At 61.3% G+C, this 56,045-nt stretch carries 57 protein-coding genes, 1 tRNA gene, 1 pseudogene and 1 riboswitch (2 of these 60 cut by a window edge); of the genes and pseudogenes, 38 read left to right on the top strand and 21 right to left on the bottom strand.

Annotated features, from left to right (window positions below; all coding sequences use genetic code 11):
- Together BM413_RS21535 and rpmG are read left to right on the top strand one after the other, a co-directional pair.
- A protein-coding gene (locus BM413_RS21535; protein ID WP_091916752.1) for an MFS transporter crosses the window boundary here: on the top strand, window positions 1-897 show its 3' portion. The gene continues 288 nt to the left of window position 1, outside the view; the window shows 897 of its 1,185 coding nt (coding positions 289-1,185); the start codon falls outside the window, past its left edge; it ends in the stop codon at window positions 895-897.
- Window positions 898-1,000: 103 nt separating this feature from the next.
- Window positions 1,001-1,168 (top strand): 50S ribosomal protein L33, encoded by a 168-nt coding sequence (gene rpmG, locus BM413_RS21530; RefSeq protein WP_019173400.1) that lies wholly within the window; start codon window positions 1,001-1,003, stop codon window positions 1,166-1,168.
- 387 nt (window positions 1,169-1,555) lie between these two features.
- Here rpmG and BM413_RS21520 read toward each other — a convergent pair whose 3' ends face one another.
- Together BM413_RS21520 and BM413_RS21515 are read right to left on the bottom strand one after the other, a co-directional pair.
- Window positions 1,556-2,929: a PleD family two-component system response regulator gene (locus BM413_RS21520; RefSeq protein ID WP_091916863.1), complete on the bottom strand. Its 1,374-nt coding sequence runs from the start codon at window positions 2,927-2,929 to the stop codon at window positions 1,556-1,558.
- Window positions 2,930-2,966: 37 nt separating this feature from the next.
- Entirely contained in the window at window positions 2,967-3,323 is a 357-nt protein-coding gene (locus tag BM413_RS21515) for a response regulator (RefSeq protein ID WP_084496673.1), read from the bottom strand.
- Between the two features lie 255 nt (window positions 3,324-3,578).
- On the opposite strand from BM413_RS21515, the gene BM413_RS21510 reads away from it, so the two are divergent.
- Window positions 3,579-3,878 (top strand): DUF3572 domain-containing protein, encoded by a 300-nt coding sequence (locus tag BM413_RS21510; protein WP_091916861.1) that lies wholly within the window; start codon window positions 3,579-3,581, stop codon window positions 3,876-3,878.
- Window positions 3,875-4,528, top strand: a complete 654-nt coding sequence (locus BM413_RS21505; protein ID WP_091916750.1) for a hypothetical protein — start codon at window positions 3,875-3,877, stop codon at window positions 4,526-4,528. The genes BM413_RS21510 and BM413_RS21505 overlap by 4 nt, the downstream gene beginning before the upstream one ends.
- Before the next feature lie 9 nt (window positions 4,529-4,537).
- Here the strand turns inward: BM413_RS21505 and BM413_RS21500 are convergent, their stop codons facing one another.
- Window positions 4,538-5,113, bottom strand: coding sequence for a GNAT family N-acetyltransferase (locus BM413_RS21500; protein ID WP_091916859.1), 576 nt, complete (start codon window positions 5,111-5,113; stop codon window positions 4,538-4,540).
- 67 nt (window positions 5,114-5,180) lie between these two features.
- Between BM413_RS21500 and BM413_RS21495 the strand changes: the two genes are divergently transcribed.
- From BM413_RS21495 to BM413_RS21475, 5 genes are all read left to right on the top strand, one after another.
- Window positions 5,181-6,509, top strand: a complete 1,329-nt coding sequence (locus tag BM413_RS21495; protein ID WP_091916749.1) for a DNA polymerase IV — start codon at window positions 5,181-5,183, stop codon at window positions 6,507-6,509.
- Between the two features lie 107 nt (window positions 6,510-6,616).
- Window positions 6,617-7,069: a YybH family protein gene (locus BM413_RS21490; RefSeq protein WP_091916747.1), complete on the top strand. Its 453-nt coding sequence runs from the start codon at window positions 6,617-6,619 to the stop codon at window positions 7,067-7,069.
- Window positions 7,066-7,368 carry a DUF6958 family protein gene (locus BM413_RS21485; protein WP_091916745.1) on the top strand — a complete coding sequence of 101 codons (303 nt, stop codon included), beginning with the start codon at window positions 7,066-7,068 and terminating at the stop codon, window positions 7,366-7,368. The genes BM413_RS21490 and BM413_RS21485 overlap by 4 nt, the downstream gene beginning before the upstream one ends.
- Before the next feature lie 76 nt (window positions 7,369-7,444).
- Window positions 7,445-7,687, top strand: a complete 243-nt coding sequence (locus BM413_RS21480; RefSeq protein ID WP_091916743.1) for a type II toxin-antitoxin system Phd/YefM family antitoxin — start codon at window positions 7,445-7,447, stop codon at window positions 7,685-7,687.
- A complete protein-coding gene (locus tag BM413_RS21475; RefSeq protein WP_091916741.1) occupies window positions 7,687-8,109 on the top strand; it encodes a type II toxin-antitoxin system VapC family toxin in 423 nt (140 codons plus the stop codon). The genes BM413_RS21480 and BM413_RS21475 overlap by 1 nt, the downstream gene beginning before the upstream one ends.
- 17 nt (window positions 8,110-8,126) lie before the next feature.
- On the opposite strand, the gene dnaE is transcribed toward BM413_RS21475, so the two are convergent.
- From dnaE to BM413_RS21450, 5 genes and pseudogenes are all read right to left on the bottom strand, one after another.
- Window positions 8,127-11,615: a DNA polymerase III subunit alpha gene (gene dnaE, locus BM413_RS21470; protein WP_244537954.1), complete on the bottom strand. Its 3,489-nt coding sequence runs from the start codon at window positions 11,613-11,615 to the stop codon at window positions 8,127-8,129.
- A 220-nt stretch (window positions 11,616-11,835) separates the two neighbouring features.
- Window positions 11,836-12,113: pseudogene (locus tag BM413_RS21465) on the bottom strand (GIY-YIG nuclease family protein).
- A 103-nt stretch (window positions 12,114-12,216) separates the two neighbouring features.
- Entirely contained in the window at window positions 12,217-12,909 is a 693-nt protein-coding gene (locus tag BM413_RS21460; RefSeq protein ID WP_091916737.1) for an HAD hydrolase-like protein, read from the bottom strand.
- On the bottom strand, window positions 12,910-14,922 hold the full coding sequence (locus BM413_RS21455; protein WP_091916735.1) for an acetyl-CoA carboxylase biotin carboxylase subunit: 2,013 nt from the start codon (window positions 14,920-14,922) through the stop codon (window positions 12,910-12,912).
- Window positions 14,923-15,024: 102 nt separating this feature from the next.
- A complete protein-coding gene (locus BM413_RS21450; protein ID WP_091916733.1) occupies window positions 15,025-15,459 on the bottom strand; it encodes a potassium channel family protein in 435 nt (144 codons plus the stop codon).
- A 120-nt stretch (window positions 15,460-15,579) separates the two neighbouring features.
- Here BM413_RS21450 and BM413_RS21445 point away from each other — a divergent pair, with 120 nt between their 5' ends.
- The 16 genes from BM413_RS21445 (at window position 15,580) to BM413_RS21370 (ending at window position 31,486) form a co-directional block, all read left to right on the top strand.
- Window positions 15,580-16,707: an S-(hydroxymethyl)glutathione dehydrogenase/class III alcohol dehydrogenase gene (locus BM413_RS21445; RefSeq protein ID WP_091916731.1), complete on the top strand. Its 1,128-nt coding sequence runs from the start codon at window positions 15,580-15,582 to the stop codon at window positions 16,705-16,707.
- A gap of 14 nt (window positions 16,708-16,721) precedes the next feature.
- The gene (locus BM413_RS21440; RefSeq protein ID WP_091916729.1) at window positions 16,722-17,207 is read left to right on the top strand and encodes a YaiI/YqxD family protein; all 486 of its coding nucleotides are present in this window, start codon (window positions 16,722-16,724) and stop codon (window positions 17,205-17,207) included.
- Complete coding sequence (locus BM413_RS21435) at window positions 17,204-17,854, top strand: DUF1345 domain-containing protein (protein ID WP_091916727.1); 651 nt, start codon at window positions 17,204-17,206, stop codon at window positions 17,852-17,854. Before BM413_RS21440 ends, BM413_RS21435 begins: the two co-directional genes overlap by 4 nt.
- Before the next feature lie 65 nt (window positions 17,855-17,919).
- On the top strand, window positions 17,920-18,174 hold the full coding sequence (locus BM413_RS21430) for a FitA-like ribbon-helix-helix domain-containing protein (RefSeq protein WP_091916725.1): 255 nt from the start codon (window positions 17,920-17,922) through the stop codon (window positions 18,172-18,174).
- Window positions 18,164-18,565 (top strand): type II toxin-antitoxin system VapC family toxin, encoded by a 402-nt coding sequence (locus BM413_RS21425; RefSeq protein ID WP_091916723.1) that lies wholly within the window; start codon window positions 18,164-18,166, stop codon window positions 18,563-18,565. The genes BM413_RS21430 and BM413_RS21425 overlap by 11 nt, the downstream gene beginning before the upstream one ends.
- Window positions 18,562-19,398: an S-formylglutathione hydrolase gene (fghA, locus tag BM413_RS21420; RefSeq protein ID WP_091916721.1), complete on the top strand. Its 837-nt coding sequence runs from the start codon at window positions 18,562-18,564 to the stop codon at window positions 19,396-19,398. The genes BM413_RS21425 and fghA overlap by 4 nt, the downstream gene beginning before the upstream one ends.
- Window positions 19,399-19,519: 121 nt before the next feature.
- A complete protein-coding gene (locus BM413_RS21415) occupies window positions 19,520-20,401 on the top strand; it encodes a cytochrome b/b6 domain-containing protein (protein WP_091916720.1) in 882 nt (293 codons plus the stop codon).
- Entirely contained in the window at window positions 20,398-21,189 is a 792-nt protein-coding gene (locus tag BM413_RS21410) for a molybdopterin-binding protein (protein WP_091916719.1), read from the top strand. The genes BM413_RS21415 and BM413_RS21410 overlap by 4 nt, the downstream gene beginning before the upstream one ends.
- Before the next feature lie 181 nt (window positions 21,190-21,370).
- On the top strand, window positions 21,371-21,757 hold the full coding sequence (locus BM413_RS21405; protein ID WP_091916718.1) for a helix-turn-helix domain-containing protein: 387 nt from the start codon (window positions 21,371-21,373) through the stop codon (window positions 21,755-21,757).
- Window positions 21,758-21,923: 166 nt separating this feature from the next.
- Window positions 21,924-22,010: riboswitch (glycine riboswitch) on the top strand.
- A gap of 150 nt (window positions 22,011-22,160) precedes the next feature.
- A complete protein-coding gene (gcvT, locus tag BM413_RS21400) occupies window positions 22,161-23,261 on the top strand; it encodes a glycine cleavage system aminomethyltransferase GcvT (RefSeq protein ID WP_091916717.1) in 1,101 nt (366 codons plus the stop codon).
- Window positions 23,262-23,268: 7 nt separating this feature from the next.
- On the top strand, window positions 23,269-23,637 hold the full coding sequence (gene gcvH / locus BM413_RS21395; protein WP_091916716.1) for a glycine cleavage system protein GcvH: 369 nt from the start codon (window positions 23,269-23,271) through the stop codon (window positions 23,635-23,637).
- A gap of 15 nt (window positions 23,638-23,652) precedes the next feature.
- Entirely contained in the window at window positions 23,653-26,463 is a 2,811-nt protein-coding gene (gene gcvP / locus BM413_RS21390; protein ID WP_091916715.1) for an aminomethyl-transferring glycine dehydrogenase, read from the top strand.
- Between the two features lie 64 nt (window positions 26,464-26,527).
- Entirely contained in the window at window positions 26,528-26,839 is a 312-nt protein-coding gene (locus tag BM413_RS21385; protein ID WP_348272919.1) for a type II toxin-antitoxin system RelE/ParE family toxin, read from the top strand.
- Complete coding sequence (locus BM413_RS21380; RefSeq protein ID WP_091916713.1) at window positions 26,839-27,117, top strand: helix-turn-helix domain-containing protein; 279 nt, start codon at window positions 26,839-26,841, stop codon at window positions 27,115-27,117. The genes BM413_RS21385 and BM413_RS21380 overlap by 1 nt, the downstream gene beginning before the upstream one ends.
- Before the next feature lie 231 nt (window positions 27,118-27,348).
- Window positions 27,349-29,397 carry a DNA topoisomerase IV subunit B gene (gene parE, locus BM413_RS21375; RefSeq protein WP_091916712.1) on the top strand — a complete coding sequence of 683 codons (2,049 nt, stop codon included), beginning with the start codon at window positions 27,349-27,351 and terminating at the stop codon, window positions 29,395-29,397.
- 22 nt (window positions 29,398-29,419) lie between these two features.
- Window positions 29,420-31,486, top strand: a complete 2,067-nt coding sequence (locus BM413_RS21370; RefSeq protein WP_091916857.1) for an FUSC family protein — start codon at window positions 29,420-29,422, stop codon at window positions 31,484-31,486.
- A gap of 12 nt (window positions 31,487-31,498) precedes the next feature.
- Here BM413_RS21370 and BM413_RS21365 read toward each other — a convergent pair whose 3' ends face one another.
- Window positions 31,499-32,620, bottom strand: a complete 1,122-nt coding sequence (locus BM413_RS21365; protein ID WP_091916711.1) for a DUF2336 domain-containing protein — start codon at window positions 32,618-32,620, stop codon at window positions 31,499-31,501.
- Window positions 32,621-32,774: 154 nt separating this feature from the next.
- On the opposite strand from BM413_RS21365, the gene BM413_RS21360 reads away from it, so the two are divergent.
- Both BM413_RS21360 and BM413_RS21355 read left to right on the top strand, forming a co-directional pair.
- Window positions 32,775-33,230, top strand: coding sequence for a MaoC family dehydratase (locus tag BM413_RS21360; protein WP_091916710.1), 456 nt, complete (start codon window positions 32,775-32,777; stop codon window positions 33,228-33,230).
- A complete protein-coding gene (locus BM413_RS21355; protein WP_091916709.1) occupies window positions 33,230-34,111 on the top strand; it encodes an HpcH/HpaI aldolase/citrate lyase family protein in 882 nt (293 codons plus the stop codon). The genes BM413_RS21360 and BM413_RS21355 overlap by 1 nt, the downstream gene beginning before the upstream one ends.
- Here the strand turns inward: BM413_RS21355 and BM413_RS21350 are convergent.
- Window positions 34,108-34,716 (bottom strand): flavin reductase family protein, encoded by a 609-nt coding sequence (locus tag BM413_RS21350; RefSeq protein ID WP_091916707.1) that lies wholly within the window; start codon window positions 34,714-34,716, stop codon window positions 34,108-34,110. The genes BM413_RS21355 and BM413_RS21350 overlap by 4 nt on opposite strands.
- A gap of 5 nt (window positions 34,717-34,721) precedes the next feature.
- Complete coding sequence (locus BM413_RS21345) at window positions 34,722-35,306, bottom strand: nitroreductase family protein (protein WP_091916705.1); 585 nt, start codon at window positions 35,304-35,306, stop codon at window positions 34,722-34,724.
- Between the two features lie 105 nt (window positions 35,307-35,411).
- Here BM413_RS21345 and BM413_RS21340 point away from each other — a divergent pair, with 105 nt between their 5' ends.
- The gene (locus tag BM413_RS21340; RefSeq protein WP_091916855.1) at window positions 35,412-36,377 is read left to right on the top strand and encodes a hypothetical protein; all 966 of its coding nucleotides are present in this window, start codon (window positions 35,412-35,414) and stop codon (window positions 36,375-36,377) included.
- Window positions 36,378-36,467: 90 nt separating this feature from the next.
- On the opposite strand, the gene thrS is transcribed toward BM413_RS21340, so the two are convergent.
- From thrS to BM413_RS33205, 3 genes are all read right to left on the bottom strand, one after another.
- Window positions 36,468-38,444, bottom strand: a complete 1,977-nt coding sequence (thrS, locus tag BM413_RS21335) for a threonine--tRNA ligase (protein WP_175544390.1) — start codon at window positions 38,442-38,444, stop codon at window positions 36,468-36,470.
- 111 nt (window positions 38,445-38,555) lie between these two features.
- The gene (gene yidD, locus BM413_RS21330; protein ID WP_091916701.1) at window positions 38,556-38,930 is read right to left on the bottom strand and encodes a membrane protein insertion efficiency factor YidD; all 375 of its coding nucleotides are present in this window, start codon (window positions 38,928-38,930) and stop codon (window positions 38,556-38,558) included.
- A 93-nt stretch (window positions 38,931-39,023) separates the two neighbouring features.
- A complete protein-coding gene (locus tag BM413_RS33205; protein ID WP_162931628.1) occupies window positions 39,024-39,185 on the bottom strand; it encodes a hypothetical protein in 162 nt (53 codons plus the stop codon).
- Between the two features lie 95 nt (window positions 39,186-39,280).
- Between BM413_RS33205 and BM413_RS21320 the strand changes: the two genes are divergently transcribed.
- Window positions 39,281-40,180 carry a LysR substrate-binding domain-containing protein gene (locus BM413_RS21320; RefSeq protein ID WP_091916698.1) on the top strand — a complete coding sequence of 300 codons (900 nt, stop codon included), beginning with the start codon at window positions 39,281-39,283 and terminating at the stop codon, window positions 40,178-40,180.
- Window positions 40,181-40,185: 5 nt separating this feature from the next.
- Here BM413_RS21320 and BM413_RS21315 read toward each other — a convergent pair whose 3' ends face one another.
- Window positions 40,186-40,629: an iron-sulfur cluster assembly scaffold protein gene (locus BM413_RS21315; RefSeq protein ID WP_091916696.1), complete on the bottom strand. Its 444-nt coding sequence runs from the start codon at window positions 40,627-40,629 to the stop codon at window positions 40,186-40,188.
- A gap of 236 nt (window positions 40,630-40,865) precedes the next feature.
- Here BM413_RS21315 and folE point away from each other — a divergent pair, with 236 nt between their 5' ends.
- From folE to BM413_RS21300, 3 genes are all read left to right on the top strand, one after another.
- Window positions 40,866-41,504: a GTP cyclohydrolase I FolE gene (gene folE, locus BM413_RS21310; RefSeq protein ID WP_091916694.1), complete on the top strand. Its 639-nt coding sequence runs from the start codon at window positions 40,866-40,868 to the stop codon at window positions 41,502-41,504.
- A 43-nt stretch (window positions 41,505-41,547) separates the two neighbouring features.
- Entirely contained in the window at window positions 41,548-42,003 is a 456-nt protein-coding gene (gene hisI / locus BM413_RS21305; protein WP_091916693.1) for a phosphoribosyl-AMP cyclohydrolase, read from the top strand.
- 84 nt (window positions 42,004-42,087) lie between these two features.
- Window positions 42,088-43,059 (top strand): patatin family protein, encoded by a 972-nt coding sequence (locus BM413_RS21300; RefSeq protein ID WP_091916691.1) that lies wholly within the window; start codon window positions 42,088-42,090, stop codon window positions 43,057-43,059.
- Here the strand turns inward: BM413_RS21300 and recJ are convergent, their stop codons facing one another.
- The 5 genes from recJ to BM413_RS21275 form a co-directional block, all read right to left on the bottom strand.
- A complete protein-coding gene (gene recJ, locus BM413_RS21295; RefSeq protein ID WP_091916853.1) occupies window positions 43,060-44,844 on the bottom strand; it encodes a single-stranded-DNA-specific exonuclease RecJ in 1,785 nt (594 codons plus the stop codon).
- An 88-nt stretch (window positions 44,845-44,932) separates the two neighbouring features.
- On the bottom strand, window positions 44,933-45,910 hold the full coding sequence (gene glpX / locus BM413_RS21290; RefSeq protein WP_091916689.1) for a class II fructose-bisphosphatase: 978 nt from the start codon (window positions 45,908-45,910) through the stop codon (window positions 44,933-44,935).
- Between the two features lie 296 nt (window positions 45,911-46,206).
- Complete coding sequence (locus BM413_RS21285) at window positions 46,207-47,520, bottom strand: homoserine dehydrogenase (RefSeq protein WP_091916851.1); 1,314 nt, start codon at window positions 47,518-47,520, stop codon at window positions 46,207-46,209.
- Between the two features lie 50 nt (window positions 47,521-47,570).
- On the bottom strand, window positions 47,571-48,788 hold the full coding sequence (locus BM413_RS21280) for an LL-diaminopimelate aminotransferase (protein ID WP_091916687.1): 1,218 nt from the start codon (window positions 48,786-48,788) through the stop codon (window positions 47,571-47,573).
- Window positions 48,789-48,857: 69 nt separating this feature from the next.
- Window positions 48,858-49,238: a hypothetical protein gene (locus BM413_RS21275; RefSeq protein ID WP_091916685.1), complete on the bottom strand. Its 381-nt coding sequence runs from the start codon at window positions 49,236-49,238 to the stop codon at window positions 48,858-48,860.
- A 107-nt stretch (window positions 49,239-49,345) separates the two neighbouring features.
- Here BM413_RS21275 and phaC point away from each other — a divergent pair, with 107 nt between their 5' ends.
- The 4 genes from phaC to BM413_RS21255 all read left to right on the top strand — a co-directional run bounded on the left by phaC (window position 49,346) and on the right by BM413_RS21255 (window position 53,404).
- Entirely contained in the window at window positions 49,346-51,178 is a 1,833-nt protein-coding gene (gene phaC, locus BM413_RS21270; protein ID WP_091916683.1) for a PHA/PHB synthase family protein, read from the top strand.
- A 221-nt stretch (window positions 51,179-51,399) separates the two neighbouring features.
- Window positions 51,400-52,731: a YcbK family protein gene (locus tag BM413_RS21265; protein ID WP_244537951.1), complete on the top strand. Its 1,332-nt coding sequence runs from the start codon at window positions 51,400-51,402 to the stop codon at window positions 52,729-52,731.
- Window positions 52,732-52,809: 78 nt separating this feature from the next.
- A tRNA-Glu gene (locus BM413_RS21260) sits at window positions 52,810-52,884 on the top strand.
- Window positions 52,885-53,059: 175 nt separating this feature from the next.
- Window positions 53,060-53,404 carry a hypothetical protein gene (locus tag BM413_RS21255; RefSeq protein WP_133304744.1) on the top strand — a complete coding sequence of 115 codons (345 nt, stop codon included), beginning with the start codon at window positions 53,060-53,062 and terminating at the stop codon, window positions 53,402-53,404.
- Between the two features lie 51 nt (window positions 53,405-53,455).
- Here BM413_RS21255 and BM413_RS21250 read toward each other — a convergent pair whose 3' ends face one another.
- The gene (locus BM413_RS21250; protein WP_091916678.1) at window positions 53,456-54,559 is read right to left on the bottom strand and encodes an NAD(P)/FAD-dependent oxidoreductase; all 1,104 of its coding nucleotides are present in this window, start codon (window positions 54,557-54,559) and stop codon (window positions 53,456-53,458) included.
- A 70-nt stretch (window positions 54,560-54,629) separates the two neighbouring features.
- Between BM413_RS21250 and BM413_RS21245 the strand changes: the two genes are divergently transcribed.
- Entirely contained in the window at window positions 54,630-54,977 is a 348-nt protein-coding gene (locus BM413_RS21245) for a barstar family protein (protein WP_091916677.1), read from the top strand.
- Window positions 54,974-56,045, top strand: partial view of a cytochrome P450 gene (locus tag BM413_RS21240; protein ID WP_091916676.1) — the 5' portion only. The gene runs 179 nt beyond the window's last position; the window shows 1,072 of its 1,251 coding nt (coding positions 1-1,072); it begins with the start codon at window positions 54,974-54,976; its stop codon lies beyond the right edge, outside the window. The genes BM413_RS21245 and BM413_RS21240 overlap by 4 nt, the downstream gene beginning before the upstream one ends.

Below are 56,045 nucleotides of genomic sequence, written 5' to 3'. Positions count from 1 at the left end.
GTTGGCTTCTATTTCGCGCCGGCGTTCTGGATGTGGTTTCCGCTGCGCGTGATCCTGCATCTCGCCCTCACCGTTCTGTTCATCCTCTCCGAATTCTGGATCAGCACATCGGCGCCACCGCACCGGCGCGGACTGGTTCTCGGCATCTATGCGACAGTGCTGTCGCTCGGGTTTGCCGCCGGTCCATGGCTTTTCGCCCAGATGGGCAGCTCAGGATTCCTGCCTTTCGGCACCGTGTTCGTGCTTGTCACCATCGCCGCAATCCCCGTGCTTGCGGCCTGGCGCGAAAGCCCGGCGATCGTTGTCGAAGGCGGCTCGGGCGGCTTCATTCGCTACATCTGGCTGGTGCCGACGGCGACCGCTGCCGTGCTGGTCTTCGGCGCGGTGGAGACCGGCGGCTTTGCGCTGTTTCCGGTCTATGGCAACCGAATCGGCTACTCGGAAGGCGATGCCGCCCTGCTCCTGACCATGATCGGTCTCGGCAACGTGCTGATGCAGATACCGCTGGGCATGATTTCCGACCGCATCGGCGATCGCCGCTATCTGCTGCTGATCTGTGCGGCGGTGGGGCTGGCGGGCATGATCCTGCTGCCCCATGTGCAGATGAACTGGCATCTGGTGGCGGGCCTGCTGTTTCTCTGGGGCGGAGTCGTCGCCGCACTGTACACGATCGGCCTCGCACATCTCGGCTCGCAGCTTTCCGGCCATGAACTGGCAAATGCAAACGCCGCTTTCGTGCTTTGCTACGGCCTCGGCATGGTGGCGGGGCCGCAGGCGATCGGTATCGGCATGGATATGTTCGGCACAAGAGGTTTCGGCTGGACGCTCGCCCTTTTCTTTGCAGCTTACATCGTTCTGGCGGGCACCCGGCTCATAGCCGGCAGCCGGCGGGCTTGACTTTCCGCGCACGTGCTTTATGTGTCGCGCCAAGTTTCCCGCGTCCGGGCTCTTTTGCCGTGGTCAGGCGGCCCGAACTCCAGAAAATTAACGGACGAAAATCATGGCAAAAGCCGCAAACATCAAGATCAAGCTCCTGTCGACCGCCGATACCGGCTTTTTCTACGTGACGAGCAAGAACAGCCGCACGAAGACGGAAAAGCTGTCCTTCCGCAAATACGATCCGGTCGCCAAGAAGCACGTTGAATTCAAGGAAACGAAGATCAAGTAATCTTCGATTCTCCTGCTGGAAACACGCCGCCTCCGGGCGGCGTTTTCATTTCTGGAAATGGAAAAGAAAAACGGGCCTCTCGGCCCGTTTTTTCATGCTTCATGTGAGAATTAGGGGGCCGGTCGGCGTTCTGACAGCGGTACGAGGAGGCCACTATGTGCCAGTGCCAACCGGCCGACCCCATGGACCCAGGAGATGCGGCGGACCTGAGCATCATGGGGCGTCGGCAGGACAATCCGGCATCTCCTCGCGCCGGTGTCCGTCTTTCGCTGGAACACTCGCGCAAGACCGCTTGAAAATCAACACTTTCTTAACCAACGCTACCGAATCGCTTGGATTAAGGTAAACACCCCTTCTCCTGATTCGCCGCACAACCCGATTTCGCAGCTATGCAGCTTTTGCGACTACCCGGTTGCGCCCCGCCGTCTTGGCCTCATAGAGCGCGACATCAGCCCGCTTCATCAAATCCTCGACCGTATCAGTGCCGCGCCTGAGCGAAGACACACCGACGCTGATGGTCACATTGAGCGACTGGCCATCCTTGCCGACAGCAAACGGCGTCTGGGCAATCTCGGAACGGATGCGCTCGGCGACCTTTTCGGCGATCGCCCCATCGGTGTCCGGCATGACGACCACGAACTCTTCGCCGCCATAGCGGCAAGCCAGATCGATGCCGCGCACATTCTTGCGCAACCGGCGTGCGAATTCGCGCAGCACATCGTCGCCGCCGTCGTGGCCATAGGTGTCGTTGACCGACTTGAACCGGTCCAGATCGGTGATCATCACCGAAATCGGACGACGACGCGCAACGGCGCGGTCGAACAGGGTCTGCAGATGGCTGTCGAGATAACGGCGGTTGTGCAGGCCGGTCAGCCCGTCCGTCACCGCCATTTCGATGGTCTGCGTGACGCTGGCGCGCAGATGGTCGTTATAGCGCTTGCGCTTGACCTGCGTGCGCAGCCGCGCAGTCAGTTCCTGCTGGTCTATCGGGCGGATGAGATAGTCGTTCACGCCGAGTTCCAGCCCACGGATGATGCGCTCTTCCTCACCCTCGTCCGCCAGCAGGATGATCGGCACAAAGCGCGTGCGGTCGAGCGAACGCAGTTGGGAGCAAAGCCGTAGCGGATCGAACTCGGCAAAGCCGGTCGAGACGATGATGCACTCGTAGGGCAGTTCGGCCGCCTGGAAAAACCCGGTATGCGGATCGGCTACAACGTCGAGATCGGCCGCCTGGCGCAGCATTTTCTGGATGCGCTCAAAGGAGGACGGACGCTCATCGACCAGAAGCACTTTCGGCGTGACGTCTTCGGACGGCGGACGGTGGCTCAGGAGTTCTTCGATGCCGATGTTGCGCGTGGTCGAGGCACGAAGGCGCAATTCGTCGGTGAGCATCTTCAGGCGCACAAGGCTTTTTACCCGCGTCATCAACTGAAGATCATTCACCGGCTTGGTCAGGAAATCGTCGGCTCCCACCTCCAGCCCGCGAATACGGTCGGAAACCTGGTCCAGTGCGGTGACCATCACCACAGGAATATGCGAGGTTGCAGGATCGCCCTTCAATCGCCGACAGACCTCGAAGCCGTCCATATACGGCATCATCACGTCGAGCAGGACGACATCGACCTTGTCGTTCTGGCAGGTTTCAATGGCGTCCGCACCGTTGGTGGCCGTCAGCACATCGAAATATTCAGCGAGCAGCCGAACCTCGAGCAGCTTCACATTGGCAGGAATGTCGTCGACGACGAGAATACGCGCGGTCATGATGCTTCCTGCCGATGCGAGGGCGACGGAGCAGGCATCATGCGTCACCCAGATATGATTTGATTGTTTCGATGAAGCGCGGAACCGAGATCGGCTTCGAAATGTAGGCTTCGCAACCGCCCTGGCGAATGCGTTCCTCATCGCCCTTCATGGCAAATGCAGTGACGGCAATGACAGGTATGACGTGAAGTTCGTCGTCTTCCTTCAACCACTTGGTCACCTCGAGGCCGGAGACCTCCGGCAGCTGGATGTCCATCAGGATCAGATCAGGCTTATGGGTACGGGCAAGATCAAGCGCTTCCAGGCCGTTGCGCGTGCGCACGGTCTCATAGCCGCTTGCTTCGATCAGGTCGCGGAAGAGCTTCATATTGAGCTCATTGTCCTCGACGATCATAACCTTCTTAGCCATAGATTTCCCGTCCCGACTGCCGATCGCGCCAGCCTATACTTCTTGACGCGCCTTGCCGATGGCACCAAACCCGCGACAACATTAGCGCAAGATCATTGACGAAACGGAAACCGATCCGTCGCGGCGAATTCAAACATCAATCCTATACCATTTTTGATGCGACCGCCCGAAGACTTGCCCGAGCCGATCGTAGCGGTTACTTCCGACAAACGTTTTCGCATCGGTGGCATGAAAGTGACGATGGTCGATAAATTTTCAACGAGCAAGGACGCCGAGGCGATCGCCATCGAGGCACTCGTCTTCGTCGCATCGGACCCTGAACTCCTGCCGCGCTTCCTTGCCTTGACCGGCATCGAAGCATCGGCGATTCGCGAGGCGGCGCGCGAACCGGGTTTCCTGGCGGGCGTGCTGCAATTCATCCTCGCCCACGAACCGACGCTGATGCAGTTTTCGGAAAGCTCCGGCATTGCGCCGGCCAATATCGCAGCGGCATTGCGGCGCCTGCCACTCGGCGACGACAACCACCAGTCTTCGATATGAGCGACGATCCCGAAACCGCACGCCAGATCGCCGAGCTGGCCAGAGACGAGCGCCCGCTTCTTGTACTCGACGTCGATGAGGTGGTTCTGGAATTCGTTCAGCCCTTCATCGGCTTTCTCAGGTCGCACGGCCTGGACCTGAAAACCGATTCGTTTAGGCTTCACGGCAATGTCTTCGACCGCGATACGAATGAGGCTCTCGCCAACGAACGCGTTTCGACGCTGATCGAAGATTTCTTCTTCGTTCAGGCCGATTGGCAGGTCGCGCCGGCGGGCGCAGTCGAGGCTGTCGCGGCGATAGCCGAGAAAGCGGAAATCGTCATGCTGACGGCGATGCCGCATCAGCACCGGGCGACCCGACGCATGCTTCTGGACCGGCTTGGCTTCCCCTACCCGCTGGTGACCACCGAAACGGCGAAAGGTCCGGCGATTAGGCAGCTGCGCGGTGAACATCCTCGCCCGGTCGCCTTCGTCGACGACATCGCCCGCAATCTCGTTTCGGTGCAAGAGACGGTCGCCGACGCCCACCTCTTTCACCTCATGGCGCACAAGGGCCTGCGTGCGCTCATGCCGCCGTTGCCGGAAGGCATCACCTTCGTAGACGACTGGCACGATGCTGCGCCAAAAATCACTGTTGCTTTGGGTATTTAGGCTCAGAACCTACACCACAAAACGCATCAGCGGCCGGCCTGGCTTGCGCTCTATCATCTGCGAAAAGCCAGCTTTCTCGAAAACCCGGGTAGAACCGACGAAAAGGCCGAGCGAGCGCGAATCCTTCGATTGGTTCATCGGACAGGCCTCGACAAACCGCGCACCGTTCTTGCGTGCAAATTCGACCCCGGCACCGACAAGTCTATGAGTCAGCCCTTTGCCCCGCGCCTTATTGCGGATGAAAAAGCAGGAGATCGCCCAGACGGACGGATCGGCGGCTTCCTCAGGCTCGAGCGGAGCGGAGCCCCTGCCCGCATTGTTCCATTCGGGCACATCCGCCCTCGGTCCGATCTGCATCCAACCCGTCGCGATATCGTCCTCGAACGCCAGCAGGCCGGGCGGCGGACCTGATTCGATGCGCGCCTTGATGAATTCCTTGTTGTGCACCCGGTCGTTTTCCCGGCGCTGCGCAGGCGGCAGCCGAAAATGCGTGCACCAGCAGCCGTAGCAGGCGCCTTGCTTGCCAAAGAGATCTTCGAAAGCCGGCCATAGATCGACTGTCAGCGGCTCGATTGTCAGTTTCATCATACATCCTTGCGACCGCAGCCTTGCGAGCTGCAGCCTGCTGCCATAAGATTGCGATGTTCCTCTTATGTTCGCAGTCATGGGCACCTCTGTCAACGATCCAAGCCACGGTTTCTGTCGAGATTGTCTCGCCGTGCAGCGCGGGCCGGCAATGCGTTGCACCAAGTGCGGAAGCCCTCGCCTGATGCGGCATCCGGAGCTTTATGCGCTGCATATCGCCCATATCGATTGTGACGCCTTCTATGCCGCGGTGGAGAAGCGCGACAATCCGGATCTGAAGGACAAGCCGGTGATCATCGGCGGCGGCAAGCGCGGCGTCGTCTCGACCGCCTGCTACATCGCGCGCATCAATGGCGTACGTTCGGCGATGCCGATGTTCAAGGCGCTGGAAGCCTGCCCGCAAGCTGTCGTCATCTCGCCCAACATGGAAAAATATGTCCGCGTCGGCCGCGAGGTCCGCGCCATGATGCAGGCGCTGACGCCGCTGGTCGAACCTATCTCCATCGACGAAGCGTTTCTCGATCTTGCCGGCACCGAGCGCCTTCATGGCCTCCCGCCCGCATTGGTGCTGGCGCGGTTCGCGCAGAGCGTCGAAAAGGAAATCGGCATCACCGTTTCGGCCGGTCTTTCCTATTGCAAATTCCTGGCGAAAGTCGCCTCGGACTTCCGCAAGCCGCGCGGCTTTTCGATCATCGGCGAAGCGGAAGCCGTCACGTTTCTCGCCGAGCAGCCGGTAACGCTGATCTGGGGCGTGGGGAAAGCCTTCGCCGCGACGCTGGAAAGCGACGGCATCCGCACCATCGGCCAGATCCAGCGGATGGAGCGCGGGGACCTGATGCGGCGCTACGGCACGATGGGCGACCGGCTCTACCGGCTGTCGCGCGGACAGGATACGCGCCGCGTCGAGCCCGACCATGACGCGAAAAGCGTGTCGGCGGAAACCACCTTCGACACCGACCTCGCCTCCTCCGCCGATCTGGTGCCGATCTTGCGGGCATTGTCTGAAAAGGTTTCCACACGGCTGAAGAAATCCGGCATCGCGGGGCGCACGGTGGTGCTGAAACTGAAGACGCAGGATTTCAAGATCCGCACGCGCAACCGCCAGCTCGGCGACCCGACGCGGCTGGCAGATCGCATCTTCCAGACCGGCATGCAGCTTCTGGCGAAGGAAACCGACGGCACGAAATACAGGCTGCTCGGCATAGGCGTCAGCGACCTGACCGGCGTCGAGAAGGCCGATCCCCCCGACCTCATCGACGTGCAGTCTCGCAAGCGCGCGCTCGCCGAGGGCGCCATGGACGCCTTGCGCGACAAGTTCGGGAAGACGGCAGTCGAAACCGGCTACACCTTCGGCAAGGGACGCAGGGCGCATCCGCGCGAGGATGTGGAAGACTGAACCGCAGCACCATTAGCGTTGCGCGATAAAAATCCTCTCCTCCTGTCGGATATCACCTTCCTTGTTCGTCCTTCGGATGCATCCCCAGGGACAACGGAGGATTTGTCATGAGCATCAACACCGACAGGAAAGAAATCCGCGCCGTCATGGACGCCATCCGTCAGGCGCATCACGACAAGAATGCGGCCCGCGTTATCGCCCAATACGAGCCTGAAGCGCTGATTTTCGATCTAGCGCCGCCGCTCGATCATCGGCCCAATGTCGATGGTCTTTCAGCCTGGTTCGATACCTGGCAAGGGCCGGTCGAGATCGAAGCGCATGATTTCGAGATTACGATCGACGGCGACATCGCCTTCGGCCACGGCTTCTACCGCACCAGCGCCACGACCAGGCAAGGCGGCGAAAGGGCTGTCTTCTGGTCACGCGCGACGGTCTGCCTCAAGCGTACCAACGGCGTCTGGAAGATCGCGCATGAGCATACGTCCGTGCCATTCTACATGGACGGGAGTTTTCGCGCAGCAATCGACCTTGAGCCGAAATCCAAGGAGGATGCGGCATGACCACAAGCAAACCCGGTAAGATCGGGATCGAGAACGTGAACCATCCCGGCAAGGTCGAGTTTGTCGACGCAGCGATGTATGAGGCCATGAAGCACGCTTTGCTAAAGACGCTGCCAGGCACCACACCGGGGCTGACCGTGGCGGAGGTTCAGAAGCGCGTCGTAGATCATCTGCCGCAGGCGTTATTTCCCGGCGGAGCTAAGTCAGGCTGGTGGATGAAGGCCGTTCAACTCGATCTGGAAGCCAAGCGCATCATCGCGCGGGAAAAGGTCACGCCACTTCGGCTGCACAAGGCTTGATGCTGTTACCGGCACTGATTGAACCCAAGTTGACTAGGTGCTATATATGACCAACTAACTGGTCATGAGAATATCTATGAGCACCGTCAATCTCGCCGACGCAAAGGCGCATCTCAGCGAACTGATCGGTCGCGTCGCTGAAGGCGACACAGTCCGCATTACGCGGCGCGGCAAGCCGATTGCGCAACTGAGTTCCGTCAAGAAAACGCTGCAATCGATTGATTTGGCCGCACTGAAAAGCATCACGGACCAAATGCCTGCGCAGCGGCAGTCCGCCGGCGAGTTCATGCGCGACGTTCGCGATGGCGACCGGTATTGATGCTCTATATCGACACATCAGTGCTGGTCGCCGCACTGACCAAGGAAGCTAGAACCGATGAGATTCAAAGCTGGCTGAGCCAACAGGATCCGAACGAACTCGCAATCAGTGACTGGGTCATAACGGAATTCTCTGCAGCCCTGTCAATCAAGCTTCGTACGGATCAATTATCGGCTGAGCACCGCGCTTCAGCCCTCGCCGCGTTCGTCCAGCTTGTTTCCAATTCATTCAACACTCTCCCGATATCCGGGGCGCAGTTTCGCGCTGCTGCGCGTTTTGCTGATCAATATACGCTCGGACTGAGAGCCGGCAACGCCCTGCATCTCGCCGTGGCGGCTGACAACGGTGCAACCGTTGTTACGCTCGACAAGCGATTGGCCGAAGCCGGCCTCCCGCTCGGCCTGAAAACGCAGCTTCTTTAAACAAAAGCCCGCCGGCGCTAAACCAACTCCACCTCGACCACGCCGGGAACGGCGCGCATGGCAGATGCTATCTGCGGCGAGATGCGGTAGCGGTTGGGTAGTTCGACCTCGACTTCGCCCTGCGCGCCATCCTTGATGAGCACGAAGCTCACCTGTCCCTCGCCCTTGACGTTGAGCTGGTTGGCAAGGGTTCCGAGCGGCGATGCGTCGCGCAGGTAGACGCGTAGTGCCTTCTGGACGCGGCTTGCCTCGTCTTCCAGGGAATGCACGGTCTGGATACGCAGGTTGATGCCTTCCGGGCGGTCTTCGGCCGCGACCGTGATGACGACAGAACGGCCTGCCTCGAGCAGATCGCGATATTGCGCCAGCCCTTCCGAAAACAGTACCGCCTCATACTGGCCTGTGGTGTCGGAGAAAGCGACGACGCCCATCTTGTTGCCGGTGCGGGTCTTGCGCTCCTGCTTGGACGTGACGGTGCCGGCCAGCCGTCCGGCAGCAGCGCCCCGCTTCACGGCGATGGAAAAGTCGGCCCAGGTCTGGGCGCGCATCTTTTCCAGAACCGCCTTATACTCATCCAGCGGATGCGCCGAGAGATAGAAGCCGACGACCTGGAATTCGCGGTGCAACCGGTCCGCGGGAAGCCAGATATCGGCCGCAGGCAGATGTAGCGTCTGCGCCTGTCCGCCCATCGCACTGCCAAAGATGTCGGACTGGCCCGAGGCGGCATTTTCCTGCGCGCGCTGCGCCATGCCCATCATGCGCTCGACGCCGACCATAAGGGCTGCCCGGTCATGACCGAAGCAATCGAAGGCGCCGGCCATGATCAGGCTTTCGAAGACGCGTTTTCCGACAATCTTCGGATCGATGCGTTCGCAGAAATCGGCAAGGCTGGCGAACGGCTTTTCCTTGCGCTTGGCGACGATGTGCTCGACGGCGGCATCGCCGACGCCCTTGAGGGCTGCCAGCGCGTAGAAGATGCGGTTTTCGGCAACCTCGAAATCGCGGAACGAGGTCATCACCGAGGGCGCAACCACGTCGATACCGAGGCGCAGCGCATCCTGTCGGAAGTCGGCGAGCTTGTCGGTGTTGGACATATCCAGCGTCATCGACGCGGCAAGGAACTCGACGGGGTAATGCGCCTTCAGATAAGCGGTCTGGTAGGACACCACCGCATAGGCAGCGGCGTGCGACTTGTTGAAGCCGTAGTCGGCGAACTTGGCCAGAAGGTCGAAGATGAAATCGGCCTGCGGCTTGCTCACGCCCTTTTCCACCGCACCGGTAACGAAGCGCTCGCGCTGCTTGTCCATCTCGGCGCGGATCTTCTTGCCCATGGCGCGGCGCAGAAGGTCTGCTTCGCCGAGCGAGTAGCCGGCCAATTCCTGCGCGATCTGCATCACCTGTTCCTGGTAGACGATGACGCCCTGCGTCTCCTTGACCAGATGATCGATCTTGGGATGGATCGAGGCGATCTCCTCCTCGCCATGCTTGCGCGCATTGTAGGTCGGGATGTTCTCCATCGGGCCCGGCCGGTAGAGCGCGACCAGCGCGATGATATCCTCGATGCGGTCGGGCTTCATACCGATCAGCGCCTTGCGCATGCCGGCACTTTCAACCTGGAACACGCCGACGACCTCGCCGCGCGACAGCATCGCGTAGGTCTTCTCGTCATCGAGCGGAATGCGCGCCAGATCGACCTCGATGCCGCGGCGGCGAATGAGCCGCACCGCGGTCTCCAGTACCGTCAGCGTCTTCAGGCCGAGGAAGTCGAACTTCACCAGCCCGGCCTCTTCGACCATCTTCATGTTGAACTGGGTGACCGGCATGTCGGAGCGCGGGTCGCGGTACATCGGCACCAGTTCCGACAACGGACGGTCGCCGATGACGATGCCGGCGGCGTGCGTCGAGGCGTGGCGGTAAAGCCCTTCCAGCTTCTGCGCCATGTCGAGCAGCGTCTGGACGATCGGCTCCTTCTCGGTCTCCTCGGCAAAACGCGGCTCGTTGGCGATGGCGTCGGCAAGTTTCACCGGATTTGCCGGGTTCTGCGGCACCATCTTGCAGAGGCGGTCAACCTGACCATAGGGCATCTGCAGCACGCGCCCGACGTCGCGCAGCACGGCGCGCGCCTGCAGCGTTCCAAAGGTGATGATCTGGCCGACCTGATCGCGGCCATAACGGCCCTGGACGTAGCGGATAACCTCTTCACGCCGGTCCTGGCAGAAATCGATGTCGAAGTCGGGCATCGAAACGCGGTCGGGGTTGAGGAAGCGCTCGAACAGCAGCGAGAAGCGCAGCGGATCGATATCGGTGATGGTCAGGGCATAGGCAACCAGCGAGCCCGCGCCCGAACCACGGCCTGGGCCGACCGGAATGCCTTGGGCCTTCGCCCATTTGATGAAGTCCGAGACGATCAGGAAGTAGCCGGGAAACTTCATCCGTTCGATGATGCCGAGCTCGAATTCCAGCCGCTCGCTGTACTGCTCGACCGTGAAGCCTTCGGTCAGACCGGCTGTCTCGAAGCGCTGCTGCAAGCCCTCGCGGGCCTGGCGGCGCAATTCGTCGGCCTCGGCCTTGAGCGCTTCCGTCGGATCGGCTTCGTCGCCACCGGTGAAGCGCGGCAGGATCGGATTGCGCTTCTTCGGGTAGTAGGAACAGCGCTGCGCGATCTCGATTGTGTTGTCGAGCGCTTCAGGAATGTCTGCAAAAAGCGCCGACATCTCCTTCTGACTCTTCAGATAATTGTCGGGCGACAGACGGCGACGCTCGTCGGACGCAACGACCGAGCCTTCGGCGATGGCAATCAGCGCGTCATGGGCTTCGTAGTCGTCGCGGGATTGGAAGAACGCCTCATTGGTGGCGACCAGCGGCAGGCGATGGTGATAGGCAAGATCGATGGTTGCGGCTTCGAGGTTCCGGTCATAGCCGCCGAGACGCTGCAGTTCGACATAGAGCCGATCGCCGAACAGTGCCTTCAGCGCCAGAAGCCTTGTTTCGGCCAGTTCCGTATGGCCGGATTTCAGCGCCGTGCCGACAGGCCCAAGCGGCCCGCCGGTAAGGCAGATCAGCCCCGGCGAGAACTCCTCCAGCCATTCCGTGGTGACCTGCACCGCTTCGCCTGGCGGCGTTTCGAGATAGGAGCGGCTGACAAGGCGAACGAGATTGGCGTAGCCCTCTTCGGTCGCGGCGATCAGCACGATCGGGTGCAGATCTGCCCCCTGGCGGCGATTGCCGCCGCGCGAGGAATCATTGACCTCACCAGTGAAGGACAGGCTTGTCTGACAGCCGACCAGCGGCTGCACGCCCTCCTTGGTGGTCTTTTGCGCGAATTCGAGCGCACCGAACAGGTTGTTGGTGTCGGTGATGGCGATGGCCGGCGCGCTGTCCTTGACGGCGTGGCCGACGATCTTGCCGACCTGCAACGCGCCTTCCAGCAGCGAATAGGCGGAATGCACGCGAAGATGGATGAAGTTGCGCTGGACAGGCTGGGCCTTCACCGGCGCATTTTGCATGCTGCGCAGGATGGGGTCGCGCGGAGGCCTGTCGCTCGCCATATCTTACGCCTTTGCTACTCGACTCAGGTATCTATTGTGGTCATGGAGCGCCGTGGGTCTAGTGCGAAATCACATTGAACACAGAAGCCTGCATTCATTTCAGCGTTACGGAATGGGTCCCGGATAGCCTTCGCTTCGCTACGGCTTCCGGGATGACGCACGGAGGATTTCCGCAGTCTTACCAGCCCATGCCCCCGTAGAGTTCACGCCAATCCGGGTTCATCTTCTCGATCAGTTCGATCTTCCACGATCGACGCCATCTCTTGATCCGCTTTTCGGCAATGATCGCTTCACCGATGTCCAGATATTCCTGATACCAGACCAGCCGTATTGCTCCGTATCGAGCAGTGAAGCCCTTTGTCATGCGTTGCTTGTGTTCCCATACGCGCCGGCGGTCACGCCGGTATACAACGTTCCGTCTCGTTTCGAAGCTAGGATGTAAACGAACCCGCTCATGGCTATGATGAGACTCCGGAAAAGCGAATACCGACGTCATCCCGGAAGCCGTAGCGAAGCGAAGGCTATCCGGGACCCATTCCGGACCATAGCCTCCGTAAAATCATGCCGTAAAGCGCGCGGTCGGCTCCAGCAACGCGCCGATCAGATGACGCAATTCCGCAGGTCGCCCGGCAATTCGCGCAGCACCAGCGTCTTCCAGTTCCTTGCGATCGCCGTAGCCCCAAAGCACGCCGACGGTCTCGATGCCGTTCAGCTTGGCGCCGACCACATCATGCGAACGATCGCCGATCATGGCGGTTCGTGTGGCATCGACCGGCTCGGTTGCCAGAATATGGGCGATCAGGTCGCCCTTCACGGAATTTCGGCCATCCAGCTCAGAGCCGTGCACGACGTTGAAATAGCGGCGAAGATCGAAGTGGTCGATGATCTCGCCGGCATAGGTTTTCAGCTTGGAGGTCGCGACCGACAGGAAGTAGCCATCGGCAACCAGTTCGGCCAGCGCCTCGGGAATGCCGTCGATCAGGATGTTCTCGAATTTACCGACATCCGAATAGCGCTCGCGATAGAGCCGCACGCCCTCGTCGATCAAAGCCGGGTCTTCGGTCTCGAGCAGAATGCCAAACGCCGACTTGATCGGCGGACCGATGCACCAGCGCAAATCGTCGGCAGCAGGCGCGATGCGGCCGAGCTTTTCGACCGCATATTGCAGCGACTTGGTAATGCCGACGAAGGGGTCCGTCAGCGTCCCGTCAAGATCGAACAGAACGGCCTGCCGCCGCGCGGAAACATCCATTCAGGCAAACTCCATGATCACGGCATCGACGGCAAGGCTGTCGCCGGCCTTGGCATTGATCTTCTCGACCGTCAGGTCGCGGTCGGCGCGCAGCACGTTTTCCATCTTCATCGCCTCGACCACGGCCAATGTCTCGCCGGCCTTGACCTCTTGGCCCTCGGCGACAGCAATCGAAACCACCAGTCCGGGCATCGGGCATAGCAGTAGATTGGAGGTATCGGGCGCAATTTTCACCGGCATAAGGCGGTCGAGTTCTGCGGTGCGCGGCAGCATGGCGCGCGCCGTCACCGACATGCCTTTCCAGGCGATGCGGATGCCGTTCGGCACAGGCCTGATCTGCGCCGCAATGCTGCGTCCACCGACAGTTCCCTGCCAGACGGCCTCGCCCGGGCGCCAGTCGGAAATAACCGTCATCGGTTTGCCGCCGGCGATCAAAAGGTCGACCTCGATGGGGATCGAAACCATGCCCTCGCCGACCGCGACCGGGATATAATCGTCGCCGATGCGCACGACCCAATCCGGCTTCAGCACACCAGAATGCGGGGCCAGCCGCCCGGTCAGGCGATCGAGGCGGTCACGCCGCAAGAGTTCGACCACAGTGGCAATCGCGGCCAGAACCGACTTCTCCTCCGCGTTCGGCGTGATCGGCGCAAAGCCGTCAGGATATTCCTCGGCAATGAAACCCGTCGAAAGTCGGCCTTCGCGCCAGCGCGGATGCTGCATCAGGGCCGCCAGAAACGGAATGTTGTGCTCGATGCCGTCGACCACGAACATATCCAGCGCCTCGGACATCGCATCGATCGCTTCGAGCCGGGTCGGCGCCCAGGTGCAGAGCTTTGCGATCATCGGATCGTAGAACATCGAGATTTCCGAACCTTCGGTCACACCGGTATCGTTGCGGATGACGATGTCGCCGAATTTTCCTTCCTCGGGCGGCCGGTAGCTGGTCAACCGGCCAATGGAGGGCAGAAAATTGCGGTAGGGATCCTCGGCGTAGAGCCGGCTCTCGACGGCCCAGCCGTTCAGCTTCACATCGGCCTGGCTGATCGCCAGTTTTTCACCGGCGGCAATACGGATCATCTGCTCGACCAGATCGATGCCGGTGATAAGTTCGGTTACAGGATGCTCGACCTGCAAACGTGTATTCATTTCAAGGAAGTAGAAGTTTTTCTGGCTATCGACGATGAACTCGACCGTGCCGGCGCTCTGATAGTCCACCGCTTTGGCCAAGGCCACGGACTGCTCGCCCATGGCCTTGCGTGTCTTCTCGTCAAGGAATGGCGAAGGCGCTTCTTCCGCGACCTTCTGGTTGCGGCGCTGGATCGAGCATTCGCGCTCGCCGAGATAGATGGCGTTGCCGTGACCGTCGGCCAGGACCTGGATTTCGATGTGGCGCGGATCGACGACGAATTTCTCGATGAAAACGCGGTCGTCACCGAAAGAGCTTTTCGCCTCCGAGCGAGCGCGGTCGAAGCCGTCGCGCACTTCGGCCTCAGACCACGCGATGCGCATGCCCTTGCCGCCGCCGCCGGCTGACGCCTTGATCATCACGGGATAGCCGATTTCGCCGGCGATCTTTTCGGCATGATCGACGTCCTCGATAACGCCGAGATAGCCCGGAACTGTCGAGACCTTCGCCGCATTGGCGAATTTCTTCGATTCGATCTTGTCACCCATGGCCTTGATCGCCTTGGGCTTGGGACCGATGAAGACGATGCCTTCCTTTTCCAGCGCCTCGCAGAATGAAGCCCGCTCCGACAGGAAGCCATAGCCCGGATGCACAGCCTCCGCCCCGGTCTGCTTGCAGGCTTCGATGATCTTCTCGGCCACCAGATAGCTTTGTGCGGCCGCCGCCGGGCCGATATGCACCGCCTCATCCGCCATTTCGACATGAACCGCATCGCGATCGGCGTCTGAATAGACGGCAACCGTTGCGATACCCATCCTGCGGGCTGTCTTGATGACGCGGCAGGCGATCTCGCCACGATTGGCGATCAGGATTTTCTTGAACATGAACGAATGGTTCCTCCGGTGGCGGGGATCGTTTTATGGACTATCCCGCCGCGCCTCAAGTGCCGGATTCACAAACCCGCTTTGCGCGAGAAATTGCCACTCTCAGAAATGCTTGTCGCGCTCGAAAGGTCCGAAGCGCACGCCTGAGGTGACCAGATAGGCCGCTGTCCAACCCATGACGAGAAGGCCGGTTATGCCTTCCATGGCGGAAAGCAGCCGCCACTCTTTCAACGGAGTCACATCGTTGAAGCCGACGGTGGCGAATGTCGAGGCAGAGAAATAAAACGCGGTCTCGAAATCCGGCAGCGCGCCGACCACCAGCATCCCGGCAGCCCAGATCGCAAGCTCGATGCAAACCAGAACGAACAATCCCAGTGCAAGCGCGCCCATCGCCAGAGCCTTTTCGCCCTGCTTGCCGTCGATCAGAGGATGCGACAGCAGAAAGGAGACAATATGCGTAAGGACGATCAATCCGGCCACATGCACCAGGAAAGTCAACACGTCGAAGATCATGGCGAGGAGAAGATTTGCGATCATGCTGCGAACTAAAGGCGCAGATGGTGGCCCAGCTATGGCAAAACGCGGACATTTCGCCTAGTCAGTCTGACAAGCACCGACCCAACCATTGAGACAGATCTACGCAGAAGGAATTGCCTGATGAAGACCCGCGCCGCAGTCGCCGTTGGAGCCGGAAAGCCGCTTGAAATCATGGAAGTCGACCTCGAAGGTCCGCGCGAAGGCGAGGTCTTGGTCGAAATCAAGGCGACCGGCATCTGCCACACCGACGAGTTCACGCTTTCGGGCGCCGACCCGGAAGGCATTTTTCCGGCGATTCTCGGCCATGAGGGCGCCGGCGTCGTCGTCGATGTCGGCAAGGGCGTCACGTCGTTGAAGAAGGGCGACCATGTCATCCCGCTCTACACGCCCGAATGCCGCCAGTGCCCGTCCTGCCTGTCGCGCAAGACCAATCTCTGCACCGCGATCCGCTCGACGCAGGGCCAGGGCCTGATGCCCGACGGTTCCAGCCGCTTCTCCATCGGCAAGGACAAGATCTTCCACTATATGGGTTGCTCGACCTTCTCGAACTTCACGGTCCTGCCCGAGATCGCGCTGGCCAAGGTCAACCCCGACGCGCCGTTCGACAAGATCTGCTACATCGGCTGCGGCGTCACCACCGGCATCGGCGCGGTCATCAACACGGCCAAGGTCGAGATCGGCGCGACGGCGGTCGTGTTCGGCCTTGGCGGCATCGGCCTCAACGTGCTTCAGGGCCTGAGGATGGCCGGCGCCGACATGATCATCGGCGTCGACATCAACAACGACCGCAAGGCATGGGGCGAGAAGTTCGGCATGACGCATTTCGTCAATCCGAAGGAGATCGACGGCGACATCGTGCCTTACCTCGTCAACATGACCAAGCGCGGTGCCGACCAGATCGGCGGGGCGGACTACACCTTCGACTGCACCGGCAATGTGAAGGTCATGCGCCAAGCCCTTGAAGCGGCTCACCGCGGATGGGGCGAGAGCATCGTCATCGGCGTTGCAGGTGCGGGCCAGGAAATCTCGACGCGGCCGTTCCAGTTGGTCACCGGCCGCACCTGGAAAGGCACTGCCTTCGGCGGCGCGCGCGGCCGCACCGACGTGCCGAAGATCGTCGACTGGTATATGGAAGGCAAGATCCAGATCGACCCGATGATCACCCACACCATGCCGCTCGAAGACATCAACAAGGGCTTTGACCTGATGCATGGTGGTGAGAGCATCAGAAGCGTGGTGATCTACTAAGCCAGGGAAAGCGCATGCCGGACCCGATCATCTATGTCGACGCTGATGCCTGCCCGGTGAAGGCGGAGGCCGAGAAGGTCGCGGACCGGCTCGGGCTGGTGGTGGTTTTCGTCTCGAACGGGGGCTTGCGCCCTTCCCGCGACCCGATGATCCGCCACGTCGTCGTTTCCAAAAGCGCCGACGCGGCGGACGACTGGATCGTCGAGAACGCAAAACCCAACGACATCGTCGTGACGGCCGACATTCCGTTGGCCGCACGCACCGTAGCGCTGGGCGCGCATGTTCTCGGCATGACCGGAAAGCCCTTCACCCACGAGACGATCGGCATGGCGGTCGCCATGCGCGACCTGAAGCAGCATCTGCGCGAGACGGGTGAGAGCAAGGGCTACAATGCAGGCTTCACGCCGCAGGACCGTTCGCGCTTTCTCGGCGCGCTCGACCAGACGGCACGAAAGGCAAAGGCATTTGCCGAAAGTGCCGCGAAGGATGCGGCCGGATGAACATACTGAGCGTCCGCCATTTTCCGTTCTATGCCGGCGTAATCCTGGGGCTGGCGGCATTCGCTTTGGCATTGCTGCTGAAGCAGCCGCTTGCCTATGCGATCGGCGCGAATGTCTTCTTCGTCATCTATATCGCTCTCATGCTGAGGCAGATGCCGTCGTTCAGTGCCGACTATCTCAGCCGGCGCGCGCAGGACGCCGACGAGCCTATCGGCATCATCTTCCTCGCCACAGCCGTTATCATCTGCGTCGCGGTGGGCTCGCTGTTCCTGCTGATGAACGCCAAGGACGCGCCGCATCCGATCGGGCTCGCCTTTTCGATGCTGTCGCTGCCGCTCGGCTGGTTCACCATTCATACGATGGCCGCCTTGCACTACGCGCATCTTTACTGGAAAGGCGACAGCACATCCGACAAGCGCAACCGCAAGCCGGTGGGCGGCCTGATTTTTCCGGGCACTGAACGGCCGGTGGGATGGGATTTCCTCTATTATTCGGTCGTCATCGGCATGACGGCGCAAACCGCCGATACCAACATCAACACCACCACCATGCGCATTGCGACGATGGTTCACTCCGTCCTGTCGTTCTTCTTCAACACGGTGATCGTGGCGGCGGCAGTCAATCTCGTGGTTTCGCTCGCGGGTTGATCGTCGCGGTTGTGAGGTTCGGCGAGGAATGATATCATCGTGATATCACTTTCAGAGGAATTCCCATGGGCAGCATGGTGATCAGGAACATTCCCGACGACGTCGTCGAGAGCTTCAAGGCTCGCGCCAAAGCCAATGGGCTATCGGCCGAGCAACTGGCGCGCGACGTCATAACGCGCGAAGCCGGGATGACACGGGAAGAGGCATGGGCAACGATCGATTCCATTCGCGCGAAAAGCAAGCCTGTGGATCTGAACACGGCGCTGAAGATCATGGAGGAAGCCCGCCTCGATCGGGACGGGCCAGATAATGATCATTGACGCAAGCGTTGCGGTTCCATGGCTTGTCGAGACACCATTTTCAGAGACGGCAAAACGACTTCGTTCAGCTGAATGCGCCGCCCCCGATCTGCTGTTGATGGAAACGACAAATGCCCTGCTCAAATATCATCGCATCGGCCAGATCTCGTTGGACGGCATTCTTGCAGGCGCCCAGGCGCTGAAGGTTGCGGTTTCGAAATTTGTGCCCGACGACCAGTTGCTGCCCAGTGCGACAAAGATCGCAGCCGACAATACGCACAAGATTTACGATTGCATGTATCTTGCTCTCGCGCTTGAACGTAACCAACCGCTGGCTACTGCGGACAAGCGTCTCGCAGCCATCGCCAAATCCCTTTCAATCAAAACATTGCTGATCGAGCCCCTTTCATGAAAACCATCTCCACCGCGAAATCCCATGGCGGCGTCCAGGGCGTCTATTCCCACGCTTCTGAAGCATGTGCCTGCGATATGACCTTCGCAGTTTTCCTGCCGCCGCAGGCCAAGGATGGCCCTTGCCCGGTTGTCTGGTATCTGTCGGGCCTGACCTGCACGCACCAGAACGTCATGGACAAGGGCGAATACCGCCGGCTGGCCGCCGAGCTCGGCCTGATCATCGTCTGCCCGGACACCAGCCCGCGCGGCGAGAATGTTCCCGACGAAAAGGACAATTGGCAGTTCGGCGGCGGCGCCGGCTTCTATCTCGACGCCACGCAAGCGCCCTTCGCCACGAACTACCGCATGTATTCCTATGTCACCGAGGAACTGCCGGCGCTGATCGCCAAGGAGTTTCCAGCGGACATGAACCGGCAGGCGATCTTCGGCCATTCCATGGGCGGCCACGGCGCGCTGACCATTGCCTTGAAACATCCAGACCGCTTCAAAAGCTGTTCGGCTTTCGCGCCGATCGCGCACCCGATGACGGCCGGCTGGTCGAAACCCGCTTTCGAGAAATATCTCGGCGCCGACGAGGCGTCATGGCGCGCCTATGACACGGTCGCGCTGATAGAGGGCGGCAAGCGTTTTCCCGAGTTCCTTGTCGACCAAGGCAAGGCAGACGGCTTCCTTGATGACGGCTTGCGTCCGTGGCTTCTGGATGACGCATGCAAGGCGGCCGGCATTCCGCTCACCTTGCGCATGCAGGATGGCTACGACCACTCCTATTTCTTCATCTCGACCTTCATGGACGACCATCTGCGCTGGCATGCCGAAAGACTTGCGAAGTAACTTCCCTGTCGCGCGAATGTCATTCATGCGCTGAAACCTGTGAATGTTCCCTCCCGTTTCTTGGCAGTAGTATCTGCCAATTGCAGCGCGGCAATTATCGCGCTGCGGGGAGGACCAGAAGATGGACAATGCGGCAGTCGGTGAGATGCAATCCAGCATCAAGCCTGCAAAGGATGACAGGCTCGTCTATCGGCAATCCGCCTGGACGCGGCTGACGCATTGGATATGGGCGCTGGCGCTTTTCTTCCTGCTGCTGACCGGCTTGCAGATATTCAACGCACATCCGTCGCTCTATATCGGCAAGCAGTCCGGTTTCGGCTTCGACAATTCGGTACTAGGCTTCAGCGCCGAAAACACGCCTGACGGACCTAAGGGCTACACCGATATCTTCGGCCACCGCTTCGATACCACCGGTGTTCTGGGCCTCTCCGGCGGACCCGACGACCTGCAGGCCCGCGCCTTTCCGGCATGGGCGACGATTCCTTCGCATCAGGATCTGGCGACTGGCCGTGTTATCCATTTCTTCTTCGCCTGGCTGCTCTCCGGCACCCTGCTCGTCTGGCTGGTTGCCAGCCTGATCAACGGACATCTGCGCCGCGATCTCGCACCGCGTGTCGCGGACTTGAAGCGCCTGCCCGGCGACATCGCGGACCACGCCAAGCTGAAATTTCGTCATAGCCGCGACTACAACACGTTGCAGAAGCTCGCCTATGGCGGCGTGCTGTTCATCCTCCTGCCGCTGATGATCCTGACCGGATTGGCCATGTCGCCCAGCATGAACGCCGCTGTCCCGTTTCTGGCAGACTTGTTCGGCGGCAGGCAGACGGCGCGAACCATCCATTTCACGATCATGCTGCTCCTGGTCGCCTTCTTCATCATTCACATGCTGATGATCCTTGCCGCCGGCCCGCTCAACGAACTGCGTTCGATCATAACCGGATGGTACCGCACCGATCCGCCCAAATCCGGCGACGAGCCCGCGACACGGAGCGCCCGGCCATGAAACGGTTTCAGATAAGCCGCCGCTGCTTTCTCACCTCTGCTGCACTGGGCGCCTCCGGCCTCGCGCTCTCGGGTTGCGACGCCTTCGATTCGCTGTCTTCGACGGACAGCCGGGTCCGGGGTGTTCTGGAAAGTGCAAACAACCTCACCTACAGGGTTCAGCGCCTGCTTGCCGGTCGCGATTCGCTTGCGCAGGAATTCACCGAGGCCGATATCCGCCAGCCGCAGCGTCCCAACGGCGTAACCGCGCCTGATGACGAAGACTATCTCGCATTCCAAAGCAAGGATTTTGCCGACTGGCGGCTTGAGGTTTCGGGTCTGGTCGAAAAGCCGTTGTCGCTATCGCGCGAACAGCTGATTGCCATGCCGTCGCGTACGCAGATCACCCGCCACGACTGCGTCGAAGGCTGGAGTTGCATCGCCAAATGGACCGGCACACCGCTTTCGCTGGTGCTGGACCAAGCCAGGGTGAAACCGCAGGCTCGCTATGCCGTTTTCCATTGCATGGACACGATCGAGAGAGGGCTTTCGGGCGGCATAAAATACTACGACTCGATCGACCTGATCGACGCCCGCCATCCCCAGACCATTCTAGCCTATGGCCTCAACGACAAGCCGTTGCCGGTCCAAAATGGCGCTCCTCTCAGGGTGCGCGTCGAGCGCCAGCTTGGCTACAAGATGCCGAAATATATCCGCAAAATCGAGTTGGTCGACAGCTTCACCCAAATGGGTGACGGCAAGGGCGGCTATTGGGAAGACCGCGGCTACGATTGGTACGGCGGTATCTGAAAAACGACGCGATTCCCCGACCGGCCGTCGAACTTTGAGTCTAAGAATTACCCTCAAATACAAGACTTTACACGATATTGGTGCAAAGCTCCTTGCTATGCCGGTGTCGGTCCGCCATGTTTAGGGCACCTGCTTCCATGTCGGAAACAGGATAATCCGCACATCACAGGAGGTGAATCGGGTGTCCGACACCACGAATATTTACGAAGAAACGCCGGATCTCGATACGATCGGCGGCCGACTGTCCCGAGCCCGCGAGGCCAGCGGCATGAGCGTCAAGCAACTGGCATGGCGGCTTGGCGTCAAGATGTCGACGATAAACGCCTGGGAGAGCGACCGTTCGCAACCCGGCGCACACCGCCTGAACATGGTATCGGGCATTCTTAATGTCAGCCTGTCCTGGGTCCTGCACGGCGTCGGCACCGGGCCGATCGAGCCGGAAGACGACAGCGACATGATCGAAACCGTTGGCGCCCAACTGGATCGTCTCAAGCTCTTGCATGCCGAAACCGGCAGCCTGATCGTCCGCCTTCAGAACGATATGGACCGTCTCGCCGCCGCGAGCTGACGGGCTTTTCCGTCCGCGCTTTGTCGTCGCCTCGATAATCAGCCTCATGGCCGCACGCTATTTCTGCCGCGCAATAACAAAGCTGTGCGTATGTCGCATGGGGCGTGACAATGCGTCGGTCATGAGCTAGCTATGCTGCGTCGAGGATCCGGTGTTTTCCGGATTCTACCTGTTTGCGGGAGAGAGCAGCGTTTGCTGCCGCCGAAGGGGAAATCGCCCGAAATCTCTCAGGCAAAAGAACCGTAGATGGGAAAGACACTCTGGAAAGTCGGGACTAATCCTCCCGCGCCGAAGGTGTAAGCGTCGCCGACAGAGTTCCGGTTGCGCGAGTCTCTCAGGCTTCAGACAGAGGGGCACGGAATGGCCGCCGTAGCGGCCGCTTGCGTGCGACTCTGGAGATGTCATGACGGGCACCGACGCCAAGAAACTACCCCTCGAAGACCTGCATATTGCAGCTGGTGCGCGCTTTGGCGCGTTTGCCGGTTGGTCAATGCCGTTGACCTATCCGGCCGGCGTCATGGCAGAGCATCTTCACACCCGCGACCATGCCGGGCTGTTCGACATTTCGCATATGCGCCTGTTCGAAGTCGCCGGCCCCGGTGCGGCCGCGCTGCTTGCCAAGGCATGTCCGCTCGACGCAGCGGCGCTTTCGGAGCGCCAGTCGAAATACACCTTCTTCCTCAACGAGCAGGCCGGTATCATCGACGATCTGATCGTCACGAGGCTTGGACCCGAGCGCTTCATGGTCGTCGCCAATGCCGGCAACGCGGCAGTGGATGAGGCGCATCTGCGCGCGCTGGCCAAGGATTTCGACTGCAGGATCGATGCACTGGACCGCGTCTTCCTCGCCATCCAGGGCCCGGAAGCCTGGGCAGCTTTGGCTCGCGCCGGCATCGAGACCGGCGAACTTCTGTTCATGCATGGCTTCGAGCCGAAAAAAGACTGGTTCATGAGCCGGTCGGGCTATACCGGCGAGGACGGTTTCGAGATCGGCCTGCCGGAGACAGATGCGCGAAAGCTTCTTGAGGCCCTGCTCTCCGATGAGCGGGTGATGTGGATCGGCCTCGCCGCCCGAGACAGCCTGCGGCTTGAAGCCGGTCTTTGCCTTCATGGCCAGGACATCACGCCGGACATTGATCCGGCGAGCGCCGGCCTGATGTGGGCGATTTCCAAGGATTTGCGCGCCAGCGGGCAGTTCATAGGCGCTGACGCATTGCGCGCCATCCTCGCAAAAGGCCCGACCGAAAAGCGCGTTGGCCTGAAGCCACAGGGCCGCCAGCCGGTTCGCGCCGGCGCATCACTTTTCGACGAAGCGGGAAACCCCGCCGGGCGGGTCACCTCGGGTGGCTTCGGTCCCTCGGCCGGTTCGCCGGTGGCCATGGGCTACGTCTCGGTGCCGCTCGCAAGCAGCGGGTCGAAAATCTTCGCCGATGTCCGGGGCACGAAAATTCCCGTCGACATCTCTTCTCTCCCCTTCACGCAGCATCGCTACCGCAAAGGATAATCTTCTCATGGCAACGACCTATTTCACCGACGATCACGAGTGGCTCCGCGTCGAGGGCGGCATCGCCACCGTCGGCATCACTGACTATGCGCAGGAACAGCTTGGCGATCTGGTTTTCGTCGAACTGCCCGAAGCCGGACGAAAGCTTGCCAAGGGCGATGTCGCCGTCGTCGTCGAATCCGTCAAGGCGGCATCGGACGTCTACGCTCCCGTCGACGGCGAAATCGTTGAGTCCAACGGTGCGCTGGCTTCCGATCCGGCGCTGGTCAATTCGGCTGCAACCGGCGATGGCTGGCTGTGGAAGATGAAGCTTTCCGACGAAGGCCAGCTTGCCGGCCTGCTCGATGAAGCCGGCTACAAAGCGCTCATAGGTTAAGGCACAGGTGATACGATGACTGCCGCTCCCTACCCTTTCGCCACCCGTCATATCGGCCCCAGCACCACTGACACGCGCGCCATGCTCGCTGTACTCGGCGTACCTTCTATCGAGACGCTGATTTCGAAGGCCGTGCCAAAATCGATCCGACTCGAGCGCCCGCTCGATCTGCCCGCACCCGCCAGCGAGGCCGAGGCGCTTGTCGAGCTCGCGGAAATAATGTCGAAGAACGTCGTGCTGAAAAGCTTAATCGGCGCCGGTTATCATGGCTGCCGCGTGCCGCCGGTCATCCAGCGCAACCTGTTCGAAAACCCCGCCTGGTACACGGCCTATACGCCCTACCAGTCGGAAATCAGCCAGGGCCGGCTCGAGCTTCTGTTCCATTTCCAGACGCTGGTGACCGAACTGACCGGCCTGCCGGTCGCCTCCGCCTCGCTGCTGGACGAAGCGACCGCGGTCGCCGAAGCCGTCGGCATCGCCTATCGCCATCACCGCGAGAAGCGTCATCGCGTGGCGTTCGCCGGCGCACTTCATCCGCAGACGCGTGATGTCGTCACGACCCGCGCCGAACCGCTGGGCATCGAGGTAGACGGTGAGACGATTGACGAAAATACCGCTGCGCTTGTTGTTTCTTGGCCCGATACGTTCGGTGTCTATGGCAACCACGCCGATGCGATCGCCAAGGCCAAGGCCGCCGGCGCAATCGTCATCTTCGTCGCCGACCCGCTGGCGCTGACCATTTCGGAAACGCCGGCCAGTCTCGGCGCAGATATCGCCGTGGGCCCGATGCAGCGCTTCGGCGTGCCGATGGGTTTTGGCGGGCCGCACGCGGCTTACTGCGCCGTTTCCGACAAGCTGACCCGGCTGATGCCAGGCCGCCTCGTCGGCCAGTCGGTCGATGCCAATGGCCGTCCCGGCTACCGGCTCGCCCTGCAGACGCGCGAGCAGCATATCCGCCGCGACAAGGCGACCTCCAACATCTGCACGGCACAGGCGCTGCTTGCCAACATGGCCGCCTCCTTCGCCATCTGGCACGGCCCGCAGGGGCTCCAGTCGATCGCCAGCCAGATAAACGCCTTTGCCGAGCGCCTGGCGCTCGGGCTGAAGGCCGCAGGCGTTGAAATCGACGGCGATCGCCGCTTCGATACCGTCACCATCACCACCAAAGGCAAGGCCAAGGAAATTGCCGCGACCGCCGAGAAGGATGGCCGTCTGCTGCGCGTGATCGACAATGACCGCGTCGGCGTCAGCTTCGATCAGGCGTCTACCGAAGAAGACCTCGAAGCCATCGCTGCGCTGTTCGGCGCAAAGCCATCACCGGCAGACAAGGTCAAGGCACCGGCCAACCCGCGCGGTAAGGGTTTCCTCACCCAGCCGGTCTTCCACGAAAACCGCTCGGAAACCGACATGATGCGCTTCCTGCGCCGGTTGGCCGACAAGGATCTCGCGCTCGACCGCGCCATGATCCCGCTTGGCTCCTGCACGATGAAGCTTAACGCCGCCGCCGAGATGATGCCGGTGAGCTGGCCGTCGGTCGCCAATCTGCATCCCTTTGCGCCGCCGGGGCATTCGCTCGGCTATCGCGAGATGATCGACGATCTGGAGAAATGGCTGAGCGAGATCACCGGCTTCGACGCCGTATCCCTGCAGCCGAACGCCGGTAGCCAGGGAGAGTATGCCGGCCTGCTGGCAATCCGCCACTACCACCAGTCGCGCGGTGACCATCACCGCAATGTCTGCCTCATCCCGTCCTCGGCGCATGGCACCAACCCGGCCAGCGCTTCGATGGCGGGCATGGGCGTCGTCGTCGTGCGCTGCACCGAAGACGGCAATGTCGACATGGACGATCTGAAGGCCAAGGCTGCCGAGCATGCCGGCAACCTTGCGGCATTGATGATCACCTATCCCTCGACGCATGGCGTGTTCGAGGAAGGTATTCGCGACATCTGCGCGCTAATCCACGAGCATGGCGGACAGGTCTATCTCGACGGCGCCAATCTCAACGCGCTGGTCGGATTGGCCCAGCCGGGTGAAATCGGCGCCGACGTCTGCCACATGAACCTGCACAAGACCTTCTGCATTCCGCATGGCGGCGGCGGTCCCGGCGTCGGCCCGATCGGCGTCAAGGCGCATCTAAAACCCTACCTTCCCGGCCATGTCACGGAAGGGTCGGAGCATGCCGTTTCGGCAGCCCCGTTCGGCAGCGCCTCGATCCTGCCGATCACCTGGATGTATATCCGCATGATGGGCGCGTTAGGCCTGAAGCAGGCGACGGAAACGGCGATCCTCAGCGCCAACTACATCGCAGAGCGGCTGAAGGCCCATTACCCGGTGCTCTATCAGGGCCGCAACGGGCGCGTCGCGCATGAGTGTATCCTCGACACGCGCGTGCTCAAGGAAAGTGCCGGCATCGGCGTCGAGGACGTCGCCAAGCGCCTCATCGACTTCGGCTTCCACGCGCCGACCATGTCCTGGCCGGTGGCCGGCACGCTGATGGTCGAGCCGACCGAATCCGAGCCGAAGCGCGAGGTCGATCGTTTCTGTGAAGCGATGATCGCCATCGCCAACGAGGCCGAGCGCGTGGCCAAGGGCGAATGGCCGCGCGAGGACAACCCGCTCGTCAACGCCCCACATACGGCTGCCGAAACGCTCGTCGGCGACTGGACGCATCCCTATTCGCGGCTCGAGGCGGCCTTCCCGGCCGGCGACGCGGAAACGGCTGCAAAATACTGGCCGCCGGTCTCGCGCATCGACAATGTCGGCGGCGACCGCAATCTGGTCTGCTCGTGCCCGCCGGTGACCGAATATCTCGGGGCGGCGGAGTAAAGACCGAACCGGAACCGGTTGAAAGCCCATAGCGTATTCGCTATATTGCGCTATGGGCTGGACGGTGGAGACGCTTGGCGAAGACGTCGATGGCGAGCTTGAGGCTTTACCTGCAACTCTGCGAGCACGGCTGCTTCGGTTGATGGAGATGGTCGAAACCATCGGGCTGGATCGCATGCGCGAACCGCATGTGAAACATCTCGAAGGCAAATTGTGGGAGCTTCGCGCAAAGGCGGCTGACGGCATCGCCAGAGGCATTTATCTAACCGTTACTGGACGCCGGGTCATAGTTCTGCACGTCTTCGTCAAGAAGTCGCAGAAAACACCACCCAGCGCACTGCATCTCGCTCGCGAGCGAATGAAAAGAGTGACGTGATGACAAAGATTTCAGAACTCAAGAAACGCTGGATGGAAGATCCGGCTTTCCGCAAGGAATATGATGAAGCGGACGCCGAATACGCGATCATTGAAGCGCTCATTCGGGCGCGAAATGATGCCCATCTGTCCCAAGCAGAACTGGCTGAAAAGATCGGCACGACACAATCTGCCGTAGCCCGGCTTGAGGGCGGCGGCGTCTCCCCGACACTATCGACGCTACAGCGTTATGCGGCCGCCACCGGGACCCGGCTTCGCCTGGAGCTTATACCAGACTAGGAACTCACCCTACTAACAGGCAAGGCCTCGAGCCAGGGTTGGATCTTTACATAGGTGTAACCCTAAACGATCCGTTCGATTTCGATTCGTTAACTATCCTCTTGAGGTTTTGGTTATCAAAAGCCTATAGAAGCAGGCATATTTCCCTGAACGGAACGGGAACCTCTGTCACTGCGACGGCAAAGCGTGGCAGTATGACAGGCAAGACGAATCACTGGAAATCCGCGCCTTATGGACGACAGCAACGACCTCTTCGGAAATCTCGACAAGCAGACGCCGCTTGCCTCGACGCGCCCGGCCGATCCGCTGGTGCAGGCAGCGGCCAAGCGCGCGCCGCAGCCGGCCAAGGACGGCAGCGAGGGCTATAGCGCGGCCGATATCGAGGTGCTGGAAGGGCTGGAGCCGGTACGCCGGCGTCCGGGCATGTATATCGGCGGCACGGACGAGAAGGCGCTGCACCACCTCTTTGCCGAAGTCATCGACAACTCGATGGACGAAGCCGTTGCCGGCCATGCGACCTTCATCGATGTCGAGCTTTCGGCTGACGGCTTTCTCACCGTCACCGACAATGGCCGCGGCATTCCGATCGACCCGCATCCGAAATACAAACGGCCGGCGCTCGAAGTCATCATGACGACGCTGCATTCGGGTGGCAAGTTCGACTCCAAGGTCTATGAGACCTCCGGCGGCCTGCATGGCGTCGGCGTTTCGGTGGTCAATGCGCTGTCCGACCATCTCGAGGTCGAGGTCGCACGCGGCCGTCAGCTTTACCGCCAGCGCTTTTCGCGTGGCAAGCCGCTCGGCGATCTGGAAGCGCTTGGCGAAGTCCACAACCGGCGCGGCACGAAAACCCGCTTTCATCCAGATCCGGATATCTTCGGCAAGGGTGCTGCCTTCGAGCCGGCTCGGCTCTACCGCATGGCCCGCTCAAAGGCCTATCTGTTCGGCGGCGTCGAGATCCGCTGGACCTGCGATCCGCTGCTGATCAAGGACAAGGATCCGACACCGGCCAAGTCCGTCCTGCATTTTCCCGGCGGCCTGAAGGACTATCTCAAGGCCTCGCTCGGCGACGATTTCCAGGTGACGCGTGAAATCTTTGCGGGCAAGAGCGACCGCCAGGGTGGCCACGGCTCGATGGAATGGGCTGTCACCTGGTACGGCGGCGACGGTTTCCTGAACTCCTATTGCAACACCATTCCGACAGGCGAAGGCGGCACCCACGAGACGGGTTTCCGCAACGTGCTGACGCGGGGCCTGCGCGCCTATGCCGAACTGACTGGCAACAAGCGCGCGGCGATCGTCACCAGCGAAGACGTGATGATCTCGGCCGCCGGCATGCTGTCGGTGTTCATCCGCGAGCCGGAATTCGTCGGCCAGACCAAGGACCGGCTGGCGACGATCGAGGCGCAGCGCCTCGTCGAAACCGCACTGCGCGATCCCTTCGACCATTGGCTCGCCGACAATCCGCAGGAAGCCTCCAAGCTGCTCGAATGGGTGATCGCGCGCGCCGACGAGCGTGTCCGCCGCCGCCAGGAAAAGGAAGTGTCGCGCAAGAGCGCGGTGCGCAAGCTGCGCCTCCCCGGCAAACTTGCTGATTGCACGCAGAACGCCGCTGCCGGCGCGGAACTCTTCATCGTCGAAGGCGATTCGGCTGGCGGCTCGGCCAAGCAGGCGCGCGACCGCGCTATGCAGGCTATTTTGCCGTTGCGCGGAAAAATCCTGAACGTCGCCAGCGCCGGCCACGACAAGCTGACGGCAAACCAGCAGATTTCCGACCTTATCCAGGCGCTGGGCTGCGGCACGCGTTCGAAATACCGCGACGAGGATTTGCGTTACGACCGCGTCATCATCATGACCGACGCCGACGTCGACGGAGCGCATATCGCCTCGCTGCTCATCACCTTCTTCTATCAGGAAATGCCGCAGCTCATTAGCGGCGGGCATCTCTACTTGGCGGTGCCGCCGCTCTATCGCATCAGCCAGGGCGGCAAGGTCGCCTATGCACGCGACGACGCCCATAAGGACGAGCTTCTGAAAACGGAGTTCACCGGGCGCGGCAAGATCGAGCTCGGCCGATTCAAGGGTCTCGGCGAAATGATGGCGAGCCAGCTCAAGGAAACGACGATGGATCCAAAGAAGCGCACGCTTCTGCGCGTCGATGTCGTGGACGATGCGGCGGCAACGAAATTGTCGGTCGAAGCGCTGATGGGTACCAAGCCCGAAGCGCGCTTCCGCTTCATCCAGGAACGCGCCGAATACGCGCAGGAACTGGATATCTGACCGACGGCTGTCGGGGATGCTCATGACCCGGCTGCGCCTCAAGGACTATCTGCCCAAGCCCGAGAACCTCCGCCCGACGCGCGCGGATTGGATTTTCGCCATTCGCACCACCGTAACAGGGCTGATTGCGCTGTCGATTGCCTTTGCGCTGCAACTGGAGCAGCCGCAATGGGCGATGATGACGGTGTTCATTGTTTCCCAGCCGGTCGCCGGCATGGTGCTGGCCAAGGGATTTTACCGCCTGCTCGGCACGCTGGCCGGGGCGCTTGCGGCCGTTGCCATCACGACGCTCACCGGATCGAGCCCCTGGCTTTTCGTGACAGTCCTGGCGCTGTGGATCGGGCTTTGCACGTTCACATCTTCGCTGCTGCGCAACCCCGAGGCCTATGGCGCAGTCCTTGCCGGCTACACCGCCGTCATCATCGGCATGCCGTCATTCGGGCATGAACACCTTGCCGTCGAGCTGGCAGTCGCCCGCAGCACGGAAATCATGCTCGGCATCGTCTGCGCTGGCATCGCCAGCCGCCTGTTTCTGCCACAACTGGCGCGCGACGCGATCATATCCCGGCTGAAGCGCTGCATCCTGGACCTCTCCGCCTACGCCAATGGTGCCTTTGCCGGGGGCGAAAAAGGGAAGCTGGATGCTCTGCACCGCAAGTTGATTGCCGACATACAGGCACTTGCCGAAATGCGCGCCTATGCGCGGCTCGAGGCGCCAAGCCTTGCCGCCCACGGCCATCCGGTGCGCCGAACGATCGGCCATCTTCTATCGGCCTTGTCGGCCACGCGCATGCTGCACGGCCATGCAGCACCGCTGAATGCCGCCCTGATGCCGGTTCGCAATGAGCTGAAGACCTTGCTCGGCGATTTGACGGCTTCCGGCTCAACCGCCCTCGCCGATACGAAGCCATGGATTGCGCGCCTCGATGCCATCGCGACCCAGGCACGGCCCATGCCGGAAGATTCTGCCGGCGAAGGAAGCGACAAGGTTGGTGCTGCGGCTCGTTTGACGATTGCCGGCGAATTCGCCGACTCTCTGAAAGAGACGCTGCGCGGGCTGGACGCGCTGCGCAGTCCCGCAACCGGCCGCGCGCGGGATCGGCGGCAGCCTGCCCTTGTCGTGCACCGCGACCGTCGCGCGGCACTGAGAAATGCCATCCGCGCGGGTGCTGCGACAATGCTGGTCATCGCGTTCTGGATGACGACGCGCTGGTCGGACGCCGCCGGTGTCGCCATTCTCGTTGCCGTCGTTTCGAGCCTCTTCGCAACACGCCCGGCGCCGGTTGAAAGCGCCCTGGAGTTCCTCAAGGGAACGCTTCTCGCCGCGCCGTTTGCTTTTCTGGTCGGGCAAGTCGCGCTACCCGCCTTGCCGGGTTTCGGCTGGTTCGTGCTTTTCGCGGCCCCGATTCTGATCGTGGCGGCACTGGGCATGGCAAACCGCCGGCATGTCGGCATTTCGACTGCCTTTGCCATCAATTTCCTGGCTTTTCTCAACCCGCACCAGATCATGGTCTATGCGCCGCAGGCGTTCTTCAACAGCACCGCTTCGATTCTCGTCGGCATACTGCTCGCCATGGCCGTGTTCGCCGTCGTTTTGCCGGCGAGACCGCAGGACACGGCCGCTCGGCTGATCAAGGCGATGCGCGACGATCTCGCACGGCTCTGCCTGCATGAGCGCCTGCCGAGGCGCTCGGCCTTCGAGAGCCTCGCCTATGATCGGATCAACCAGATTCTGCCGTTGGTTCAACGGCTTGGCCAGGCCGGCGAAACCGTTCTCGAAGGCAGTCTTGCGGCCATGACGGTAGGATTGGAAATCCTGCGGTTGCGCAAGCTGCAGATGGCAAATGGCATCTCGAACGAAGTCTCGGACCTGATAACCAAGTTCCTGCGGCAGTTCGCACGCGATGTGTTTCTGCCATTGCCCGGAAAACAATCTTTTGCGTCGTGGATCGACAGTGCCCGCCAAGCCGCGGCCGAAATGGCAGCCGGCAACAGCAACGCCGAAACTTTGCAGGCCGCAGCATCGCTACGCGTCATAGCGGCCGCGATCGAGGATTATCCGCAGTTTTTCCGCAAGGCAGCCGACTGACGAAGCGATCGTTCAGGCTGCGGCGATAGCCAGGGCATGCCCGCGCGCATTGTCCCGCAAGGCTTCGATGTGGATAGCCTTCAGCAGGCCAGCGAGATCGCCCGGCGCAGACGGCCCACCCAATTCCCTGAGCATCAGCCAACTTACTTCCTGGACGCCGGCCACGCGCTTGCCGTTGGCAACTTCGCGCCAGATCTTCAGCGCCCGCAGGATTACCTTGTGCGTCGATGCCGCAAGGCCCGCCTTGCGAAACAGCGCGGACAGCGCAACGTCATGTCCGCCGGCCAGCAGCGCCCTTATGCGTGTTTCCGCCTGCTCCGTCAGCGCCACGATCGCGGCGCCGAAGAAGTCCACCTTGCCATGGGCAATGGTGCGGATGAGAAAGCTAGCGGTAAGATCGCCGCGCAGGCGCAGATGCTCGATCAGTGCGGCAAATTCGTCGGCCTGCGTGTTCTCGATCAGCGTCAGGGATGCCTTGACGCAAGCGTCGCGCATGACGCGCTCGGCCCTTGCAGACCCCATCAGTGCGGCAACGAGCGGCGAGCGCTTCAACGCCTCGCCAACCTTGACCAGCAGCATATGGCGGCATTCGGACGGCAGGCGCGGATCGGCAATCAGCGCTTCGCGAACCAGAGCAAGATCGCCGTGACGCTCGGCCATCCGGCGGAAGCTGAGCGAGGCGATATCGGCGCCGCTGTTGGCGAGCAGCATCGCGCAAGCCTCAGGTTCGCCGACTTCGGCGATGGCGGCCGATATGGACATCGAGACAAACGGACGGTCGGCGATGAGCTTTTGCGTCGCCTTCTGGCCCGAAGCAACGCGGTCGATGAGATCGCTATCGGTCAGCAAAGGCGAGCGCGCGAGAACCAGCCCCGCAACTTCAGGCTGGTCATTGGCCAGAACGCTGATGACCTGCAAAGGCGCGTGATGGCTCATCGACAGGGCCTCGGCCATAGCCAGCCGAACCTTGGCCGAGGGATCGTCGAGCAGGAGCGTGAGTGCGGCCTCTGCGGCGCATCGATCCTCGAACGGCAATTCCTTCTGGACATACGCCCGCGCCAGCGCACTGGCCGCAGCTGCCCGGTCGGCGACCCGCGCCGTATCGATCCATTTCAGGAAATGCCCGACAATCATTCACGCCACTCGATTTTCCCACCGGAAGATTCTTCCAGCCCCGTAAATGACGTTAAGGAGAAATGGTTTACGAACGGTTCACCATGTCCGTTAACCTGCTTGCCGCGGATGCAGGCAGCGACTATCAAACCCACGCGCAATGGAGGATGTGATCATGGCGGGACAGTTTCTCAATGAATTCGTGGTCGGCCAGGTCATCCGCCATACGCTGACCAAGACTGTCACCGAGAGCGACAACATGCTGTTCTCGGTCATGACCCTCAACCCGCAGCCGCTGCATATCGACTTCGACTTCGCCGCCAAAAGCGAATGGGGCAAGCCGCTGGTGAACTCCCTGTTCACGCTCGGTCTGATGATCGGCATTTCCGTGCACGACACGACGCTCGGCACCACCGCCGGCAATCTCGGCATGACGGAAACGGTGTTTCCGCATCCGGTCTTTCATGGCGATACGATCCGGGTCGAGACCGAAATCCTCTCCGTACGCGAATCAAAATCGAAGCCCGATCGCGGCATCGTCGAATTCCAGCACCGTGCCTTCAACCAGCATGGCGCGCTGGTGGCGAAATGCACCCGCCAGGCGATGATGCTGAAGAAGGCTGCCGCCTGATGCGCTCGCTGCTGTTCGTTCCCGGCGATTCGGAAAAGAAGCTCGAAAAGGGATTTTCGTCGGAAGCCGATGTTGTCATCGTCGATCTCGAAGATTCTGTGTCGGCGCAGAACAAGATTGCGGCACGGCAAATTGCAGCTGATTTCATCCGAGGCAGGCAAGGCCAGGATGGTCCCATCGTCTATATCCGCGTCAACGATCTTTCGACCGGCTTGACCGACGACGATCTTTCGGCCCTCGTCCCGGCAAAGCCCGCAGGCATCATGCTGCCGAAATCCAACAACGGCGCCGATGTCCAGCTTCTGGCGGTCAAGCTGCGTGTCTATGAGGCGGAAAACAACCTGCCCGATGGCGGCATCGCCATCCTGCCGATCATCACCGAGACGGCAGCCGGCGTTCTGGCGGCGGCAAGCTATGCCGGCGCAAACGCACGCCTTGCCGGCCTGACCTGGGGCGCGGAGGATCTTTCTGCGGCTGTCGGGGCGCGCGCGACGCGCGACGAGCATGGCCGCTACACAGATGTCTTTCGCCTCGCCCGCGCCATGACGATCCTCGCGGCTTCCTCGGCCGATGTGGCCGCAATTGACACCGTGTTTCCGAATTTCCGCGACATGGATGCCTTCCGCACCGAATGCATCGAGGCCGAACGCGACGGTTTTACTGGCAAGATGGCGATCCATCCGGCGCAGGTGCCGGTCATCAACGAAGCCTTCACCCCCTCGCCCGAGGCGGTCGCGCATTCGCGAGTCGTGATCGAGGCATTCCAGGCCGCCGGCAATCCCGGCGTCGTCGCCATCGATGGCCAGATGTACGACATGCCGCATCTGCGCCGCGCCGAGCGGTTGCTGGCGCGTGCGCAGGCGGCCAAAATCGCGGTTTAATCTTTCTCCCAGCGCGGACGGCGCATGACGAAAGTCTCTGAGATCGCCGAATAATCCATATAGCCAAGCCGGCTAACATTTCCGGCCTTGACCATATCAAACAGACCGTCTGTCAGGAACGCATCATCGATGAAGATGCCAACCACCTCGCCAGCGACCACCACCGCGCCCGAATCGCTGCCATCGAGCACCTTCGGCCTGAAAATCTCGGTCACCTTGCATTCGAGCGCTGCCGGGACCCCGGCAACGCGCGGCGGCTTGATCATTTGCGACGGCACCATTTCCAGCCCAGCATAGTCGAACTCATTGGTGCCGCGTGGTGCGTTCACGCTTGTAAGATTCATCTTCTCGGCATGATCGCGCCCGACGAGATTGGCGACGAATTCGCCGGTTTCCGCCGTAAACGTAGCGCTGTCCTTCTCCCCGCCCGATGAAAACCAGACGAGGAAGGGATTGGCCGAAAACGCGTTGAAATAGGAATAAGGCGCGAGATTGAGCGAACCGTCGCGCCCGATCGACGAAATCCAGCCAATGGGGCGTGGTGCCACGATCGCCTTGAACGGATCATGCGGCAGGCCGTGCCCTTTCGACGGTTCGTAGAACAAGGCTCTCAGCCCTCCCAGGGACCGGAATAGTCGCCGTAGAGCGAGGCCACATCAGGCCGGGGCCGTTCCGGCACAGTGCCGTCGAACGATCCGATATGAATGAAACCGACGACGCGCTCATGCGGGGCAAGACCCAGAATTCGCCGCCCTTCCTCCGTGTCCGAATACCAGTTGGTGATCCAGTTGGTCTTGTAGCCGAGCGCATTGGCCGCGATGACGAGGTTCATGGCGGCCGCGCCTCCGGACAGGAACATCTCCCATTGCGGGATCTTCATGTTCTCCTTCGGGCTCGATACGACGCCGATGACCAACGGCGCACGCGAGAATCGCGCCAGCTCCTGATTGCGTCGGCTTTCCGTCAGCGGCCCTTCGCGCTTTTCCGCGAGTGCCGCCAGTTCTTCGCCGATGCGATGGCGTGCCTCGCCGCGATAGACGATGAAGCGCCACGGCTCCAGCCGGCCATGGTCTGGCACGCGCGAGGCTATACGAATCATCGTCTCGATCTCGGCGTCACCGGGCGCCGGTTCACGCAGTTCGGGTATGGGGGCCGAGCCCCTGCTCAACATGAAATCGATGATCGGTGAGGCCACGGCGTCATTCTCCTGATGTTGCTGGCTGAAGCGACCGGAGTGCAGACGGCGGCTTGGGCTGAATATGCCTTGAAATTGCCACCGCATTGGGCTTCAAAGCAAGCCATGCTCGCCGGTTTCCTCCGACCTTTCGCATTCATCTTTGGTGCCTCAGTGTTCACACTGGCATCCGGGCTTGCCATGGCACAGCAGGCAGACCCATTGAAGGGCGTGAAGCTTCCCGACCTGTCGAGCTACGCCTCCCCGCATAGCGGCCGATCGCTGGCGCAAGGCGAAGGCGGCCAACTCACTCTCGCCGCCAAACTGACCGAGGCGAGCGGTGACATCGGCCGCGGGCTGATCTGGCGCGTGTTCCGGCCGGAACCCGGCCCGGACGGCAAGCTGCCGCTGGTGGCCTCCGCCCAGGGCGGCACCAGCATGTTCCAGCTGGAGCCCGGCAGCTATCTCGTTCATGCCTCGTTCGGCCGCGCCGGGGCGACGAAGCGCATCACTGTCGGCCGCGAAGCAAAGCATGAAAGCCTCGTGCTCGATGCAGGCGGCCTGAAGCTCGATGCCGTGCTTGCCGGAGGCGTGCGCATTCCACCGGAAAAGCTGCGCTTCTCCATCTACGAAGCTGAGCCGGGAGCTGACGGCGACCGTGCGCTGATCATCCCCGATGTCAGCCCCAATTCCATCGTGCGGCTGAACGCCGGCGTCTATCACGTCGTTTCCACCTATGGCTCGGTCAATGCGGTGATTCGTTCCGACATCCGCGTCGAGGCCGGCAAGCTGACCGACGCGACCGTCGAACACCGTGCCGCCGAGCTGACATTGAAACTGGTGCGTGACGAAGGCGGCGAAGCGATCGCCGACACGTCATGGTCCGTTCTCACAGGATCAGGCGACCCGGTGCGCGAAAGTGTGGGCGCTTTCGCTTCGATGGTGCTGGCCGAAGGCGAATACACCATCGTCGCCAAGAATCGCGACCGCATCTACCAGCGCGATTTCACCGTCGTCGGCGGGCACAATCAGGATGTCGAGGTTCTGGCCAACGACGCCAATGCTGCCGACCCGAACGACGGGGCGGACTGATCCGTCAGTTCCCGCCAACAGTCAAATCTTCGGAATCATGAAAGGCGGGGCAAACACATGCCCCGCCTTTTTCGCATCGTTCAAATAGCCTTAGCCTTCTGCCAGCGCCCGCCGGCGATCCGGCGTGATCGCCTCCTCGGCCAGTGCCGCCACGGCGTCGTCCAGCGTCATCGATGTCTGGTCACGCGAGCCGAGCCGGCGGACGTTTACCGTCGCCTCTTCCGCTTCGCGCCTGCCGCAGACGAGGATGACCGGAACCTTGGCCAGCGAATGCTCGCGGACCTTGTAGTTGATCTTCTCATTGCGCAGGTCGGCTTCGGCCGACAGGCCGGCAGCCTTCAGCTTCTTGACCACGGACTGCGCATATTCGTCGGCGTCCGAGGTGATCGTCGCCACGACCACCTGCAGCGGCGCGAACCACAGCGGGAAATGGCCCGAATAGTTCTCGATCAGGATGCCGAGGAACCGCTCCATCGAGCCGCAGATGGCGCGGTGGATCATCACCGGCTGCTTCTTCTCCGAATCCGAGCCGATGTAGAAAGCGCCAAAGCGTTCCGGCAGGTTGAAATCGACCTGCGTGGTGCCGCATTGCCATTCGCGGCCGATGGCATCCTTCAGCACATATTCGAACTTCGGGCCGTAGAAGGCGCCCTCGCCCGGATTGATCGACGTCTTGATGCGATTGCCCGAGCGCGCCCTGATCGTCTCCAGCACATTGCCCATGATTTCCTCGGCATGATCCCATGCCTCGTCGGAACCGACACGCTTGTCCGGGCGTGTCGACAGCTTCACGCTGATCTCGTCGAAGCCGAAATCGGCGTAGGTCGTCAGGATCAGGTCGTTGATGCGCAGGCACTCGTCGGCAAGCTGCTCTTCGGTGCAGAAGATATGCGCATCATCCTGCGTGAAGCCTCGCACGCGCATCAGCCCATGCAGCGCGCCGGACGGCTCATAGCGGTGCACATTGCCGAATTCGGCAAGCTTTACCGGAAGATCGCGATAGGACTTCAGGCCGTGCTTGAATATCTGGACATGGCCCGGGCAGTTCATCGGCTTCAGCGCGAAGACGCGATCATCGTCGGTGTCGTCGCCGGCCACCGTGACCTTGAACATGGCATCGCGATACCAGCCCCAGTGACCCGACGTCTCCCAAAGCGACTTGTCGAGCACCTGCGGCGCGTTGACTTCCTGATAGCCCTGCGTGTCGAGGCGGCGGCGCATGTAGCTGACGAGGTTCTGGAACATCTTCCAGCCCTTGGCATGCCAGAAGACGACGCCCGGCCCCTCTTCCTGGAAATGGAACAGGTCCATTTCGCGGCCAAGGCGGCGATGGTCGCGCTTTTCGGCCTCTTCCAGCATGTGGATATACTGGTCGAGCTGCGCCTGGTCGGCCCAGGCCGTGCCATAGATGCGCGTCAGCATCGGGTTGTTGCTATCGCCGCGCCAATAAGCGCCGGCAACCTTCATCAGCTTGAAGGCCGAGCCAATCTGGCCAGTGGATGCCATATGCGGGCCGCGGCAAAGATCGAACCAGTCGCCCTGCGCATAGATCTTCAGGTCATCGCCTTCAGGAATGGCGTCGATCAGTTCGAGCTTGTAGGCCTCGCCCTTGTCGCGGAAAACCTGTTTTGCCCGGTCGCGTGACCACACTTCCTTGGTGAAAGGCTTGTTGCGGCCGATGATCTCGCGCATCTTCTTTTCGATGACGGGAAAATCCTCGGGCGTGAACGGCTCGTTGCGGGCAAAGTCGTAATAGAAACCGTTCTCGATCACCGGACCGATGGTGACCTGCGTTCCCGGCCAGATTTCCTGCACTGCTTCTGCCAGCACATGCGCCGTATCGTGGCGGATGAGTTCGAGCGCGCGCGGATCGTCGCGCAGCACGATCTCGACCTTGCCCGACTTGCCGAGCGGGTCGGAAAGATCACGCAGCGTGCCGTCGACGGCATAGGCCACGGCCTTCTTGGCGAGCGACTTCGAGATCGATTCGGCAAGTGCCGCACCAGTCATCGACGCGTCGTATTCGCGCACGGAGCCATCGGGAAATGTGAGGGAAACGTTAGACATGATATTCTCCTATCCAGTCCCGCAAACGAGCGCGGGTGGTTAAATTGCCGGATGCGTCCGGCAGCGACGGCCTTTTAGGGGGAGATTGCCGCGCCGTAAAGGCGAGAGCTCTCAGGTTTGCGTATCTTGCAGCATTTTTCCGATGCGCCAGTAGCGCCACGGCGTGAACCAGCGATACCGCGCCGTCAGCCGTTCGGGCACCCGGTCGATACCATGCGTGCCCCATGGGCCGCAGCGCATCACCCGGAAAAACCCCATCCAGCCGCCCGCCCACAGGCCGTGGCGGGCGATGGCCTCATGGGCATATTCCGAACAGGTCGGAAGGTGCCGGCAGGAATTGCCGACGAAGCCGGACAGCGTGAACTGGTAAAGGCGAATGAGCGACGTGCCGAAAACCCGGCCCGGCGTTTTGCGCCAGGGGCCGGGCCAGTTCCTGCCGCGCGCGACCCGGCCGGTCGCGCGCGCATGGTGGTGATCGTGGCTCATCCGCCTATTTCAACGCTCCATCAGCGCCGTAGATGTCGTTTCCCACGCTGTTTTGCAACTGTCCGCCATTTCGAGCCTCTGCTCCTGTGCAAGTCAGATGAGGCTGTCGTTGCGCGCAGGCCGCGCGGGCCGCTCCGGGTAACGCACTTCGACCGGATGCTCCTCGCGGCTCGGCCGATCGTGCCGGGAACGCAGCGGCATGGTCTGAAAAGTCAGGATGCGGATGACGTCGCCGAAGATGTTTGTAAGGTTCATGGCCGTAGCCTCCTTGTTGCGCAAGGATTAGACCGCGCCTGTACTTCGTCCTCAAACGAGTATAATTTCGCGCTTGGATAACTTGGGGTTATGCAATGAAACGCGGCCGGCTTCCGCTAACAGCTCTACGGAGCTTCGAAGTGGCAGGCCGATTGCTGAGCTTCAGCAAGGCGGCGGAAGAGCTTTTCGTATCGCAAGCCGCGATCAGCCGGCAAATTCGCGAACTTGAGCAGTTCACCGGCTATGCGCTGTTCGAGCGCCACCACCGCCGCGTCTCGCTAACCGAGAATGGCACGCGCCTGCTGGAACAGTTGACGACGAGCTTCGACAACATCGACCGGCGCCTGACCGAACTGCGCGAGGCGCTGCCGCATGAGACGGTGGCCGTCAGCGTCGAACCGTCCTTCGCGGGCACTTGGCTGGTCCCGCGGCTCAATATCTTCAGCCGTTTACGCCCCGATATCGATGTCTCGCTGAGCGTTGACCCACGCTTGATCGAATTCCGCAGTCACGAAGCGCAAATCGCGATCCGGTTCAGCGCGACCGAAACATCCTGGCCACGCACCGAATCCACGCGCCTGCTCGACATTTCGGTGGCGCCCGTCCTGTCTCCCGAGCTTCTTGCGTCGGGGCCGCCTCTCCTCACCCCCGGAGACCTTCGTCATCACAGCTTGCTGCACGACGAAAACCGCAACGGCTGGTCACGCTGGTTCGAGGAAGCGGGCATTCACGACATGGCGCCACAGCGCGGTCCGATTTTCACGGATTCCGCGCTCGCAACCCAGGCCGCCGTGCTGGGACACGGCATCGCGCTCGGCGATATCGCTTTGATCAGCCGGGACCTGCAGGCCAAGAGACTGGTGATGCCCTTCCCGATCGAGGTGCCCTATGGCGCCTACTGGCTCGTTGCGCCCGACTTCAAGGAACTGAGCGAGGCCGCGCAGGCTTTCGCGAGCTGGATTCAAGGGGAATTGAAAGCCGAGCAGGCGGGGTGACCCGATCAGGCCGCGTCGGCGTGTTTCTTCTCGATCTGGCCGATGGCGTCGACAACCGCGTCGAAGGTCAGCATGGTCGAGGCATGGCGGGCCTTGTAGTCGCGCACCGGCTCGAGATATTTCAGTTCGTCGAAACGACCCTCAGGCGACGCGCCGTTTTCCTTCAGCATCTTGCGCATGGTCTCGCGCACTTGGCGCAGTTCCTCGGCAGTAGCGCCGACGACATGGCGCGCCATGATCGAGGACGATGCCTGGCCGAGTGCACAGGCCTTCACGTCATGGGCGAAGTCGGTAACGATGCCGTTTTCCATCTTGAGGTCGATGGTAACGGTCGAGCCGCAAAGCTTGGAATGAGCGGTCGCGGTGGCGTCTGGATGATCGAGCCGGCCGATGCGGGCGATATTTCCGGCGAAGCCGAGAATTTTCGCATTGTAGACATCGTCAATCATTGTTTTCCAATCCGTCGCCGTTTCGCAGACAGCCTTTGCCGTTTGTACATCTTCCAATCGCCCGGCAAGCCCTTATATAATGCTGGTGTTCCGCTAACGGCAAGGCGACCAACAATGCTGAACCTACGGAACTCAAGTCACGCCGCTTTCGGGCCGGAATTTCCGAACTCCCGCAAAAAGGCTGTGGTCCGTTCAACTCGTCCCTCCTGTGAGAGGGGCTACGGGAGACATCCTTCATGGACGCCGTGATCAAGAAATTGATGCCGAAATCAGAATATCTCGACAAGCCGGAGACCAACAGGCCGTCTCAGGCCGAGGTCGAAGCCGCAGTGCTCACGCTTCTGCGCTGGACCGGCGACAATCCGGACCGCGAGGGTCTTAAGGACACGCCTAAGCGCGTCGCCAAGGCGTATCGCGAGATGTTCAACGGCTATGACATGTGCCCGGCGGAAGAGCTCGGCCGCACTTTCGAGGAAGTAGCCGGCTATGACGATCTCGTCCTGGTCAAGGACATCCAGTTCCATTCGCATTGCGAGCACCACATGGTGCCGATCATCGGCAAGGCCCATGTCGGCTATCTGCCGGATGGCAAGGTGGTTGGCCTGTCCAAGATCGCCCGCGTCGTCGATATCTTCGCTCATCGCCTGCAGACGCAGGAAGCGATGACGGCGCAGATTGCCGGCGTCATCCAGGAGGTGCTAAACCCGCGCGGCGTTGCCGTCATGATCGAAGCCGAGCATATGTGCATGGCCATGCGCGGCATTCGCAAGCAGGGTTCCACCACCCTCACCTCGACCTTTACCGGCGCTTTCAAGGACAGTCCCGAAGAGCAGGTCCGGTTCGTGACAATGGTGCGGAACGGCAGTTCCTCCTGATCAAAATCAGGTGATTGCCGGGTCCGCGAAAAAGGAGCCGGCAATGGCCCCCATCGCATTTGACGCTACATCGGACAAGAAGACGCTGGAGGAAGGCAAATCCTTCGCGCCGCGCTTCGATGCCAACGGCCTCGTGACCGCCGTGGTGACGGATGCCCGAGACGGCATGCTGCTCATGGTCGCGCATATGAATGCCGAAGCGCTCTCCCTGACACTGGAGACAGGCATCGCGCATTACTGGTCACGTTCGCGCAACGCGCTCTGGAAGAAGGGCGAAACCTCCGGAAACATGCAGCACGTCGCCGAGATCCGCACAGATTGTGATCAGGATGCAGTGTGGCTTCGCGTAAATGTGTTGGGCCACGATGCAACCTGTCATACCGGCCGGCGTTCGTGTTTTTACAGGACGGTGACTGCAAAAGACGGAGTTGCCATCCTAAGTGATGATGGCAGCAGGCCGCTGTTCGACGTTAAAAAGACATATCCAGACGCCAAGTGAACCGCTTAAACTTGAACCGTCGCATAGATTCACCTTTTCGATACGGCCCATGCCTATCATCGGGGTGGGACATGGGAGATTTCGATGCTCGAGTGGGCGTCACTACGCAATAGAGCCGATGTGCGGGAAGCCAATGGCCCCGCTTCGTCCGGCGGCATACAGGAACCGCAGCCCCAGAAGAAATCCGGCATCTCGCTGGCGCTTGGCGGCGGCGCAGCCCGCGGCTGGGCGCATATCGGCGTACTGAGGGCACTCGACGAGGCCGGCATCGAGATCGACATGATCGCCGGCACCTCGATCGGCGCACTCGTCGGCGGCTGTTATCTCGCCGGCAAACTCGACGAACTGGAAGATTTCGCGCGCAGCCTGACCAGGCGCCGCTTCTTCGGCCTGCTCGACCTTCATCTTGGCGGCAGCGGGTTGTTCGGCGGCATGAAGCTGACTGCGCGCATGCAGGAACATATGTCCGGCCTGCGCTTCGAGGATTTGCCGAAGCCTTTCGTCTGCGTTGCTGCTGAAATCAGCACCGGCCACGAAATCTGGCTGTCGAACGGCTCGCTCATCACGGCCATGCGCGCTTCCTATGCGCTCCCGGGCGTGTTCGAGCCGGTGGTCGCCAACAAGCGCATCCTCGTCGATGGCGCGCTGGTCAATCCGGTTCCGGTTTCCGTCTGCCGCGCCTATGAGCAGCCGCTCGTCGTCGCGGTCAATCTGCACTACGACCTTTACGGCCGTGCAGCCGTGATCAAGCACAACGCCGGCGAATTGGTGATCGAAAAAGACGTGCCCGCCGCCGGCCGGAAAAATGCCGACGCGCGCGCAAAAGAAACCCGTCTCGGCATCACTGGTGTCATGGTCGAGGCCTTCAACATCATCCAGGACCGCATCTCGCGGGCGAGACTCGCCGGCGACCCGCCGGATATGTCGATCCAGCCCAAGCTCGGCCATATCGGCCTGTCGGAGTTCCACCGCGCCGACGAAGCGATCCGCCTCGGCTATGAGGCAACCAAGGCGCATATCACAGAGCTCGAGCGGCTGCAGACCGTACTGGTGTAATCAGGCCGGCGCTGCATCGATGATGCGAAATTGCGCGGTCCTGTTGCCGTTCCAGTAGTTCGAGGACAGCGAGCCCGCGACATGCACCGTCCCGCCGCGGCTCTTGAACAGAAAATCTCCCAGAACCGTATCGAGAGCACGAAACGCTATCGCCTGTATGCGCCCGCCGCCATCCGAGCGAAGATCGACCCTGATATGCGATGACCCGACAAGCCGCGCATCGACGATCTTGTGGCGCGGCAGCACGAAGACCGGCGCGACATGGCCGGCACCGAACGGTCCCGCTCTTTCCAGCGTATCGAGCAGCGCGGTCGTTGCTCCGTCGGCTGCAAGTGCAGCGTCGATTGCCAGGCTTTCCTCGCCTTGCAGGCGAAATACGTCCGCTGCGGCGCGCTCCTCGAAAAACGCACGCAGTGCGCCGAGCTTTTCGCGCTCGACGGTGATGCCCGCCGCCATGGCGTGACCACCACCTTTGACGATAAGCCCGCGCTCGGCCGCCTCACGCACCAGTTTTCCCAGATCGAAGCCCGAGACCGAGCGTCCCGAGCCCGTGCCCACACCGTTGGGATTGAAGGCGATGGCAAAGGCCGGACGGCGCGCATGATCCTTCAAGCGCGAGGCAAGCAGCCCGACGATGCCGGGATGCCATTTCGGCCCGGCCGTCACGATCACCGCAGGGCCGGTGCCACCGGCGAGTTCGGCATCGGCCTCGGCGCGGGCCTCGGCGAGCATATCCTGCTCCATCGCCTGCCGTTCCTGGTTCAGCCGGTCCAGCGTTTCGGCGATCGTTCCCGCCTCGACCGGATCATCCGTCGCCAGAAGCCTGCTGCCGAGTGCGGCGTCGCCGATGCGCCCGCCGGCATTGATGCGCGGGCCGATCAGGAAGGCCAGATGGAAGGTGCCGATCGGCTCGCCGATGCGCGAAACGCGCGCCAGCGCTGCGATTCCGACGTTCTTCTGCTGGCGGATGGCGAGCAGTCCTTTCACCACGAAAGCGCGGTTCACCCCGGTCAGCGGCACCACATCGCAGACGGTCGCCAGCGCCACCAGATCGAGCATCGAAAGAAGATCGGGCGGAGGAGTGTCGAGATTCCTCCCGCGCAATACCTTTGCCGTCTGGACAAGCGCCAGAAACACCACGCCCGCCGCGCAGAGATGTCCCTGTCCGGAAAGATCGTCGTCGCGGTTCGGATTGACGATGGCGCTCGCCACCGGCAACGGCCCGCCGACCTGATGGTGATCGAGGACGACGACATCGGCGCCGGCCTCGCGCGCGGCATCGATGGAGGCCGCACTGTTGGTGCCGCAATCGACGGTGACGATCAGCCGTGCACCACGCGACACGAGTTCGCGCATCGCCTCAGGATTCGGGCCGTAACCCTCGAAAATCCTGTCGGGAATGTAGATTTCGGCCTCGATGCCGTAATGGGCAAGAAATCGCTTCAGAAGCGCCGAGGATGCAGCCCCATCGACATCGTAGTCGCCGAAGATCGCTACCTTCTCACGCCGCACGACGGCGGCGGCGATGCGTTCGGCCGCCGCTTCCATGTCCGTCAGCGAGGCTGGATCGGGCAGAAGATCGCGGATGGTCGGGTCGAGAAAGCGCTCGGTATCCTCGGCAAGAACGCCACGCCCGGCGAGCACCCGCGCCACGATGTCGGGCACGCCGTGACCTTGCGCGATGGCAAGTGCTGCCATCTCCTGGCGCTCGCTCAGCCGATGCTCCCAGGCAAGCCCGGTCGCGGAGCGCTTGACGCCCAGAAAGTAGCGCCTTTGCGCAGTCATGCCCGCGATCGACCTATCGTCCATCGATGCACGATAGGCGATCGCCCGCGAAAACCAAGCTCAGCAAGGGTAAGTCGGCCAACAGTCCTCAGAATTTATCGAGATCCTGATGGCGCGCCTTGATCTCACGCACGGTCTTCGACGAGGACCGGAGCACGATCGTGTCGGTGGTGATCGAATTGCGGCCGAATTTCACGCCGGCAAGCATGTTGCCATCAGTCACGCCGGTGGCAGCGAAAAGCACGTCGCCGCGCGCCATTTCCTCGATGCGATAGACTTTTTCGGGGTCCGAAATGCCCATCTTGGCAGCGCGCGCCACCTTTTCCGGTGTATCGAGGATAAGACGGCCCAGCATCTGGCCGCCGGTGCACCGAAGTGCCGCGGCAGCGAGAACGCCTTCCGGTGCGCCTCCGGTGCCGAGATAGATATCGATGCCGGTCTCGTCCGGGTCGGTGGTGTGGATGACGCCGGCAACGTCGCCGTCGCCGATCAGGCGGATGGCAGCACCGGTGTTACGCACCGCTTCGATCAACTTGGCATGGCGCGGACGGTCGAGAATGCAGGCGGTGACTTCCGAAATCGGAACGCCCTTGGCCTTGGCCACGCTCTTGATGTTTTCCTCGGGCGTCGCGTCGATATCGATAACGCCCTCAGGATAGCCGGGGCCGACGGCGATCTTGTCCATATAGACGTCAGGCGCAAACAGCAGGCTGCCCTTTTCGGCAATGGCGATGACGGCCAACGCATTTGGCAGGTTCTTGGCGCAGATTGTCGTGCCTTCCAGCGGATCGAGCGCGATATCGACTTCCGGGCCGTCGCCTGAACCAACTTCCTCGCCGATATAGAGCATCGGGGCTTCGTCGCGCTCACCTTCGCCGATGACGACGGTGCCCTTGATCGCAAGGCGGTTCAATTCGGCGCGCATGGCGTCGACCGCAACCTGGTCGGCGGCCTTTTCATCACCCCTGCCCCGAAGCCGTGCAGCCGCTACCGCGGCGCGCTCCGTTACGCGGACGAGTTCCATGGTGAGGATCCGGTCGAGACCGGCGACAACGCTTTTCGCCATAGTTTGAGTATTCCCGTGTTCTTGATCTTGATACGCCCGGGACCGGGCAGCCGGACCCTTGTGTCAAAGTGAAATGACAAGGGCAAGACCTGTCGGCGCCGTTCTTGCCGAACGGGGAAACATCAATCGATTAAGCTAAGTGGAAGCAATGCAGAGCCTGTCTGATAACTCGCTCTGCCGAGTCGAATGGCGTGGTTTTCGAGAACCGGAGCGGAGCGGACGTTCTGGTCCGTGAGCACCGGAAGCGCAGAAGACTGCGTCAGTCGGCCGGCAGAGTAGAGTTAGCGGGCAGGCTCTTAGCCGGCCCGCTCGATGCGGATCACCTGCGGCTTGTCGGTCAGGTGACCGTCCTTGGTGATGCCATCGACGGCCTTGCGAACGGCGGCTTCCGTCGTCTCGTGGGTGACGAGGATAACCGTCTTCGACGCATTTTCTTCGGTGCCGACCGCGTGCTGGACAATCGATTCGAGCGAAATGTCGTTGTCGGCCATGCGTTTGGCGACGGCGGCAAACACGCCGACGCGGTCATGCACGGTGAGGCGAATGAAATAGCCGCCCTCATGCGCGCGCATCTTGGCGCGTTTGTAGGGTTTCAACTCCTTGGCCGGACGGCCGAAGACCGGGCCGTGCTGGAAGCCAGGGCGGCTCTTGGCGATGTCAGCTATGTCGCCGATCACGGCCGATGCCGTGGCGTTGCCACCCGCACCGGGGCCGGACAGCAGAAGCTCGCCCAATATGTCAGTCTCGACGGCAACGGCATTGGTCACGCCATGAACCTGCGCGATCACCGAAGCGGTCGGCACCATGGTCGGGTGCACGCGTTGCTCGATGCCACTATCCGTCTGCTGGGCAACGCCGAGAAGCTTGATGCGGTACCCGAGTTCACCGGCTGCGCGGATATCGGCCTGCGAAATGTTGCTGATGCCTTCCATGTAGATGTCATCGGCGGAAATCTTGCAGCCGAAGGCCAGGCTGGTCAGGATCGACAGCTTGTGCGCAGTGTCGTTGCCCTCGATGTCGAAGGTTGGATCGGCTTCGGCATAGCCGAGGCGCTGCGCATCCTTCAGACAGTCTTCGAAGGACAGGCCCTCGGCCTCCATGCGCGTCAGGATGTAGTTGCAGGTGCCGTTGAGGATGCCGAACACGCGCGTCACGCTGTTGCCGGCCATCGCCTCGCGCATGGTCTTGATGATCGGGATACCGCCGGCGACCGCCGCTTCGTAGTTCAGCAGAACGCCCTTCTTCTCGGCGATCTCGGCCAATGAGACGCCATGCTTGGCAAGCAGCGCCTTGTTGGCGGTCACGACGTGCTTCCCGGCTTCGAGTGCTGCCTTGACGCAGGCGCGCGCCGGTCCCTCGTCACCGCCGATCAGCTCGACGAAGACGTCGATATCGGCGCTCTTGGCCAGTTCCACCGGATCATCGAACCATTTGGCGGCTGCAACATCGACACCCCGGTTGCGCGAACGATCACGCGCGGAAACTGCGGTCACCACCAGCTGGCGTCCGCACTGGCGGGTGAGTTCGGAAGCCTTCTCCGACAGAACACGCACGACAGATGCGCCGACCGTGCCGAGCCCGGCTATTCCAATACGCAAAGCTTCGGCCATGATGGCAGCGCCCCTCTTCTCGGTCATTCTGGATGGTTGGCAGCGACGGCTCAGCGATGCGCCGACAGCGGTACCACATTGTTGGGCTGCTTGGCGGTCGTCGCCAGAAAGCGCTTGATGTTACGGGCGGCCTGACGAATGCGATGCTCGTTTTCGACCAGTGCAAGGCGCACATAGTCGTCGCCATGCTCGCCGAAGCCGACACCCGGCGCTACCGCCACGTCGGCATGCTCGATGAGCAGCTTGGAGAACTCGAGCGAACCGAGCTGCTTGAATTGCTCGGGGATCGGCGCCCAGGCAAACATCGTCGCAGCCGGCGCCGGGATTTCCCAGCCGGCGCGGCCAAAGGCATCGACCATAACGTCGCGGCGCTTGTGATAGACCTCGCGCACTTCGGCGATGTCGGCACCGTCGCCATTGAGGGCGGAGGTTGCCGCGACCTGGATGGGCGTGAAGGCGCCGTAGTCGAGATAGGATTTGACGCGCGTCAGCGCCGAGATCAACCGCTCATTGCCGACGGCAAAGCCCATGCGCCAGCCCGGCATCGAGAATGTCTTCGACATGGACGTGAACTCGACGGTGACGTCGATCGCGCCCGGCACCTGCAGGACTGACGGCGGCGGATTGCCGTCGAAGTAGATCTCGGAATAGGCCAGGTCCGACAGGATGATGATGTCGTTCTTCTTCGCGAAGGCCACCACGTCCTTGTAGAAGTCCAGCGTGGCGACATGGGCCGTCGGGTTCGACGGATAATTGAGGATCAACGCCAGCGGCTTCGGGATCGAATGGCGCACACCGCGCTCGAGCGCCGGGATAAAGCTGTCGTCCGGCTTTGCCTGCAGCGAGCGGATGACGCCGCCCGACATGATGAAGCCGAAGGCATGGATCGGATAGGTCGGGTCCGGGCACAGCACGACATCGCCAGGTGCTGTAATCGCCTGCGCCATATTGGCGAAGCCTTCCTTGGAACCGAGCGTGGCAACGACCTGAGTGTCCGCATTCAGCTTCACGCCGAAACGGCGGGCATAATAATTAGCCTGAGCGCGGCGCAGGCCCGGAATGCCGCGCGAGGAAGAATAGCGGTGGGTGCGCGGGTCGCGCACCACTTCGCACAGCTTGTCGACAATTGCGGTCGGGGTGGGCAGGTCGGGATTGCCCATGCCGAGATCGATGATATCGGCGCCGCGCGAACGGGCGCTGGCCTTCAGCCGGTTGACCTGCTCGAAGACATAAGGCGGAAGCCGGCGAATCTTGTGAAACTCTTCCATGACAAATCCAGCAAAGTGGCCATCAAACGTGACGCGCGTATATACCCAATCACAGGGCGGGTCGAGGTATCAGTTGCCTTCGATCTCGGCCAGGGTTTCCTGTGCGTGCGTGGCGGCGATCTTCTTCAATCGAGGCTGGTCGTTGGGCACGCTGCCCGTGCCGGCGGCTGCCTGCGACCCTTGCGCCGACTTCAGCTCGGAAAGCTTCGCCGTCTTCTGGTCCGCCGTGAATTGCTGGTTCGCGACTTTCGGCGGAATGTTCAGGTTTGGAAATGTGCCGGTGTCGTTGGCCTGACCGGAGGAAAGGCCAGAAGGCTTTGCCGTCGATACCGGAACGCCCTCGTCGATGCTGGTGCAGGCCGACAACTGCAATGCCGCCAGCGCGATGCCGGCGCCCGCAAGCACCACCCGCAACCTGGAAAAAATGCCGCCGCGATCAAGCTCTGTCATATTATTTCCTCTGCGACCCTATTACACGAAGAAGGGTCGTTGTTGGACCTCTTTCGACGTCCCATGATAACATGTCAAGAATACGCCTTGGAGGATGTGCCCGAACCATGTCGAAGACAGCCGATTCTGGCAAGACAGACGCCGATCCGACACCCTCCGTCGAGCAATATCTCGTCAAGGACCCGGAGCGTTTCGCGCTGAACCTCGCCCGGATGGTCGAGCAGGCGGGCAAGGCTGCCTCGGCATGGGCCGAGCCGCGCGAAAAGGGCGAGATTCGCGACAGCGTGGCTGAGCCGATGGCCGACATGGTCAAGACCTTCTCCAAGCTCACCGAATACTGGCTTTCCGACCCGTCGCGCGCGCTTGAAGCCCAGACGCGTCTCTTTTCCGGTTACATGAACGTCTGGTCGAACGCGATCCAGCGCGCCGGCGCCGGGGAACGTGCCGAGGAAGGCATCAAGCCGGAAAAGGGCGACAAACGCTTCCAGGACCCGGAATGGGCCAAGAACGCCTTCTTCGACTTTCTCAAGCAGACCTATCTCGTCACATCGCGCTGGGCGAATGATCTTGTCGAACACGCCGACGGGCTGGACGAGCACACCCGCCACAAGGCCAGCTTCTACGTAAAGCAGGTTTCCAACGCGATCTCGCCCTCGAACTTCATCCTCACCAATCCGGAGCTTTTCCGCGAAACGGTGATGAGCAACGGCGAAAACCTCGTGCGCGGCATGAAGATGCTGGCCGAGGATATCGTTGCCGGCAAGGGCGATCTGAAGCTTCGGCAGGCCGATTACTCGCAGTTCGAGATCGGCCGCAACATGGCGATGACGCCGGGCAAGGTCGTCGGACGCAGCGACGTCGCGGAAATCATCCAGTATGAACCGGCAACCGAAAAGGTTCTGAAACGGCCTCTGCTGATCTGCCCGCCATGGATCAACAAATTCTACATACTCGACCTCAACCCGCAGAAATCCTTCATCCGCTGGGCCGTCGAGCAGGGCCACACCGTCTTCGTCATCTCCTGGATCAACCCGGACGAACGCCACGGCCTGAAAGGTTGGGAAGCCTATATTCGCGAAGGCCTGCAATATGGGCTCGATACGATAGAAGCTGCGACGGGCGAAAAAGAGGTCAATGCGATCGGCTACTGCGTCGGCGGAACGCTGTTGGCTGCGGCGCTCGCACTGCTCGCGCAAGAGGGCGACAACCGAATCCAGTCGGTCACCTTCTTCACCACCCAGGTCGATTTCACATTCGCCGGCGACCTGAAGGTGTTCGTCGACGAAGACCAGATCGCCGCGCTCGAGCGCTCGATGAACGGCAAGGGCTATCTCGACGGAACCAAGATGGCGACGGCATTCAACATGCTGCGCTCCGGTGACCTGATCTGGCCATATGTCGTCAACAATTACATGCGCGGCAAGGATCCCCTGCCCTTCGACCTGCTCTACTGGAACGCCGATTCGACCCGCATGGCTGCCGCCAACCATTCGTTCTACCTGCGCAACTGCTATCTCGAAAACAATCTCTCGCAGGGCCGCACGGAACTCGCCGGCCGCACCATCTCGCTGGGCGACATAACGATTCCCGTCTACAATCTCGCGTCGCGCGAAGATCACATCGCACCCGCACTTTCGGTCTTTCTCGGCTGTCAATATTTCAGCGGACCGGTGGAGTATGTGATGGCCGGATCGGGCCATATCGCCGGCGTGGTCAACCCGCCTGCGGCCAACAAATACCAATACTGGACCGGCGGTAAACCAACGGGAAAATTCGACCAGTGGATCGAGAAAGCCAAGGAAAACCAGGGATCCTGGTGGCCGCATTGGCAAAACTGGGTCGCCGAGAAAAACCCTGCACAGGTGCCGGCAAGAATACCCGGCGAACACACAAAGACTCTCGGCGATGCACCGGGCAGCTATGTGAAGGTGCGTGTGTAACACACTGTAATGTGCGGTGAGTTGACCTCTTGGTCAAAGCGGGCGAAATGGTGGCCCGGCAAACTTGATCCGGCCATTTTTCGAATTCGATTCCGCTTCAGCGGACAGTTCGTCAGATCGCAAGGTTCAGGCAGGCCGGTGGAGGCAGAATCGTTTCGGTTTTGATTTTTTGAGTGCCGCTTCCTGAAAAGGCGCGGCTGAGAAGGCAGAAGGGGACGGGCTTGACTGTAGCAAGGTCGCGCTTTGCGAAAGGGGGGAGCCGTGCCGTTGTGGCAGCGCTGTTCTCCGTTCTGCTGGCGTCCTGCACGTCAACCACCGACCCAAGCCTCGAACTCGGCTCTCCCGGCTTCAACGCACCCGGAACCGCACCGGCTCAGGCAGCCGAGGCCGCCACGGGTGGTTCGAGCCTGCAGACCAGTTCCGTTACCACCTCTCAGCAGACAGACGCCGGCAGCCCGGCCGTGACGACAGTCATGGAAGAAGGCGACACGGCATTGCCTGCCGAAGTCGCCTATCTGCCGGCCGCCAAGCCCGTCACCGAAAATCCCGCGCTGCAATCGCAAGCCGCGGTGAATGCAGAAGCATCGACGCAAACCGCAGCTGCCGCCGCCCCTGCTGAACCCGCGCCGGCATCTGCGCCCGCCGAGCCTGTTGAACAGGCAAAAGTGGTTCAGGCTCCCGTATCGACGGGACGCAACGGCGAAGGTCCCGTAGCGGCAAAACCGGCGCAAGTGGCAAGTGCCGCCACTGAAATGAACAATCCGGTCTATGTGACCGCCGGCGAAGCTCCTCAGGCCGAACAGGCCGCGACGAAGAAAAAAGGCTTCCTTGCCTCATTCTTCGGTGCATCGTCCGCTTCCGCGACATCCAAACCCGTCATTGCGCAGCCGAAACAGTCACCTACTGCAGCCAAGGAAGCGGCAGCTGCGGCCGTTCCGGCACCGGTAGCGGAAGAAAAAGCCAAGCCGATCATTCAGCTGGCTTCCGCTGATTCCGCTGCAAAGCCGCTTGCGCTCGCCTCGCTCAGCGGCGGAAATTCTGCCTCCGACAGCAGCGAAAACGCCCTGCCCGGCGTGCGCCAGACCGCCCTTTTCGAAATCAAGCGCAAATCAGGCATCGACGACGACAGCGATGTCGATCTGCACGAGGAAGACGACGAGCCGATCCAGGTAGCGTCTGCCGCCGGTTTGGCGCGCCTTGCCCCCAATGGCCTTCTCAAGCAGACTGAGAACGTCGATGTTGCCTGCCTGAAGCCTTCGCTGGTCCGTGTCCTGAAGGTGGTCGAACAGCACTACGGCAAGAAGATGATCGTCACCTCGGGCTACCGCAGCCCGAGCCGCAACCGCCAGGCGCGCGGCGCCAAGAATTCGCTGCATATGTATTGCGCGGCCGCCGACATTCAGATCCCCGGCGTCGGCAAGTGGGAACTGGCCAATTACGTCCGCTCGATGCCCGGTCGCGGTGGCGTCGGCACCTATTGCCACACGGAATCGGTGCATATCGACGTCGGTCCGGAGCGCGATTGGAACTGGCGTTGCCGCCGCCGCAGGTGAGATAAAAAAAGTTTGTAAAACGGGCTTTTGACGGGTTGCCCATAGCAAACAAGCTGACTATAACCCGCTTCGTCTTCCGCGCCCATCGTCTAGCGGTTAGGACACCGCCCTTTCACGGCGGTAACAGGGGTTCGATTCCCCTTGGGCGTACCACCTTCTTTTCCTTGGACAATTCGAGCATTTGTTCACCGGCTGGCTCGGCATGGGAAAGACGTTTGCCTTGCAAATCGCGTCAGTCTGGATTCGGGCATCGAACCATTGCGCTCGCGCAACCGTTGGTAACCTTCTGGCAAACATAAATTAGTTCGCGGTTGCAAATCAAAGCCGTTTGCGCAAGACTTCAATTCCTCAGATGTACGTGGGTCTCATTGAAGCCGCAAATGGCGTGAGGCAGTTCATCCGGCCTGGGTTCTTGGCACGCGAGATGTTTCGCGCTTTGCAGGGGCTCAACATGTGGATTGCACTCACCGATTTTGACGGCAAGCAGATCTTTTTCAACACCACCCATCTGGTTTCCATGAAAGAACATGGTCCGGGCACGATCATCACTCATGTCGTCGGCCAGACGGTCGTCAGCGAAAGCCCCGAAACCATTCGAAAGGTTCTCGGTCTCACGCAGACAACGGCGATGACAAACCCGCTGCACCGCTACGGTGTGGAAGGACGAGCCTGACGACGCACGAATCAGGCTGCATCATCGCTTTATCCAACTGCTCGCGCAGCGTTACACCGTCTCGGCGCGCAGCCAGGATATGAGGCTCTCGGTATCGTCGGCCTGCACCGCGGACGCCACCCGGCGGCCCACCGAAGCGCCGAACTTGTAGCCGTGACCTGAACATGCCGAGACCACGAGGCATTTGCCGAGCGAGCGCGCCAGAAAGCGTTCGTCGGCGGTGAAGGTATAGGCGCACGTCACCACCTCCTTCACCGCATATTCTTCTATGCGCGTCATCGGCGGCGAGAACAGGTTGCGTATAGCCTCCCCCTCACCCTTCACCGGCTGCCTGTTCCAGTTGGCGTCGCTGGTCTTGACCTTGTGCAGGCCCGAACCGAATTTCAGCCCCGCTCCGCCCGAAGGCGGAATGATGTAGCCGTCGGTCTTGCCGCCGACATCCAGAATCACCGGCGCTGCCTCCCAGGCGGCCTTCAGGTCAGCCGGAGGATCGAGATAGACGACCGCGGTGCGATAGGTGGTGAGTTCGAAGCCGAGTTCCGGGAACAGTTTTAGAACCCAGGCGCCTGCGGTGACGATGACGCGGTCGCCCTGCATCGTCTCGCCCGTTTCGAGCGTGACCGTTCCGGCTTCCTGATCGATTTCGACGACCTTGCTGTTCTCATAGACATTCGCGCCATTCGCCTTCAGCCAGTGAACGAGACCGGCGGCGATCTTGCGGCAATGAAGCGCTCCGCCTTCCGGGGAAAAGAAGGCGTAGTTGAAGCTGCCCGCTTCAAGGAAAGGCCAGCGGACAACGGCATCCGCAGGCTCGACCATTTCGAACGGATAGCCACCGGCCTCCAGCCCTTCGCGATAGTCGTCGGCCTCATCCCCCGGCTCGCGCGAGACGCACATGAAGCCGCGCGGATCGTAATGCGTTTCGCCGATATCCGCCCAAAGTTCGTCCCAGGCCTCATAGGCTTCGGTTATCAGCCGCCCGTAACCGGTCGACGCACCATAAGCGCGGCGGATGATGCGGTGATGATCGCCCGAGGCAGCAAGCGGGTTGGGAATCGCCCCTTGCTCGACAATGGTGACCTGGTGTCCCGCCTTGGTGAGCGCCCATGCGGTGGAAAGGCCGGCGATGCCCGCGCCAACGACGATGATGTTCATTCTTTTTCCTGCCCGATTGTGACACCTATCTTGGCATCAAGCTCATGCGGCGCGCAATCGGAGGAATTTTATGGACATCGTCGCGGTCACCATCGACTGCTCGCGGATTACGGACGAGGCAAGCTTTCACGCCGCCTTCGCGGAGGCGTTCGGATTTCCATCCTGGTATGGGAACAATATGGATGCCTGGATCGATTGCATGAGTTCATTGGACGATCCAGATGCGGGCATGACGTCGATTTCCGTGCCACCGGACGGCGCAATTCTCGTCAAGCTGGACAAGGCCGGCGGCATGAAGGCGCGGGCAACGCGACAATTCGACGACGTTGTCGAATGCGCCGCGCTGGTGAACTGGCGTCGCGTCCAAATGGGCGCTAGACCGCTACTCTTTCTTGCCTTCGACGACAAAGACATATGATGATTGCACAACCTTCCTATTTGAGTTTCGACCCTGCCACCCGCCGCTTGCGGCTCGACCCGCACGAGCAGCGTTTTGTCCAGAATCCCTACGAAGCCTACGCCTGGTTGCATGGCACATCGAACGCGTTCTTCTGGGAGGAGTTCGGCTTCTGGTGCTTTGGCGGTTATGACGACGTCAGCCGGCTGCTACGCGACCGGCGTTTCGGCCGCCAAAATCCGGCCGGCATTCCCGACAGCCGCGGGACCGATCGGGACCGCACCCATCTCAGGGCTTTCGACGCGATCGAGGCCAATTCCATGCTCGAGCTCGAACCGCCGGCTCACACGCGGCTGCGGACGCTGGTCAACCGTGCCTTTGTCTCGCGGCAGGTCGAGCGGCTGCGCCCGCGCGTCGAAGCGCTGGCCAACGAGCTGGTCGACCGCTTCGAACCGGCAAGCGAAGTGGATTTGCTGCCGGCTTTCGCAGCCCCCTTGCCCATCACCATCATAGCCGAAATGCTCGGCGTGCCGGTGGAAATGGGACCGCAACTGCTCGACTGGTCGCACGACATGGTGGCGATGTACATGCATGGCCGCACGCGAGAGACCGAGGAAAAGGCCAACGCATCGTCGCGCGCGTTCTCCGATTTCCTGCGCAGTTACGTGGCCGAGCGCCGCAAGAATCCTGGCGAAGATCTGCTCAGCCTGCTGATCTCGGCGCAGGAAGACGGCCAGAAACTGTCGGAAGACGAACTGGTTTCCTCGGCGATCCTGCTGCTCAACGCCGGCCACGAGGCGACAGTCCACCAGACCGGCAATGCCGTGCGCACCATACTCGCGCAGGGCGGCGATCCACGCCGGTTCTTTGGCACAGCGGAAGCGACCGCCGCAGCGGTGGAAGAATGCCTGCGCTTCGACGCGCCCCTGCACATGTTCACGCGCTATGCCTATGGCGAGATCGAGCTCAGCGACGGCGTGACGGTCAAGCCCGGCGAACAAGTCGGACTGTTGCTCGGCATGGCCAATCATGATCCCGCATCATTCACCGAACCGGAGAAATTCATGCCGGGCCGCGGCGACCAGAAAA

This window comes from Mesorhizobium sp. YR577 (assembly GCF_900116595.1).
GTDB lineage: Bacteria > Pseudomonadota > Alphaproteobacteria > Rhizobiales > Rhizobiaceae > Mesorhizobium_M.
Note: the sequence above shows the minus strand (reverse complement) of the source record. Positions and strands in the feature narration are given on the sequence as shown.

Coding starts and splice junctions, on each gene's coding strand:
- BM413_RS21505 (WP_091916750.1), top strand. CDS start 3,875: ATGAGCGACGATCCCGAAACCGCACGCCAGATCGCCGAGCTGGCCAGA.
- BM413_RS21450 (WP_091916733.1), bottom strand. CDS start 15,459: ATGATCGCAAATCTTCTCCTCGCCATGATCTTCGACGTGTTGACTTTC.
- BM413_RS21275 (WP_091916685.1), bottom strand. CDS start 49,238: ATGACAGAGCTTGATCGCGGCGGCATTTTTTCCAGGTTGCGGGTGGTG.
- BM413_RS21445 (WP_091916731.1), top strand. CDS start 15,580: ATGAAGACCCGCGCCGCAGTCGCCGTTGGAGCCGGAAAGCCGCTTGAA.
- gcvP (WP_091916715.1), top strand. CDS start 23,653: ATGACTGCCGCTCCCTACCCTTTCGCCACCCGTCATATCGGCCCCAGC.
- BM413_RS21250 (WP_091916678.1), bottom strand. CDS start 54,559: ATGAACATCATCGTCGTTGGCGCGGGCATCGCCGGCCTTTCCACCGCA.
- yidD (WP_091916701.1), bottom strand. CDS start 38,930: ATGAGCCACGATCACCACCATGCGCGCGCGACCGGCCGGGTCGCGCGC.
- rpmG (WP_019173400.1), top strand. CDS start 1,001: ATGGCAAAAGCCGCAAACATCAAGATCAAGCTCCTGTCGACCGCCGAT.
- BM413_RS21440 (WP_091916729.1), top strand. CDS start 16,722: ATGCCGGACCCGATCATCTATGTCGACGCTGATGCCTGCCCGGTGAAG.
- gcvT (WP_091916717.1), top strand. CDS start 22,161: ATGACGGGCACCGACGCCAAGAAACTACCCCTCGAAGACCTGCATATT.
- BM413_RS21315 (WP_091916696.1), bottom strand. CDS start 40,629: ATGATTGACGATGTCTACAATGCGAAAATTCTCGGCTTCGCCGGAAAT.
- BM413_RS21280 (WP_091916687.1), bottom strand. CDS start 48,788: ATGGAAGAGTTTCACAAGATTCGCCGGCTTCCGCCTTATGTCTTCGAG.
- BM413_RS21500 (WP_091916859.1), bottom strand. CDS start 5,113: ATGAAACTGACAATCGAGCCGCTGACAGTCGATCTATGGCCGGCTTTC.
- BM413_RS21490 (WP_091916747.1), top strand. CDS start 6,617: ATGAGCATCAACACCGACAGGAAAGAAATCCGCGCCGTCATGGACGCC.
- recJ (WP_091916853.1), bottom strand. CDS start 44,844: ATGACTGCGCAAAGGCGCTACTTTCTGGGCGTCAAGCGCTCCGCGACC.
- BM413_RS21495 (WP_091916749.1), top strand. CDS start 5,181: ATGTTCGCAGTCATGGGCACCTCTGTCAACGATCCAAGCCACGGTTTC.
- gcvH (WP_091916716.1), top strand. CDS start 23,269: ATGGCAACGACCTATTTCACCGACGATCACGAGTGGCTCCGCGTCGAG.
- BM413_RS21435 (WP_091916727.1), top strand. CDS start 17,204: ATGAACATACTGAGCGTCCGCCATTTTCCGTTCTATGCCGGCGTAATC.
- BM413_RS21285 (WP_091916851.1), bottom strand. CDS start 47,520: ATGGCCGAAGCTTTGCGTATTGGAATAGCCGGGCTCGGCACGGTCGGC.
- glpX (WP_091916689.1), bottom strand. CDS start 45,910: ATGGCGAAAAGCGTTGTCGCCGGTCTCGACCGGATCCTCACCATGGAA.
- BM413_RS21410 (WP_091916719.1), top strand. CDS start 20,398: ATGAAACGGTTTCAGATAAGCCGCCGCTGCTTTCTCACCTCTGCTGCA.
- folE (WP_091916694.1), top strand. CDS start 40,866: ATGGACGCCGTGATCAAGAAATTGATGCCGAAATCAGAATATCTCGAC.
- dnaE (WP_244537954.1), bottom strand. CDS start 11,615: ATGCAAAATGCGCCGGTGAAGGCCCAGCCTGTCCAGCGCAACTTCATC.
- BM413_RS21430 (WP_091916725.1), top strand. CDS start 17,920: ATGGGCAGCATGGTGATCAGGAACATTCCCGACGACGTCGTCGAGAGC.
- BM413_RS21300 (WP_091916691.1), top strand. CDS start 42,088: ATGCTCGAGTGGGCGTCACTACGCAATAGAGCCGATGTGCGGGAAGCC.
- BM413_RS21455 (WP_091916735.1), bottom strand. CDS start 14,922: ATGTTCAAGAAAATCCTGATCGCCAATCGTGGCGAGATCGCCTGCCGC.
- BM413_RS21480 (WP_091916743.1), top strand. CDS start 7,445: ATGAGCACCGTCAATCTCGCCGACGCAAAGGCGCATCTCAGCGAACTG.
- phaC (WP_091916683.1), top strand. CDS start 49,346: ATGTCGAAGACAGCCGATTCTGGCAAGACAGACGCCGATCCGACACCC.
- BM413_RS21425 (WP_091916723.1), top strand. CDS start 18,164: ATGATCATTGACGCAAGCGTTGCGGTTCCATGGCTTGTCGAGACACCA.
- BM413_RS21370 (WP_091916857.1), top strand. CDS start 29,420: ATGACCCGGCTGCGCCTCAAGGACTATCTGCCCAAGCCCGAGAACCTC.
- BM413_RS21380 (WP_091916713.1), top strand. CDS start 26,839: ATGACAAAGATTTCAGAACTCAAGAAACGCTGGATGGAAGATCCGGCT.
- BM413_RS21520 (WP_091916863.1), bottom strand. CDS start 2,929: ATGACCGCGCGTATTCTCGTCGTCGACGACATTCCTGCCAATGTGAAG.
- BM413_RS21365 (WP_091916711.1), bottom strand. CDS start 32,620: ATGATTGTCGGGCATTTCCTGAAATGGATCGATACGGCGCGGGTCGCC.
- BM413_RS21360 (WP_091916710.1), top strand. CDS start 32,775: ATGGCGGGACAGTTTCTCAATGAATTCGTGGTCGGCCAGGTCATCCGC.
- BM413_RS21340 (WP_091916855.1), top strand. CDS start 35,412: ATGCTCGCCGGTTTCCTCCGACCTTTCGCATTCATCTTTGGTGCCTCA.
- BM413_RS21320 (WP_091916698.1), top strand. CDS start 39,281: ATGAAACGCGGCCGGCTTCCGCTAACAGCTCTACGGAGCTTCGAAGTG.
- BM413_RS21510 (WP_091916861.1), top strand. CDS start 3,579: ATGGTCGATAAATTTTCAACGAGCAAGGACGCCGAGGCGATCGCCATC.
- BM413_RS21515 (WP_084496673.1), bottom strand. CDS start 3,323: ATGATCGTCGAGGACAATGAGCTCAATATGAAGCTCTTCCGCGACCTG.
- BM413_RS21245 (WP_091916677.1), top strand. CDS start 54,630: ATGGACATCGTCGCGGTCACCATCGACTGCTCGCGGATTACGGACGAG.
- BM413_RS21355 (WP_091916709.1), top strand. CDS start 33,230: ATGCGCTCGCTGCTGTTCGTTCCCGGCGATTCGGAAAAGAAGCTCGAA.
- BM413_RS21485 (WP_091916745.1), top strand. CDS start 7,066: ATGACCACAAGCAAACCCGGTAAGATCGGGATCGAGAACGTGAACCAT.
- thrS (WP_175544390.1), bottom strand. CDS start 38,444: ATGTCTAACGTTTCCCTCACATTTCCCGATGGCTCCGTGCGCGAATAC.
- fghA (WP_091916721.1), top strand. CDS start 18,562: ATGAAAACCATCTCCACCGCGAAATCCCATGGCGGCGTCCAGGGCGTC.
- BM413_RS21415 (WP_091916720.1), top strand. CDS start 19,520: ATGGACAATGCGGCAGTCGGTGAGATGCAATCCAGCATCAAGCCTGCA.
- hisI (WP_091916693.1), top strand. CDS start 41,548: ATGGCCCCCATCGCATTTGACGCTACATCGGACAAGAAGACGCTGGAG.
- parE (WP_091916712.1), top strand. CDS start 27,349: ATGGACGACAGCAACGACCTCTTCGGAAATCTCGACAAGCAGACGCCG.
- BM413_RS33205 (WP_162931628.1), bottom strand. CDS start 39,185: ATGAACCTTACAAACATCTTCGGCGACGTCATCCGCATCCTGACTTTT.
- BM413_RS21475 (WP_091916741.1), top strand. CDS start 7,687: ATGCTCTATATCGACACATCAGTGCTGGTCGCCGCACTGACCAAGGAA.
- BM413_RS21460 (WP_091916737.1), bottom strand. CDS start 12,909: ATGGATGTTTCCGCGCGGCGGCAGGCCGTTCTGTTCGATCTTGACGGG.